Raw genomic sequence first — 57671 nt, 5'->3', positions numbered from 1 at the left:
CGGCGACGTTGCCCAGTGCATCCAGAGAAAGCACGTTGTCAAAGCCTTTGGCGCGGGCCTCCATCAGCATGCGGGCGTTATTGGGGTAGAGGCAGCCCGCTTTGGCGTTCACAATTGCGCTGTCCAGCGTGGGGCGTCGGAAGCGCGTGGTTGTCAATCTGGACGTGGCCTGCGCGGGTGCCATGGGAACCTGCTCCAGCGACACAGCAAATCCTGTTTCGCCCTCTTTCGCCAATACCCCCATATGACCGCCTTCCAGCGCCCAATACATGGGCCGGATATAGACGGCAGCGTCTTTCGCAAACAGCGCCAACCCTTCTTTGACAATCTCAATCAGCTGTTCGGTGGTCACGGTCGGCGTGATCATCAGCGCCTCGGCCGAGCGGTTGGTACGCGCACAATGAGCTTCCAGATCCGGGTGGACACCTTCGAAGAATCGCGCGCCGTCAAACACGTTCGTGCCCAGCCACGATCCATGGTCAGCGGCTTTCATCACGGCCAGATCTTCATTGTGCCATGTTCCGTTGAAATAGGTGTGGATGTTGGTGCCGATTGCCATGGTGTTCTCCTGAAATTCTCGCGAAGGCTATCAGCGAATTCAGATCGTTCCAAGAGCAACAAAAGCGAAAACGCTCTGACAGTTCGGGGGTCACCGTCAGAGCGTTATGTGCGTGCGATGGGATAGACGGGCACGCGCTGTGCCTTTGATTTTACCGGGCGGGCATCCGGAAAATCAGAATCAGGCACGGGTTTAATCTGCGGCCTAGACGCAAAGTTTTTGTGACAGGCTCAGCGAATGCCGATTTCTGCCAGTGCCGAGGCCAGTTCGGCGGGCAGGGTGTCTTTGTCAGATGTGCCATCCGATTTCAGATCACGCGGAGCGTCTTCTGCAGATAGATAACGCCAGCCCTGAAACGCACGACGCGGTTGGTTTTCGGTAAGGACGACCTGGTGGTCCAGAACCAACGCGCAGCGGCGAATGCCATCTTGCCCGATGACTTCTTCCAATCGCAAAATGCGCTGACGGGCAAGGATCAGCCCTTTGAACACCCAATAGAGAGAGCCTCCGGCAATGAGTTCCGCCTCGCGCTTGGGCCACATGCGGGTTATGTGACGTGGATGGGGTAATCCGGTCTGTCCCATGCGCATATTCTGCCACGCGGTCAGATCTTCGACCTTCTCGGCGCCGACGCATAATTTTACCAGATTTACGTGCTTTCCCATCTTCCCCATCTACATGTTGTGTTCTAGAACTCTAATCCTACGCGCCCTGTTTGGGATTCGCAATCGATGCAAGTGCCGGTTGCAACGTTCGGAAATGGTGGCGCGACCATTGACCAAAATGGGCCGCTCGCGTATTGTCGAAAGCCCTCCAAGCCGAACAGGAACCAATTGCATGAGCCGCTTTGCTGCCCCCATCGCCGAACAGATCTGGGATATGAAATATCGCTTGAAACAGGCCGATGGGACGCCTCAGGATCAGACGGTTGAAGACACGTGGCGGCGGATCGCGCGTGCTTTGTCTGCGTCCGAGACTTCGCAGGAAGAGCGATTTTATGACGCGCTGGAGGATTTCAAGTATCTGCCCGCAGGCCGCATTACCGCAGGTGCCGGCACGGGCCGCGCCGTGACCCTGTTCAACTGCTTTGTCATGGGCACGATCCCCGATAGCATGGCCGGTATTTTCGACATGTTGAAAGAGGCCGCGCTGACCATGCAGCAGGGCGGTGGTATCGGCTATGACTTCTCGACCATTCGCCCGCGTGGAGCGGACGTGATGGGTGTGGCTGCAGATGCGTCCGGCCCGCTGTCCTTCATGGATGTGTGGGACGCAATGTGCCGCACGATCATGTCGGCAGGCTCGCGCCGTGGGGCGATGATGGCCACCATGCGCTGCGACCACCCGGACATTCAAGATTTCATCACCGCCAAGTCGGACGCAGCCCGTCTGCGCATGTTCAACATGTCGGTTCTGGTTACCGATGATTTCATGGAGGCCGTGAAGTCGGATGGCAGCTGGGATCTGAAGTTCAACGGCACGATCTATCACACGGTTGAAGCCCGTGATCTTTGGAACAAGATCATGAAGGCCACATATGATTATGCCGAGCCGGGCGTGATCTTCATCGACCGCATCAACCAGATGAACAATCTGAACTATTGCGAGACGATCGCCGCCACCAACCCCTGTGGCGAACAGCCCCTGCCGCCCTATGGCGCGTGTCTGTTGGGGTCGATCAACCTTGCGAAGATGGTCAAGGATCCGTTTGAGGCCACTGCTGAACTGGACGGCGAAGCGCTGTCCGAGCTGGTCGCCACTGCCGTACGCATGATGGACAACGTGGTGGACGAAAGCCGTTTCCCGCTGGAAGCCCAAGCGCAAGAAGCACAAGCCAAGCGTCGGATCGGCCTTGGTGTGACCGGTCTGGCGGATGCACTTCTGATGCTGGGTCTGCGCTATGGCTCGGACGAGGCTGCGGCCCAGACCGAAGCGTGGATGAAACAAATTGCGCGTGCCTCCTATCTGGCGTCGGTCGAGCTGGCCAAAGAAAAAGGCCCGTTCCCGCTGTTTGATGCCGACAAATATCTGGCGTCTGGTTCGCTGCAGGCGATGGATGACGACGTGCGTGACGCGATCCGCGAGCACGGCATCCGCAACGCGCTGCTGACCTCGATCGCGCCGACGGGTACGATCAGCCTTTATGCGGGCAACGTATCGTCGGGCATCGAACCGGTCTTCGCCTATGCCTATACCCGTAAAGTGCTGCAACCCGATGGCACCCGCACCGAAGAAGAGGTCGTGGACTACGCCGTGCAGCTGTGGCGCGACAAGTTTGGCGATAAAGAGCTGCCCGACTATTTCGTCAACGCCCAGACGCTGGCACCGATGGATCACGTGAAGATGCAGGCAGCGGCGCAGAAATGGATCGACAGCTCGATTTCCAAGACCATCAACTGCCCGGAAGACATCAGCTTTGATGACTTCAAAGACGTCTATATGGAAGCGTGGGAAACCGGCTGTAAGGGCTGCACGACCTATCGCCCGAACGACGTCACCGGATCGGTTCTGTCGGTGTCCGAAGAAAGCGACAAGGCACCCGAGGCCGATAGCGGCGCAGATGTCGTCTACATCTCGGAACCGCTGGATCGCCCGCAGTCGTTGGAAGGGCATACCTATAAGGTGAAATGGCCCGATAGCGAGCACGCGATCTATATCACCGTGAATGACCTGATCATCAACGGCCACCGCCGCCCGTTCGAGGTGTTCATCAACTCGAAGAACATGGAACACTTTGCGTGGACGGTTGCACTGACCCGCATGATCTCGGCCGTGTTCCGTCGCGGCGGTGACGTGAGCTTTGTTGTGGAAGAGCTGAAAGCCGTGTTCGACCCGCGTGGTGGGGCTTGGATGGACGGGAAATACATCCCCTCGATCCTTGCGGCCATCGGGTCGGTGATCGAGCGTCACATGGTCGCCACCGGTTTCCTGGAAGGAGAAGGCATGGGGCTGAAGTCGGACCCACAGGCACAGGTTGTAAACCTTGGTGAACCGCCGCGTGGCAAAGCCTGCCCAAGCTGTGGCCAGTTTGACATGCGCATGATCGAAGGCTGCATGACTTGCGGGTCCTGCGGTCATTCCAAATGCGGCTGAGAACGGATAGCCGTTTCGCAGTGATGTTGTGAAAGCCAGAAACAGTCTGCAATTTGACCGGCTCAAGTTGCAATTCTGACCAATAAGAGTTTGCCATCGCTCCTTCTGGGGCGGTGGCGTATTTTTTGGGATGTTTGTTCGAGCCGGATAAAGCCTTTAACCATGATGTCCGCCCTGACTGCAGAATGTAGCGACCGGCCCCAATCAGCTTATCTAAGTCGTTGTGCTGTTGCGTCAGCACGGACTTTGTACCGCAATCGGTCTTCGAATATCCTTAGCGGGGGCGGATTTCTGACTTGTTGGCGTCGAATCTCTTCAGTTGAACATCAAAGGCCGTGAAAACAGACTGATCCACGGAATTTAAGAAGGTTTCGATTGCTTTTTGACGCGGAATAGTGGTGAATCGTGGACAAGGTCGGTGAATTTTCACCTTTGGGGCCGGTTCTAAATTTTACGTTTTGTCTTCCACAGTTGTTGATGGATATTATGAGAGTTCATTAACGCCTAGGTTTAATCGGTGATGAAGAGCAGTTTTATTCTATGATCCAATCCGCGCCGACGTTCATCCATATCGGGATACACAAAACCGGCTCGTCGACATTGCAGCACAAATTTCGCACGCATACGTCGATTTATTACGTCGAGCGTGCTGACGTTCGGGATGCGTTCATCGGGCATTCGCTGGATTTTGATGATAACCCTTTTCAGGCTGAATCCGAGCGCGCTATGGATCAATCCAAGGCACTGGTCATGTCTCATGAGCGGCTATCAGGCTATCCCGCGTCGGGTGGGTTTGACCGTGAACTGATCGCGGGCCGTTTGGCCAAAGCCTTTCCGGATGCCAAGATCCTGATCATCTTTCGTGAACAGTCTCGCTGGATAAAAAGCTTCTACCAGCAATATGTGGCGGACGGCGGCAGCCTGAAGCTGCGCGAATTTCTGACCAATCCTCTGCCCCAGATTTACAAACTGCCTGCGTTCGAGCTGGACTATCTGAACTATCACCAGCTTGTAACGCTCTACCAAGGTCATTTTGGGTCAGAGAATGTTCTGGCACTTCCGTTCGAGCTGATGGCGCAGGACTTCGATGCGTTTTCTACACGTTTGAACAAGTTTTTTGGCTTCGATCTTGAGCTTGTGAACGAGTTGACGAACCAGTCACGCCCGCTGATGCCCTTGTTGCTTATGCGCGTTGTGAACGGCACGATTGGAAATACACAGCTCTCACCCGGAGGGTTTGTCCCTCTGGGCTATCTAAAGCTGGCCACGAAGTTTTTGGGCGCATTGCCCGGTGCGCGATGTTTTGACGAGCGTATCTCGGCCCGGTTTGAGCGTCAGATCAAGGAAAAGATTGAAGGCCATTACGACGAAAGCAACAAAGAATTGGAAACCATGATCGGCATGGATTTGAAGACCTACGGGTATAATTGCTGACACCCACACCCGTCCCAAGCCATTCTTTTTTCTGTGTTTGTTGTGCTAATTATTGTACCGTTTTCATATCAGTTTTTGCTGATTTCTAGATGCTGTAACATGTTGGGTTAAGGAGTTTGCCATGGGGCAGTCGGCGCTTTCTATTCTTATCTGCTCTGCTGGACGCCGTGTTGGCTTGGTCGAGGCATTTTACGCCGCCGCAGATCGATTGGCGCTGGATCTGACCATTCTGGCTTGTGACGTGGATCCGGAACACAGTGCAGCTTGTGCGATTGCGGATCACGCCTTTGAAGTGCCGCGCGGTGATGATCCTGCCTATGTCGATGCGATCAAAGATATCGTGCGGAAATTCAATGTGGCGTTGGTGGTACCCACAATTGACACTGAACTTCTGCAGCTGGCGCAATCGTTGAATGCGTTCAAGGAACTTGGCGCTCGGGTTCATATTTCGGAACTTTCAGTGATCGAGGTCGCGCGGGATAAAGCGCTGACATCAACCGTCTTTGCGAAGGCAGGTGTTCCCGTGCCGCAGACGATGAATGAAGCGCAGTTTAGGGCGGACCCTTCGGCGCTGACATGGCCTGTTTTTGCAAAACCCAGCGGCGGCAGTGCCAGCCGTGGATTGGCGGTTTATCAGAACATTGACGATGTGCCCGACCGATTTGATGAGCCGATGATCTTTCAAGACACGCTGGAAGGGCCTGAATACACGATCAATATGTTCGTGGATCAGTCCGGCACCCTGAAATGTGTGGTGCCGCATATCAGGCTAAGCATACGTGCAGGAGAGGTTGAAAAGGGCCGCACTGAACGACGTGAAGACCTGAAAGAAATTGCGCAGGGAATTGCCAAGGCGCTCCCGGGATTGCGCGGAGTGGCCTGTTTTCAGATCATTGATGACCCAAGGTTTGGCCCCCGTGTGATTGAGATCAACGCGCGCTTTGGCGGCGGCTATCCCCTTGCAGATCATGCAGGGGCGACGTTTGCACAATGGTTGTTAGAGGAGGTTTGCGGGCTTCCACCCACAGCGAATGACGACTGGCGGGATGGTGTCCTGATGCTTCGCTATGACCGCGCCGTGTATCAGGGATAACCGCGCGTGTTGGTATTTGATCTGGATGATACTCTGTATCTTGAACGGGACTTTGCGTTCAGCGGATATGTCAGCGTGGGCGATTGGGTACAGGAACAATACGGGCTGACGGGGTTTGAGCCGCAGTGTCGCAAACTATTTGAAGACGGCGAACGGCGTCAAGTTTTCAACCGTGCCAGCGAGGCCATCGGGCTTGAGCCTAGTCAAGATCTCATCCTTCGCTTGGTCGATGTCTACCGCAATCACCCTCCGAGCATTCACCTCTGCGATGACGTCCAACGATTTTTTGCGCAAAGGGTTGGGCCGTTTGGGTTGATCACCGATGGACCAGAGCAGATGCAGCGCAACAAGATCTCTGCATTGGGGCTTGAGGCCTATCTGGCGCATATCTGCCCGACGGGGGCGTGGCCTACGGGATACGGAAAACCTCATCCACGGTCTTATGAAATGATGGAAGACGCCGCCGCATCAGGCCAGATGATGGTCTATGTTGCGGACAATCCGGCAAAGGATTTCGTAACGCCAAAAGCACGAGGGTGGAGGACGGTTCAGATCAACCGTCCGGGGCGGGTGCATGCACCTGAAGCCCCAGACGATTTGCATATGGCCGATTGCGTGATCAATAGCTTTGACGATTTGGACGATGTGCTCGCGGGTTAACCCCGTTTGGCGGCTCGCGCGATAACTCGATCCCAGTCCTGCAAAATCCGCTGGGGCGCCAACCGATCGCGATTGATTGCAGCTTGTCCGGCCATGTGCGTGCGCAGCGCGCTGTCCTGCATCAACCCGACGACGGCGCTTGCCAAAGCGGGCACATCATCAACGGGTACCAGCAGACCGTTCTCACCGACCTCGATCATCTCGCGCGGACCGAAATCGCAATCGGTGGATACGACCGGCAGGCCCGAGACCGTGGCCTCGGCCAGCACATTGGGGAAGCCTTCGAACCGGGATGGCATGATCAGAAGATCGGCCTGTGACAGCCACGCACCGGGCGTGGGACTGGCGCCGGGCAGGGCGACATGGTTTTCAAGTTTCAGTTCGGCGCGCAGGGCCTCTAGCGATTTGCGCTCTGGACCTTCGCCATGAATGGTCAGCGTGACGTCAGGCAGGACGGCCGTGATTTTCCCCATTGCGCGGAGCAAAACATCAAAGCCCTTTTGTGGATCAAGCCGACCAACGGCAACCAGACGATTGCCGTCAGGATCTGGCTGCGCTGGGTGATCTGGATTGGGCGCGCAGGGGTTGGGAATGACCTTGGCTGCTACCTGCACCGCGCTTGGCAAATCTGCCCGTGCGCGGTCGGTCTGCATGACGGCGCAGGCCGCACGTCGAACCAACAGGTTCTGCGCGTGCCGCCAGATTGGATGCGCGTTTTGGGCGCGTGGATTGTTACGTTCCGAGATCACGACGGGCACGCCGGTTCCGATTGCCGCTGCAAGTGTCAGCACGTTGATCTTGGTCAGGAAGGACAGGACCACATCCGGTTGCGTGGCACGGATGGTGCGCCGGATCATTTGGCAGCGGGCAAGTGGATTGCTTCCCTTGGCGCCATCGGGAAGCAAAATCCGCACGTTTTCAGGATAGGGGAAATAGGATCCGTCATCAGGCATGTCGAAGCCCATGACCGTTACCTCATCCCCCATCTGCGCGCGGTGAGAGGCGATCATGGCGACAACCTTTTCTGCTCCGCCCACTCCGAAACCGCCTTGGATCAAAAGTACCTTCATGGTTCAGACCTCGGCCGCGCTGTCGATTACGCGGTCCCAGTCGCCGAGAACCCGCGCGGGATCAAGGTAGTCTCTGTTCAAATTCGCAGCCTTTGCCATGCCTTTGCGCAGCTCTGCATCTTCGATCAGTCGGTGCAAATTTTCGGTCAGTTTCTCAACGTTTCCGGTCTGCACCAGCAAGCCGTTCACCTCGTGCTGGATCATTTCGCGTGGGCCAAAATCACAATCGAACGAGACGATTGGAACGCCTGACAAGGTGGCTTCGGCCACGACGTTGCAAAACCCTTCATATCGCGAGGTGACAACAACAATGTCGCCTTCTCCAAGCCATGCGCCATGTCGTTGCGTTGTGCCGGGCATCGAGACGACGTCCTCGAGCTTCAATTCAGAGCGTAGGTGTTCCAAAGAGGAGCGTTCCGGGCCGTCTCCATAGATGGTCAGATTGATGTCAGGATGTGCTTCACGCAATTTGGCCAGACACTGCAAAAGCATGTCGAACCCCTTTTGCCAATCCAAGCGCCCGACGGCCACAAGATCGGTGGCGCGATCGTCTGTCTGAATGCGCGTGCCAGTCATTGGAGTACACGGGTTGGGGATTACCTGGGTGCGCTGGTGCAACTTGCTGGGAAGCTGATCGCGACCACGCTCGGTCAACGTGACGATGGCGTTTGCGCGCGGCCCCAGAAGCATTGCGGCTTTTTTCCAGACCGGGTGATTGTTCTGTACGTTTGGATTGTTGCGCTCGGAAATTACAATCGGCACACGACGCCCCATACCCGCGACAAGGGTCAGGACGTTTATCTTGGTCAGAAAGGACACGATCACATCGGGCTTGCGCTTGCGGATCAACCTGCGCACGTGGCGCAACCTGCGCAGTTGGCTGACCGGTGCGCTCATATCAACATCGGGTTCTAATACCGTCAGAGTGATATCCGGAGCGTAGTTGTAATAAGTGCCGTCTTTGGGCGCGCGCATGGCTGCGACTTCAACCTCATCGCCTTGGGCGACCCGGTGATTGGCGATCATCGCGACAATCTTCTCGGCCCCACCGGTCCCGAAGCCACCCTGAATGAAAAGTATGCGCAAAAACCTATCCCACGATCTTGTTGATTAGGGTTTCCGTATCGGGTTCTGCAGAGGTGCCAGTGCTAGCAAGTGCCCGACCAGCCGTCTTATTCCCTTCGCGTGGCGTGTTAAGTTCTGCTTCGATCAATGGCCGATGCAGATCTTTGGACTGCATGAAAATCCGCCCGATGTATTCGCCAAGTATGCCAAGGAACATGGCGTTCAACGTCATGGACAGCAACAGAAGCACGGTGGTGGTTGCGAAACCGGCGGGCCAGTCTTGCCCGAACACCAGCTTTGCGACGATGTAGAACATCATCAACAGAAACGTTCCCAGCCCGACGATCAGGCTGATATATGAGGCCAACCTGAGCGGTAGAAGCGAATGGTTGATCATTCCGTCAATGGCCAGTGACAGCATGGCACGGAAGGGGAATTTCGACTCGCCCTCAAGCCGGGCCTGCCGGTCATATTCAAAGCCGATCTGGCTGAACCCCATGCCGCTGATCAATCCGCGCACGTAAGGCGAGCGGTCATCGACGCGTCTCAATTCGTCCAGAATACGCCGGTCGGTCAGGCGAAATTCGCCCGCATTCCGGGGCAGATCATCATCGCTGATCTTGTCAATCAGCATGTAGTAGAAACGGCGCGCGAAGGCGGTGAGGCGTCCGTCCGGCAGGCTGCGGCGCACGCCATAAACCACCTGATTGCCCTGTTTCCACAGGTCCAGCATTTTCGGGATCAGCTCGGGTGGGTCTTGCAGGTCGCAATCCAGTTGAATGGAACACGCCCCGCGCGCGGCCCGATAGGCGGTCAGCACGGACGCCTGATAGCCCACGTTTTTCGAGAAACGGATGACCCGCACGTTTGGATCGTTTTGTGCGATTTCAGACAAGATCAGAAAAGTATCATCGTCCGAGTGATTGTCCGTGAAAATGATCTCGGGCTCGTAGTCGTCCAGCTCTGAAAACACTGTAAGTACGCGGTCATAGGCACGGCGGACGTTCGCCTCTTCATTCAGGGCCGGGATGAGGATCGAAACAAGGGTTGTCATGCTGATCTCCTGTTCGTGGGGTGAGAAACGCCTTGTCTTGCGGTGTCAACCAACATGGCTATTCCGTCTTCCAAACCGATTTCGGGTGACCAACCCAGCAAAGCCCGTTGAGAGGTCGGATCAATCCTAAGCTCAACATGGTCGTCATCCCGTTGATCTTTGAAGTGTGAAAGCTCGACTGACGCCCCCATCGCGTTGACAACGGCGAGGGTCACCTCGCGCATTGTGGGGGCGTTCCCGGTCCCGATGTTTACAACATCAGGTGCCGTGTCCGACATCTCGGCCATGCGTAAAATGGCCGAGACCACATCGCTGACATGAATAAGATCCCGTCGATCCTTGGGGCGCGAAATGGTGATGGGGTCACCAGCCAAACAAGCTTGGATTAGCGACGGCAAAAGAAAGTCCGGGGATTGCGCGGGGCCATACGTCAACGCCAGCCGCGCGGTTGAGACCGGGAACGGGATGCGGCTTCGCACGCCGCTTAGAAACTGGGTTCCGGCCAGCATGGACAAGCCATAGGCGTTATTGGGGCGTTCCTTGTCACTTTCGCGATACGGGGAAACGATCGGGCCGTATTCGGCAATGGTCCCAGCACGAACAAATGCTTTTGGCGAGGTCGTCGCGCGCGCGCAGGCGGACAGAAGTGCCACAAGTGGTGTCAGGTTTTCGTCCAGACCAAGTTGCAGATCCGACAGATCTTTCTTGGCCGTGAAGCGGGTTCTGGCCCCAAGGTGAAAGACGATCTCTGGCCGGGTCTGGGCCAAACAGGCGTCCAACCTGTCCTGATCGGTAAGCGGCACGCGCTGAATATCGAGTTGCGCGGCGATGTCAGACACCCGATCCAGTTTCGAGTTCGGGCGCACAAGCAGCGTAACCTCATCTCCACGCACAAGACATTTGCGTGCCAGATGTGAGCCAATAAAGCCCGTGCCGCCTGTGATCAGAACTCGCGCCATCCTGTCACCTATGGCACAAGGCGCGGCATCGGCAGGGGCACGATGAACTTTCCGCCACTTGCTTCGAAGTCAGACATTTGTTCGCGGATTTCATCAAAGAAATTCCAAGCCAAAACCAGCAGGTAATCAGGTTTGCGTTCGGCGACCGCGTCTGGTGACAAAATCGGCAGACGGGTGCCAGGGGTGTAGAGACCCTGTTTCAGCGGGTTCTTGTCGACCACGAAATCGAGTGTTTCCGCGCCGATGCCAAAATAGTTCAACAGAGTGTTGCCCTTGGCGGGTGCACCATAGGCGGCGACAGTTTTGCCCTCGGCCTTGATGTCGGCCAACATGACCTTCAATTGGCGCCCCAGCTCGTCCACCCGTTCCGCAAAAGCTTCATAGGTCGAACGTTCCGTCAGCCCAGCGGCGCGTTCTTCTTCCAGCATTTCCCCAACAATCGGTGTGGGGGCTTGTCCAAGACTTGCGCGCTTCATGAAGACCCGCATCGATCCCCCATGGACGGGAAGCTTGGTGACATCCACCACATCCATGCCGCGCGATTGGCCAAGCCGGACAATCGACAAAAGGCTCAGTTCGGACATGTGCTCGTGATAGACATTGTCGAATTGGTTGGTCTCGACGATCTTTTTGCCCCAAGGCACCTCGATCACGAAGACACCGTCATCGTCCAACAGAACCCGAACGGCATCCATGAACCCGTGCAGATCATCGATGTGATTGAAGGTGTTTGTGGTGGTGATGACTTTTGCAGGCCCCTTGTCTTTCAACACTTCGCCGGCGGTTTCGGGGTTGAAATACGCGGTCAGCACATCAACGCCTCGCTCTTTCGCAAGCGGGGCCAGGTTGGCGGCGGGGTCAATGCCCAGAACGGTCGCGCCAGCCTTCACGGCATGCCCCAGCATCAGGCCATCGTTGCAGCCCACGTCGACAATCAACCCGCCATCTGCATATTCACCGGCTACTGACGCAAGCCCCGCGAAGTGCTCGTGCATGGTGGCCGCCCCCGAGGGGACATACAGATAGTCCTCGAAAAACGCATCCGGCACCTGATCTGCAACCTGAATAAGCCCGCAATCCAAACAGGCTTGGGTGTTCAGTTCAAATGCCGGTTGGCGTTGTTCCGGATCAGCCGTCTTGGCGAACATATTTGCCGGTGGATGCGCGCCCATTGGCAGGAACAGAAACAGGTTTTTGGACCCGCAGGTACGGCACTGAGTCAGGGTCGAGGCGGGTTTGGATTGCATATTCATGAAAGCGTTCCCTTTTGGATAATTTTTGGCTGATTGGCCCAACTCTTGGCCAGTTTTTGAGGGTATTTTTCAAACAAGATGAAAGAAATATGGGCGGCTGCAATGGACAGAATGAAGGTGACGACGCCGAACAAGAACACGCTGGCCCACGCATTGTCCGAGAACAGACCCAGCTTCTGAAATACGATCCGTGTGGGCATGTAGATATAAGGGTGCACCAGATACAGGCTGTAGCTGATCGTGCCCAGATACTGCGCCCACCGGGCTGACAGAAGCCGTGCCGTGATGCTGTCTTTTTCGACAGCAAAAAGGAAGTACAGGAAAGTCAGCCCCATGCAGATCAGGGTGATCGGTTGGCCGAGCTCTCCCGCGCGGAAATCGAAATGGACGCGAGACGAGGCATAGGCCAGCGACAACGCCGCCGCGATCTCGAGCATCGGGCGGGCAGGGAGCTTTTTAACGAACCGTCGGCCATGCAGGATGAAGACAAGAATACCTGCAACGAAATAGATGGACTTTGGGAACAGAACCAGAAATGCGATCGAGGCCAGCGCCATGATCATCTGAAGCCCGCGCAGTTTTTGGGTGATCGCAAACGCGCCCAGCCCTGCAAGGCAATAGAACATCATCTCATAGGTCAGGCTCCAAGCATTTGGGGTCAGTTGTTCGGTGCCCGCCAAAAGGTTGGTGAAGGTAAGTGCGTACAGGATCGTAGGCAGATTGTTCAGACCCGGTTGCAGGTTCGTGATTGCATTGCCCACAATGAATATCAGCGAGAAGACCAGAAACAGCGGATAGATCCGCAGCATCCGGCGCCACGCGAAGTCACGCGGTTCATAACGGAAGGCGCTGGGCAGGATGACGAAACCTGAGATTGCAAAGAACAGATAGACAAAGAAGGTGCCGAAGTTCCAAAGCGGCTCGGACACGGCCAAATACGCAGCGTTGTCGAAATAGACATGTTCGGCTGTGCCGCCAACAATGTGGGCAAACAGCACCATCGCTGCTGCCACGCCCCGCAGCCCATGAATGCCGGTATTCTGGCCGCCTTCATAAGGCAGCCAGCTCGGCAATTGGTGAGGGGCGCGGCGTTTGGTCATTGCGCGGCGACACCCTGTTGCAGGCGGGCGAAATCAGTAAAGATCTCATGCATGTAGTCCATATGCGCCTGTGTCAGACCGTGATGCACAGCCAAAAGAACTCCGCCTTTCATCACCTCATCTGACACCGGATATCCCGCCGGGTCGGTCTTGCGGGTGACGTTTTGCATGGCGGGCTGACGCAGGATGTTGCCGGTAAAGACCGGGCGCGTCTGGATGTCGGCCTTTTCCAGATGAATTTGCATGTCGCGCCGTGTGAAGGGGGCGCTTTCGCGCAGGGTCACAGGGAAGGACAGCCAGCCCGTGCGGCTGTTTGGCAGTTGATTGGGCAGAATGAACCAGTCCTCATAGGCTTTGAAGAAGGCCATATGTGCATCGAAGTTCTTTTCACGCTCGCGGATGTTGTGATCCAGCTTGTCCAACTGAACCAAACCGAAGGCCGCGCTGATCTCTGACGGCTCCAGATTATATCCCAGATCTTCGAACAGGAACTTGGCATCATAGTCGATCCCGTCCACCTGAACGTTAAACCGGTTCTCGATGGTTTCGCTTTCGACAAACAGCGACGAGCTGCGCCCCCATGAGCGCAGAAGCAGTGCCCTGCGGCCCAGTTCCTCGTCATTCACGCACAGCATGCCGCCATTGCCCGCACCGTTGATCACATGCGAGCCATAGAAGCTGGTGGTCGAGACATCCGAATACTTGCCGGTGCTGTCTGATCCAATCGTCGCGCCCAGCGTGTCGGCGCTGTCTTCGATGACCTTCAGCCCGTGTGCGTCGGCGATTTCGCGAATGCGTACCCAGTCGGGCAGGTTGCCGATCAGGGATGGGATCATAACGGCCGAGGTGTTCGGCGTGATCATCCGCTCGATCGCATCCACATCGATGTTGTAGGTCCCGGGGGCGACATCCACAAAGGCAGGCACCAGCCCCTGACGTACCAAGGGGGCAACCGTTGTCGCGAAGGTCAGGGCAGGGGTGATAACCTCGCTGCCCTTGGGCAGGTCCAGAATTTCGACCGCCAGATAGTTTGCAGACGACCCCGAGTTCACCATGATCCCGTGGGATTTGGCAAAAAGCGCGGCCACGCGCTCTTGCATTTTTCGTACGCGCGGACCCATCTGGGTCGAAGTCTTCAGAACCTCGACAACAGCGTCAATCTCTTCCTGACCATGGACGGTCTGACCGTAGTTCACTCGCATAATAATCTCCTTTCCCGGTGCTATTGCGCGGCAACCGGTGCATTATTGTGGTTTCTCTTGTCCATCAGGTCGCCGTAATGGGCGATTTGGGACAAGGTAAAATCTTTCATGTTTTCAACGGCTAGATGGGCGCGATACCAATCTACCGTCATCAGGACGGCCCGTGCTAGATCTAGCTGCGGACGCCATCCAAGACGGGTCTGTGCTTTGGTGCTGTCCAACCGAAGAATGCCGGCCTCGTGCAGATTTACCGCCGGGTTGCCAAATTCGAACTGCGGACCGCCTGGTCCCCAGCTGTGCTGCATCAACCCAGCAAGCGTTCGTACATCCACCGTATCCGAGACATCCGGACCAAAGTTCCAGCCTTCGGAATAGGGGGCGCCATCGGTCAGAAGCTTTGCTGCAAGCGCCAGATAGCCCGAGAGTGGTTCCAGAACATGCTGCCACGGGCGGATGCTGTGAGGGTTGCGGATCTGAACGGGATCCCCCGCCGCCACCGCACGCACGATGTCTGGGATCAAGCGATCCTCGCCCCAATCCCCGCCGCCAAACACATTGCCTGCGCGCACTGTCGCCAGTTGCGGTCCGTTTTCCGCGTGGAAGAACGAGCGGCGATAGGATTGCGCGATCAGCTCGGTTGCGCCTTTCGAGGCGCTATAGGGATCCGAGCCGCCCATCGGGTCGTTTTCGCGATACCCCCAGCCCCATTCGTTATTTTCATAACACTTGTCGCTGGTCACAACGACCACGGCTTTCAGTGACGGCATGTTGCGCGCCAGATCCAACACATGCGCCGTACCGGATACATTGGTTGCGATGGTCGCAGCAGGTTCGGCGTAGGACCGGCGCACAAAGGGCTGCGCCGCCATGTGGATCACAAGATCAGCGTCGATATCGCCTGCGCAAGACAGCAAGGCCTCGCGGTCACGAATGTCGATCAACCGACTGTCCATGTCACCGGTCAGCTTGGTCGCATCGCACAGGTTTGGACCCGGTTCGGGGGCAAGGGCGATACCTGACACGCGCGCGCCAAGCTGCATCAGCCAATGACTGATCCAGCCGCCCTTGAACCCGGTATGGCCAGTGACAAGAACGTGGCGACCTTTGAACGCGCCGCCGAAATCAGAAGGAACAGCGCCGGACATCACGAGCCTCAAATCGCAAGGGCTGTGATGTCAGACGAAAGCTCTTCATTAAACCGCATCCAAGGTGGTGTTTCCTCTTCGCACAGGTTGTTCAACGTATCGCGGTCGCGAATTGTGTCCATTGGATGCCAGAACCCGTCATGCTTATAGGCCATCAGTTCGCAATCCTGCGCCATTTGGGTCAGAGGCGACTGTTCCAATGGCTCCATGTCATCGACGAAATAGTCCATGACCTCGGGTTCGAAGACGAAATAGCCACCATTGATCCAGGTGTTGCGACGGCGCACCTTTTCGGTAAAGGCTTCCACCCGGTCGCCCGCCAGTTCGATGTTACCGAACCGTGCAGGAGGTTGTACGGCGGTGACGGTGGCCAGCTTGCCATGGGATTTATGGAAATCGATCAGCGCATTGATGTCGATGTTCCCCAGCCCATCAGAGTAGGTGACCATGAAGGGGCCGGGTTTCAGCCACTCTTTCAAGCGACGAATGCGGCCGCTGGTCATGGTCTTTGGGCCGGTGTCAACAACGGACACGTTCCACCCACCGGGTGATGCCGGGGTCAGGTCCATCTTGCCGCTGTCAACGGCGACCGTGATGTTGTTGGCAATCAGGTGGTAGTTGGCAAAATACTGCTTCAGGCACAGGGACTTATATCCCGATGCGACAATGAAGTCGTTGTGCCCGAAATGGCTATAGATATCCATGACGCGGGTGATGATCGGACGGCCACCTACCTCGACCATGGGTTTTGGGACGGTGACGGTTTCCTCCGCCAGACGCGAGCCAAGACCGCCGGCTAGCAAAATTGTCTGCATTGTTCGTTCCCCCCTTTTAAAGCTGTTTGAACGAGTGTGAATTGCGCCCCAATCAGTGCCACCCTAGGGACGCGGTTCAGAAAAAATATGTGTTGAAAGTGTTGCAGGATGGGGATCATTCAGAAATCTCCCCGGGTTGAAGAAAAACACGGCCCTCGCCATATCGATTGTTCAGCCCGTTGACTGAAACTTCGCGATAACCGTGCACTATTGCATAGTCCAAAAGTGGTTTTTCCAGTTTGGGCTCATATCCCAGCAGCAAGGCGGCGGGCGGTTCCGTGTCAAATACGGACGTGATCTGCTCTGGTCCGGCCATCACATAGTGCTGGGCCAGTTCAGGCTCGGTATGAGGGGCGATCCGATAGGCGAACTGCCCGGTGGCCAGCTCTGGATAGACATCAAGCCCTGCCTCAAGCGGATAGATCGGCAGGAAAGTCGCCACTTTGCCATTCACGATGCCATGTTCTGTCATCGTCGCCGCAAGGGCATTGCCGCCCGCGTTCATACGCTGCGGCGTCGAGGCACCGACCCCAAGTGTGGTGCGTAGCTCTGGGGTAAGCCAAGGCAGGGCGGTCAGCACGCATAGCAGCGACGCAGCCGCAAGAACCGGTCGTGTATAGTCATGCTTGGACCACGGCACGCGGGCAAACATCAACGCGGCCAGAATGGGCAACACCACAAGCGGTGCAATATAGTATTGCGAGAAGCCGGGCGTGGGCAGGAAACTCATCATCGCGGTGGTCAGAAGGGTCCCAAGGACGACCAGAACAGGACCGAACGCGGACTGCTCGGTGTCGTCGAAGCTTGTGGACTCGGTGACGGCCATCCAGCCAAAGCAAAGGACGACGAAGCCGACGATCAGGGGGACGCCATTTAGCCAGGTCCCGTAGGCGAGTTGCGCTTTCGCGCCCAGCCCCAAGGCCAGACCCGGCTCGGTCAAGCGGTTGACCTCCCAGTAAGCGACATGAGGTCCCGAGTGGAACTTCACAATGTGGGCCAAGAACAGCTGAGGATCTGACAACAGCAGGATGAAAAGGGGCAGTGCTCCGACCAATCCACCCAGAAGGATCGGCAGAGCCACACGGCGTACGCGAACCGCAAAAGGAAGCGCTGCGGGCAAGAGGAAGGCCGCAATTGCAACGGGTGGAATGAAAGCGATCGCGCTGACCTTCATACCGGCCGCAAGGGACAGGCATACCCCCGAGGCGAACAGACGCGACACTCTGAGACGCTGTTCCTTCAACTCAATCAGGAAGAACCCAAGGCCGGCAAGGGCAAAGGGCAGTTGCAACAGGTTGTTGGATGCCGCCATGCCAGGTTCGTTCATCAAGGGATGGCAGGTCAGGATCGCTACGGCTGAAAACAAGGATAGGCGTACAGAGTTCGACAGGCGCAACGTTAGCCAGCTGGTTACCCCAACCAGCAAAAGCCACGCGGCGAAAATTCCCATTCTGGCTGAGAATAGCAGCCCTCCGGCTCCGAAAATCAGATCGAAGCCCCTGAAGTACCACGCTGAATAAGGGACATGGTTGTAAAAGACGTCTTGGTAGAGCGACAGTTCCCCTAACAGTCGGGCCGGGGGGACGAACATCATCTCGTCGCGGCGCAAACCGTATCCCATCAGGCGGCCATAGACTGCGGCCAGCAGCACGGCGAAACCGATCACCACAGCAATCTGCGCCATGCGACGCGCAATAGGGTCATCCACCGTCTTTTGTGTGGTTGATGCCGTTGAGCCAGATTTGAACAGTTCGGTTACACTCATGCTACGCCCTTTCCGTTATCCGATCCGCCCTGAAGGGCGGCCGAGACAAGCTTGAACGACAACAGCACGGTGGGGACCAGCGCGATGGCCTGTGCCAGATAGGCCCCGGCACCCAATCCCATCAGCAGCTTTAACAGGACCGCATTAAACAGATAAACGGCCACATAAGCTGCCACGTAGTAAGGGAAGCGACTGTAGCCGCGTGTTCCGAACACAAACCGGCCATGGGTCATGTGATTGAACACCACGCCGATGGCGAATTGCAAAGCCAGCGCAATCTGCGGATGCGCCCCTGCGAATACGAATGCCGCGTAGATGGAATATCCAAATGCCGTATTGACCACCCCGGCCAACAGGAACCGCACGAAGCGGTTGTCGGGCTGCGAGGCTTTGCCCGAAGGAGGTGTAGCGACCGCCCGGGTCATGACGCCAACTCTGCATAGTCGAGACCCTTGGGAAGTCTCGCATCACGGTCAAGAGGCTCAACTCCCATGTGTTGCATCAAAATGGAGTTCACAAGATGCACATCATAAGAGCGGCACGCATGTTCGCGTGCGGCGTTGCCCATGGCGGTCGCTAGGGTGGGATCGTCGATGAAACGTTTCATCGTCTGCGCAAGGGCGCTCGCGTCCCCTTGAGGAAAGACCAGACCAGACACACCGTCTTGGGTGGCTTCGCCACAACCGGGGGCGTCTGTGGTGATCACAGCGCGTCCACTGGACATGGCCTCAAGGATCGACCGCGGAACGCCCTCACGCAGCTCGGTCGGCAAGACAAACACGCTGCACTTGGCCAGATACGGACGTACGTCACGTGTCTCGCCCAACCAATTGACCAGCCCGCGTTCTTGCCAATCGGCAAAAAGGTCGGGGTCAATGGCGTCAGGGTTGCTGTCTGCCGGTCCCAATATGTCGATGTCACATTCATGCCCTTGGGCACGAAGAATTTCAGCGGCTTTGCCAAGGGTCAAAAGCCCTTTGCTGCGCAATAGCCGCCCGATGAATAGGAATTTCACGCGCCCTTCGGGGACGGGTGTCTCTGTATAGCGCCGCGTATCCACGCCGGATCCGGGCACGTCATGCAGTGGCACGCGGTCTGGGATCAGATGAAAGCGGCGGATGTCGCGCCGGTCGGCCGAATTGTAGCAAAACGCCCCGTGAATGCGGCGCAGCGCCAACCGATGCAACAAGATTGACAGGTCGCGTACGCGTTTACGCCGTCCAGTCGGGTTCTCTTCCATGAAGCTATAGCCAAGCCCTGTGAACAGCGCATAGCGATGCGGAACACCTGCAATCTGTGCGGCAAGGCTGCCGTAAATATTGGGTTTCATGGTGTAGGAAATGACAAGCTCGGGCTTTTCTTTCCGAAAGAACCGCACCAGCGCCCAAAGCGTTCCTAGATCGTGCAGCGGATTGGTTCCAGTGCGATCCATGGGAATGGGGCAGGGGCGCACGCCATTATCGCGCAGCGTCGCGGCGGTTTCGTCGTCGATGTCTGCCGCAGCCGCCAGCACTTCATAGCCGTTCGAGGACAGCCTGCGGATCAGATCGAGGCGAAAATTCACCAAAGACCATCCAAGACTTCCCAGAACCACGGCCTTCTTCGGCACGTCATTCGTGGTCGGCATTTGCATTTGAGATGCGCCCGACATCTTGATCACTCACCAGCCCACAGGCGAGGCTTTGATGCATCCCCGATTTCGGCAAAGCGCTTCGGACCAGCAACAGGTGCAGGATAGGAGGGGCGGTGGCCGTTGAGGCAATGCACATTCTCGCGCGGGGTATCATCCGCATGTTCGCCGTATCCCGGAACGAGGTCGATCAACTGACGACGTACAGCTGCTTCATCTCCGGCGCGTGCGGCTGTTTCAAGCGCGACGATTGCGGATCTGAGATGCGCCATCGGAATTCCATCCGGCAGGGCGCTTTCGACGGATTCAATGCCACTGTCGCGACGTTCTTCCGCTTTATCGAACAGCTCTTCAAACAGCTTTTCGCCCGGGCGGATCCCGACAAAGTCGATCTCGATATCCCGATAAGGTTCAAGCCCAGCCATGCGGATCATGCGTTCCGCCAGATCAACGATCTTGACGGGCTCACCCATGTCCAGAACAAAGATTTCGCCAAGACCTGAGTTGCGGGCCAAACCCTTCGCAGCAGCCACTACGGTCAGCTGTACGGCTTCGCGGATGGTCATGAAGAAACGCTCCATCCGACGATCGGTCACCGTCAGGGGACCACCTTCGGTGATTTGCTTCTGGAACAACGGGATCAACGACCCTGATGACCCCAGCACATTGCCGAAGCGGACCGAGAAGAAGCGCGTCTGGGCCGCCGACTTCTGGCTTTGCTTTTGATAGGTGATACGGTCCTGTGCCTGAGCATAGAACTCAGCCACACGTTTGGTTGCGCCCATGACGTTTGTTGTATTGACCGCCTTGTCAGTCGAGATCTGAACCATCGCAATGGCCCCGACATCGCGTGCAGCGTCTGCCACGTTGCGAGTGCCAACGACATTGGTCAGCACGCCTTCGCAGGGATTCAGCTCGACCATGGGAACATGTTTCAAAGCAGCGGCGTTGAAGACCAGTTCGGGCTTATAGCGCTGGAACACCGATTGAATGCGCTGGGCATCCCGGATGCAGCCCACATGAACCTGACGGTTCACATCGGGATAATTCTTCGAAAGATCCATATCGATCGAGTAGGCGTTGAACTCGCAATTATCCAAAAGCACCAGAAGAGACGGGTTGAAGGAGGCAATCTGGCGCGACAGCTCGCTGCCGATCGATCCACCAGCCCCGGTAATCAAAACACGATGCCCTTCAATCATCTGCCGCAGAAGCGACCGTTCCACGGCCTTCTGTGGGCGGTTCAAAATGTCTTCAGGTTCGATGGCGCACAGCTTGATCTCGTTGTCACCGGCCTGGTCCAGTGCGGGATCAGCAAGGCCCGGCAGACGCGAGATTTTGATCCCGTTAGATGTCGCCCAGGACAGAAGCTCGAAGATGCCCTTGTTGTCGAAATGAGACACGTCTTCCGTCAGCAACAGCTGGTGAGCTTTCAGGTCACATTCTTCAAGCGCCTTGATGGCTCGCTTGGGCTCGCGGATCGAACCAAGAATGCGCGCGCTGTGGAAATGCAGCCCAGTCGAGCCGGTCGCATCGTCAATGATCCCAACCGGAACATAGGTCGAGCTGGTCCGGTCCAGTGAACGCAGGAACAGGTCGCAATTCGTCCCTGTTCCAACCAACACCACAGGAATTTGTTTTTCGGCGATGCGATCAGCATGTTTAGTGCGGCGCACCAGTTCGCGGTGACGCGCAATAATGCGTAGCGCGCCAGTAAACGGAATTGTCGCCAGAAACTGAATGATAAAGATCGAGAAAGTAATCGGTGCCAAAGCCGTGATTTGCGCTGCGATCAGGATCTGAACGCAGATCGCCACGATGGCTCCGCGCGAGATCACCATGACATCGTTCAAAGAGGTCGACCGCGAATGGCGTGTGTAAAAGCCCAATACGGTGAAAACCACAAAATTTATGGTGCTCACCAAAAGCATCATTGGTGCCATAACCGCAAACAGTTCCGAGCTGACCGACCCGCCCTGCGACAGGCTGATGGCGGCAAACACGGCCGCCGCCGAGGCGAACATGTCCCCGACAACCAGTTTGTGGTTTGCACAAAGCTCAATCTTTTTCTGAACAAGCCAGTGCTTTAGTGTTTCATGTACTCCGGTGCGAGCAGACGCATTACCTTCTCTAGAAGGCCCGAGCCCCATTCCATCAAGCATTTTTAGAACCTTCCCCGGCTCTGAGATAAAATCATTGTTCAAATTTCGTGACGCTCCAGGGGCGCACGACAGAAATCACACATTTCGAGATGCTGAACCGGCTGACACGTCCCAACGCGGTTGGCTGGAAAATGTCAGCCTTTGAGTTTAACAAACAAATTGTTCAACATCTTTCGATACTCGTTACTAACGCGCTCTCACCAATTACCATTTACTGCGCCAAAATCTGGCAAACACAAATTCGCGCTTAAAATCACGCGCGAAAAAAAACAACTGGGGCGGAGAGCACAGGCACAAAATTCTTTTGCTATTTAGAAACAGACCCACCCCTGGAAGCTTCGATCAAGATCAAAACGTAACCTGTTTCCCTATCCTTTAGCCTATCGCAAAAGTTGCCTCATTTCTAACAAATTGTAGACACGTACTGTTTCTTTTTTTGAAACTGTTATTAAAAACAATAACTTGAAGGCTGCACCGAGAGATTCCCAGAAGTGGTCTGTAGTGATTTGAGCAGAGTGATGATTGCTGGCGCTGCAGAAAAAAGCCTAAAAATGAAGTGATGAGGAAGCGAATTCCACCATAAATGGTACAAAAGAGAATCGGTTAACTTGTGTTGCCCCCGGATATCCGAGCGCCTTCCGGCCGATTCCAATCGGGCAGAAAATCGGGCGCCAGAATGGAGAGTTCACATTTGTCGTCCTGATAGAACGTCTCGATTTCTTGCTTCAGGTCGTCAGGAAGAGCTGGATAGGTGAAGGGTTTCGCAACAAGGTTCCGCAAAGTGCTGATCGGCGGCCTGTTGCGGATCGGATCAAGGAGTGGGCGAAGAGGCGTCAGAATGCGCCGAAGAGGTGCCGGAACTGCATTGGCATGTTTGTCTTTTACCTTCTCGCGCATCGGTGGCGTCAGCTGGCCAGTATAGCCGACATGATCCGCGACCCATTGCAATTGTCGGTCCGGATGCGTGGCCACATCTTCAAATGCCAACAGCAGGATTTGCTCCTTCGGAAATAGCGCGAAGAAGCGTTTCAGGTGATGTCCATACCGCCCGTCATTCAAAAATCGCTCGGTCGCTGCTTTTTGCGGATCTAGGTGGCGGCGGATGTCTTCATCAACCTCGCCCCGGCGAAGCAGCATACAATAGTCCGAGTACGCACGATGAACAGGATCGCGCATCTGCACGATCATCTTGATGTCCGGATAGGCGGCATGAATGCGCGCAGCAGCTTCGGGCTGGGTCAGGTACGAGTTCGATTTCTCGCCAAGAATGTCACCCGGCTGAGAGCTGTCAAACTGCGCGTTGAACCAGTCGAAGCCCTTGTCATACACGCGAGAGAAAAAGTGAAGCTCGGGCGCTGGCATGAAGATGCCAGGCGAGGCTGACAGGGACTGTTGCTCCCAAGTGGTGGCGCATTTGGCCGCGCCGATGATCAGGAAGTCGATGGGACGGGGGGACGTATGTGTCATGAGATCAATCCAATTACCCTGCAAGCAGGTCGTAAACAGCGGTGGTTTTCGCAACGTGGACATCAAGCCCGTATTGCCCCCGTACATCCTGCTGTGCTGCTTCAGATATGCGTGCGCGTAGGCCGGGATCCTCGAACAGGGCGCGTATCGGAGCGGCAAAGGCCTGCGCGTCCCAAGGGTCGACAAGAAATCCGGTTTCTCCATCCGTGATCGCTTCGGGGTTGCCGCCGTGGTGTGTGGCAATGACCGGTGTGCCAAGATGCATTGCTTCGATCAGAGTTCGTCCAAAGGGTTCGTCCAGCGCCGTGATCAGCAGCGCATCCACCCCAGCCATGGCGGGTGCCGGGGGATCGCGAAATCCCATCATGTGCAGGTTTGATGACAGTCCAAGATGTGCTGCGCGATCAATGCAAGCTTGATCAAGTCCAGAGCCCTCTGCTTCGACGCGGCCAAATATCAACCCGTGCACCGGTCGGTTGGGCATCGCATCGCGCACGGCCTTCACGGCATCCACGAAATGCACCGGGCGCTTTCGATCATTCAACACGCCGAAATAGGCCAGAAGGACACTGTCTTCTGGTACGCCCAGTTCTGTACAGAGTGCTCTGTGGCAGGGGGCTCGGTCTGGAATATCCGGATCCAGATCAAACGGGCTTCTCACCACTTGAAACCGGTCCTCGATTGATCGGACAGGACGCTCGGGGCGCGAGAACTCGGACACGGATAGGATACGATCTGCCAGCAGTGGGGCGATGAAGTTCGCGCCCTTGGCATCCGGACCTTGCCGGTGATGCCAGATGAATTTGCAGCCGGCTAATTTGGCTGGCAGGCTCCAAGATCCATGCATCCGACCATCATTCGTATGCACGATGTCGATCCGGTTTTTCTTCAGATATCGCACCATCTGAGGGACCGATCGCAGAAGAAACCCAAGGCGTGACGCGTCATCTGGGCTACGGCTGTGTTTGGGGGCGATGATACGAGGTGTTTCCAACACCTCGTATGGCAACCCCATGTCCGAAATATATGCGCCCAATGCACCTGCCTCGCGGTGCAGGGCAATGACGGGTTCGTAGCGGGCCGGGTCCAAATTGCGGATCAAGCCCAGTGCCGAGACATGGCTGCCTCCAATCGTGGCCCCCCCAACAAAGGGATAAAAAATACGGATCTTTTTCATAAATAGCCTAGTGAAATTACTGAGAATTGGTGGGCATTGCCGTGGACCGTGACACTTCAATTGTGTCGCCTGGCTTCAAGGGGTCTGTGGGGGCGATAATCAAGGATACCGGAGCGCCGTCGATCATCCGCGTGACGCGATACCCGGTCTGCATCTCGGCCAAGGGGTCGGGTACGGCCAGACCGCTTGCCACCGCTTGGGCGCGCAAGGCTTCGGACGTCGCAAGGCGGATATCCAAGCGGGCAAGATCGCGGTCAACGCGGTTAAGCTGTTCCAATGTTCGGGCGCGGGCATCATCTGTCAGGGCCAGCGTGTCACGTTCAGCGCGGTTCAACTGCTGTCGCGCTGTCAGGCGTGCGATCTCAAGCTGAAGCCGTTTGCTTTCCAGATCGTTCAACGCTGTTGTCAGCGCATTGACGCGTGTGTTGACCGTCAATCCACGTTCTTTCAGCGATGTAACATCGGCCAGTTCTGCTGTCGTGCGTTCGATTTGCTCTGACCGGAGGGTAATCTGATCCGTCATCCGGTCGATCTGTTCGAGCAGTACCGCCTGCAAGTCACGCAACCGTTCGCCCTGAGCCGCGCGCGCTTTTTGTGTGGCGTCCAGAATGTCCCCCTCGATCCCTCGCGGGCGTGGTCGGATTGACGTGACCGCCTGATCTGCGGAGCGATCCAGATCTTCCAGATCCACGACCAGTCGGGCGCGTTCGGCCTGAAGCGCGTCAATCTCGGCCGCAAGATTGCGCACTTCGCCCCCCAATCGCATTGTGTCCTGTGCGAAAGCGCCAGCGTTGCCGGGGTGTATGCGGATCAAGCCGCTGGCCAGTGCCAACGCCTGCTGAGCCGTCAATCCGGGACGATAAGCGTAAGAGCCGGGCGATGTGACCTCGCCCAATACAAAGATCGGTTGGTGGTCGGTGACTTCGATGCCGACGCGCGGGGCAGGGGAAATGCCTAACTTCCGCTCGATCTCGAACTCAATTTGTCGCGCCAGTGAGCGGGGGGTTTCGCCAACCGCGTTGATGGTGCCGATCAATGGCATGGACAGCACACCTTCGGTCGAGATGCGATAATCACCCGAGACACCGTCTAGCACGGTAAATGCGTTTCGATCCCCGTCCCATCGCAATACACGCAGGCGCAGCTCGTCCTGAGCATGCAGTTGATATTCGGCTGCCCGGGCATAATCCGAGAGCGAAATTGTGGTCAACATCAGGGTCAGAACGAACGAAACTATGCGGATCATGGGCGTACTCTTTTATTACGAAGGACCGAGATTTGAGGTTTGGGCGGGTGTGGGTGCGATGCTGGTTGCCGCAACGTGGCAGCGGTCAGTGAAAACAACAGGATCCACGGGACGTTCCAAAAACGTGCAAAGAAAGTGGGGAACATGTTGAAGGCCGCAGCATAAATCAGCAGAACCACCAAGGTGATCGCCCAGACCAACCGGTTTGCGCGTTCGACAATGGCAGCCCAAATCAGGATGATCCCCGACAGGAAGAACCCGATCAGACCCAGCATGGAAATCAGCCCACCTTCGACGAAGGCTGCCAGATAGGTGTTGTGCACTGCCGCGTTGTGCACGCTGATCTCGCGGAACTGTTCGACGCCAAGACCCACAAAGATGGTGTCTTTCATGACGGTAAACGCCTCTTGCATAAGCAGGGCACGGTCCGAAAAGGTCCCGGCTTCGGACAGGTTGCGATCCATAAGCGGGTTCAGCACGCGCTCTTGGAACACGGCGGGCATGAAGCTGTCACCAAGCAAGATCATCACCCCTGCAATGGCGATGAAAGCGGCGGCCGAAATCGGCAGGTACTTGAATGGGCCGACGATGGTGATCAGAAGCGTGACGCCAAGGATTGTCGCGAACAAGCCCGAGACCGATCCCGTCAGCATGATCCCATAGATCAGGGGGGGCAGGCTTAGAAGAACGGTGCGCAACCGAAACTCGCCCATTTTGTAGAGACCTAACACCAGTACGATCGCAATGGCCCCATGCACGGCGCATTCGTTCTCGCGTTGAAACAGGGACCGCATCCGGCCCGAACCGGACACCAACATATGATTTGGGTTGTCCACGAAATGGACAACATAGGCGCCAAAGACCATGACAAAGACGTAAGACGCCACCAGAAGCTTCACCAGCGCAATGGTTTGGGCATAGGGCCGTCCCCCAAGGATCATGGGAAGCACTAGAAGGGAATAGCCGTACTGCGCAAATGTATTGGGCAAAGCCAGCGGGTTGCCATTGATGACCGAGCTGACGGTAAGGCCACCCATGAAGGCAAAAAAGGACATGAACCAGAGAGCGGTGGCGGGGCCGAAGAACTTAACGCTGAGCGTGCGATTGGCCAGCATCAGAATGAAGGCCATCAGGGCCACGATGTCAGATGCTGTGACATAGACAGAACTGAGCTTCACGTGGTTCATCGGGGCCAATATGACCGCTGCAGCGACCAGAAATCCTGTTGGTGTAGCAAGACCCGAACTGACGAGTCCGAAGGGATCCATGCCCGAACGGCGTCGGCGTTGGCCCGTTGGCCGCGATGGTGCAGGCATGGCCAGCTCTCGGCGTGCAATCATGACGCCACCTCGGATTCGACCGGCGCCGGGCGGTGCATTTTCGTATCCAGCGTTTTGATCACCAGCCAGCTGCAAGCCGCAAGCCAAAGGATGTTGCTGATAAGATGGCTTAGCGCTGCGCCACTTACGCCAAAGGTGATGACGAACGGATAAATCAGCGCGAAGAACAGCGCTGCCGTTGCCGCGCCAATCAGCATCAGCTCGCGGTCGCACCCAAGGCTAAGCAGGACCGGGCCAAGTATGACACCTGCCAAGAACAGGGCCACGGCCACGGCCTGAATGGATACGACGGGAGCTGCGGCAACAAAGGCCTCGCCAAAGGCAGCGTCCAGTATGGGGACAATATAGATCAGTGTTGGGATCACACCTGCCACAAGGACTACGCAAAAACTGACACTAACCCAAAGCGCGGTTTTGCGGATGCGAACAAAATCACCGCTGGCGGCAAGGCGGCTGAACTCGGGGAAGATGGCTTGCTTGATCGGGCGGCCCAGACGGATGGCCGCGTCCCCGCATTTGCGTGCGATATGATAGTGGCCGACAAAGACAGGCGCGACGAGCGCCCCAAGGATCACGACGTCCAGCCTTTGCGTGGTTTGACGGAGGATCACAGCGAGGTTCGAGTTCCACATGAAGCGCAGAAAACCCCGGTTCTGACGCAGGGTGGTAATCAGGTTGCCGAACTTCGGCTCTTGCCCGCGCCGTTGCATCTCGCGGCGCCCGTACAGGAATGCAAGCAGCCCTTCAGCGGCGCTGAACAGCACGAATATGACGACGAAATGTACCAGACTACCACCAATCAACCACGCACCTACCGACAGTACCAATCGGAGAAGAGCCGTGGCGGTGTCGATCTTGGCCAGTTGATCAAATCGATCATAAAGCCGAAGGAGCGCAACGCCGGTGGCCCGAAGCGACAGAACAACCGCAAGCGCGCCCAAGGACAAAAGCTGCGCGGCACTGCCGTCGAGACCGATAGACCCCGCGACAAGAGGGGCCAGGAAAAAGATCAGAGCTGCGGCTGCAAGTCCCCCGATCACGTCAAGCACGATGGACAGGCCAACAAGCTTTTCAAAACGCGTGGTGTCCTGCTCTTCCAGTGCAAGGCTTCCATATTGGATCACCGCCTGCCATGGCTCGAAATGCACCAGTCGGGCATTAATCCGTGCAAAAGCCTCGATCAGGGCAAGCGCCCCCAGACCCGCGGCACCAAGCGCACGCGCCGACACTGCAAGCGAGATCATTCCCAATATCGCCATCGCAACCTGAGAGGAGAAAATCCATTTCAGATTGCGCAAAAGGCGTTGGGCGATCTGATCGCGTAGCAGAATCTGACGCAAGCGTTGGATCATTTAAGATCTCCGGCAAGCTTGGCCATCCAAGTTTCCACATGGCTGAGCGAACTGCCAGATGGGCGTGACCACGGGTTGTTCGGTTGCGTGGGGGACAGGCCGGGCGTTGTCGCTTCATAACTGTCGGGAAGCCCATCGCGGTCGCTGTCAATCACGATTGACACATTCGGAAGCTGTGGCCATCCGCCGACTTCCTCGGGGCTATTGATCACACGCCCGAAGCATTTCAGTGTGTCATTGATGACCCGTTTGTCCAGCCAGTCCAGATGCGTTTCACCCGGCAACCGGTCGCCTGCTTGGGTCAAGACATTGAGCAGCGTATCCTTGCTATCATAGAGCGGGGCCGAAAACGGGCCAGATGTCGTCGGGATGCGCCGCGCTTTGGCGGTCGAATTCAAGACGGCGAAGGTGCGTTGGTTACAGCCAGCCGCTGCGCCGGTTTTGTTGTCAAAAGACATGATCGATACGCGGCGTTTACGCTTCCATTCAAAAACCTGAACGGCCTCGGGTGTTTTCCCTGAGGTGCTTTGACCGCTCAAAGCGACATTGCCACCATAGATGATTTTCACGTCACCCAGCAGGTCATAGAATTCGCCAAACTGGCTGATCGGATTGTAGAACACGTTGTTCAACACTTCGATCGGTCCCACATCAGTACCCTTGATGTCTGGCATCCTGTCGCGGTGGTGGGCAAACAGATTGCGCGCGATTGTGATCCGACCACAGATGTTGGCTTTCTGCTCGTGCGAACAGATCAGTGCGCCCTTGGAATGCTTGCCTTTCGGGTGCGTGCTGCGGTCAAGGCTGAGTGCAAGAATGCTGTCGGCCAAAGTGATGTTGGCGACCTTCCCGCCCGAGACATGGATGTTGAACGTCTCGTCCGTCGCGAATTGCATGGACAGGTTGCCAAGATACACCTTTTTGGCGTCCTCAAGCGTGACCGCATCCACATTTGCCGACGGGGTGAGGCTGGGGCCGGGGCGAATTTTGAGGAAACGGATCACCACCTCGCGCGAGTTTTTCACAATCAGAGGCGTCAGGATTGAGGTGCGGTTGCGCAGCTGAATGCCTTTACCGGGCGCGGTTTGGCCTGCGATGTAAATGTTCGAACCGACGAAGATCGGACTGTCCAACATGATCGTCCCAGAGACCCGAAAAACACAGACGCGCGGCTGGTTGCCGTTCTTGGCGCAGGCGCGCAGGCTGCCCGCACCGCTGTCCGACAACGTGGTCACTTCTACGATGTCGCCGCCTTTCCAGGCCAGTGCCTTGGCTCCATAGCCAATTGCACCGGGGAAAGCGATATTCTCGGCCTGCGCTGGAAGCGCAGCTGCAGCAATTCCAAAATTGGCAGCAAAAAGGGCGGCGATTGTTCTAAGTTTCAATCGACGTCTCCTAGGGTGATTATGAATAATATCCCTCACCATAATTATAGTATTGAGCATACCCACCATATCCCAATCTTTGATGTCTACGCGTATCAACGTCGTTAATCAGGGTCGCTGTGATTGGCAGACCATCACGTTTCAAACGTTCAACTGTATCCACAAGGACGTTTTCTGACGTGCGACCCCAACGAACCACTTGCCAGATTTCATCCGCCAGCACGCCGATGCGGACAGTATCGTCCACGACCAGCACAGGCGGCGTGTCAACAATTACTAAATCATATGTATCACGTAATTCAGTTCTCAGCTCCGACAATTGCTGGCGCTGCTCTTTCAGGTTGGATCCGCTTCGTGCGTCCAAGGACAGGAAATCCAACCCCTCGACCGTCCGGCCGTCCAATATGACCGGGCTGGGGGCGACTTTACCCTCAAGCACATCAGCTAGTTTTGCGGGCTTTGTTGTTGCCTCAAGCAGACGCGCTGCAGCCTCGCGGTGACTGTCCATGTCGATGACCAACGTGCGCAGGCCATCCAACGCAGACGAAACACCAAGCGCAACGGTTACGGTGGACTTGCCTTCATGCGGCAGGCCCGAGGTGATCATCACCACCCATCCTTCGTTGCTGTCGTCAAACCACAGTCCAGTGGCACTGCGCACCGCCTGAGCAAACATAGTGTGTGGCTTCGCCATCAGGTAACGCACCACCCCTTGGCGGCGCATGGCCCCGGCATCGCGCCCGATCCGTGGCAGGAAACCTGCATTTGGCAGACCTGAAACCCGCATGGTTTGGGTCTCGTTCCAAAGCCGCCGGTTCATCAGGTCTAGAATAAGCGCGACGACAAAGGCCAGAACCAGCCCGCCAACAGCCGCAATGACAAGCGAAGACTTCTTGTTTGGCCACGAGGCCGCAACAGGGGGGCGTGCGACTGAAACTTGCCGCGCGCCCTGCGAGACCAGATTGATCTGCGTTTCAAGTTCATTCAGTTTTTCGATGGCGGTTTGATAGCGCAGGCGCTGCACTTCCAGCAGGCGCTCTTGGCGCATCTGAGTAAGCTCGGCGCGGGTCCGCTCTTGCAGTTCGGTTTCAACCCTGTCCAGTTCGCCTTGAAGGCGCTCGGTGTCTTGGTCCGCGTCCGCAGTTTTAAGGAATGTCGTCAGATACTGAACTTGCGAGCGAAGCCGGTCGGGAAGTTGCTCGTCATCCAACTTGTTTTCGCGAATAAAGTTGGCCAGTTCGATTTCGGCCAGCGTCAGTTCTTCCGCCAATGTTTCGACACGCTCGCGCAGGAATACGATCGAATTCGAGACATTGTCCCGCTGTTCGGACAGGCTGTTTTCAATGTAGACGGTGGGGATGGCATTGGCGATATCCGCGGCGAGAGCCGGAGCATTGGTCGTGGCGATGATATCGATGGCCAAGCTTTCCCCAGAGCGGAACACCACGTAAGACCCTTGTATCTTGTCGAGCACCTGTTCCTGATGTAACGCCGGATCAATCGGTTGATCACCCGAGGTCGGAGACACGAAAGTCGGGTCATCGTATAGGCCCAGATGCATCGCCAACTGATCAGCAAAAGCGCGCGACTTCAGTACATCCATTTCGGTTTCGATGACTGCGCGGGACAGCTCAAAGCTTTCCAGCTGGGTGTCAGTCTGACGCACACGCGTATCAAGACCCGTCAAAACCAGTGTGGCCCGCGCGGTAAAACGCTCTTCCAGTCGCTCGACGACAACGTAGGTTGCTGCAACCACCGCGAACACGATCAGAGCCATCAGGCGCAAATGCCGACGCAGGATCAACCAGAAGCCATCCAGCCCGATACGATCAAAATCGTTCGAGCCACCGTCGTCACTTCCGATTTGTGCGTCGATCTTCATGCATCAATCTCCATTCGGGTCACGATCTGTTTCCGAATGGCGAAAACACGATGACGACGTTCACCAAGAACTCGCCACATAACCCCTATCAACTTCTTTTACCGCCCAGAGACGGGCCACCCAAAGTAGTCCACTTCTCAAATTCCCCCGAGAAGGGACGCCGTTTAAAAATCTGATCCCTGCGTCTAAATCTTCACAGAGAGTGCGCGGTCATAAGCCGCATAATGACGATCGACATAAATTCCTGTCGAAAAATTCTTTGTCACGCGTTCACGTGCCAGTTTTCCCAAGGTTGCCCTAGCGACGGGGCCTTCGTCAATGAGTTCTGCAACTGCAAGTGCTTGTTTTTCGGGCTGAGCTGGCGGAACGACGCGCCCAGTGTCCCCGACAAGCGCGGCGCAATCACCCACATCCGTGACCACACAGGGCACCTCGGCGGCCATGGCTTCGGACACCGCTAGGGGAAAGGCTTCCCCCCACGCAGAGGACAAAAGGAAAATGTCAAAGCCCGGTACGATGCGATGAATATCAGGACGTGTGTCGATGATACTGACCCGGTCCTGGATGTTCAGATCTTGCGCGGTTTGTTCGGCCAGACTGCCGCGGTGACCTTCGCCCACCAGAACCGCGTGAACGTCGTGACCTGCCTCGGCCAGCTGTGCCGTGGCTTTCACCATCGCGACGTGATCCTTCATCGGATGGCTGCGCGCCACGTTGCCGATGATCAGACGACCCTCGGGAATACTCGCGATTTCGGAGAGGCGGGCACGGGCGTTTGGATCCGGTTTGAACACCTCGGTATCGACGGCATTTGCAATCAGTTCGACCCGGTCGGGACAGAACCCAATGGCCTCGTGTTGTTGTTGCGATACCATCGAGCAATAGGTGATGAGTTCAACCTTGCGCGACAAAGTGGCCATCATCCGGACAACCATTTGGGTCGACCGTTTTTCATTGTTGATGTCCTGAAGCGAGTGATGCACTGCCCAAACCTGCGCGGCGCGTTGGCGTTTGGGCAGCAGTTTCAATCCGGCCCACGCCGCAAGACATCCATGATACATCCAGCCGTGCACCACATCCGGGCGGGCATCACGCAACATGCGACGCAGCCGCCACAGCGCACCCAAGGTGATCCGGCCTGGACGCAGCCCAAGATCAACGACTTCGACCCCCAGCGCTTCGATTTGCGAGGCGACAGAACCAGGAGGAACCAGCGATATCACGGAATGCGACTGCGCATCATCTTTCAGGGCAGACAAATATCTTAGCAACATAATTTGAGCGCCGCCGACATCCGTGGTTGTCACGACATGAATAACTTTCATGGGGCAAGCTTGCATGGAATCTGAATGTCTGGCAAGCTTGTTTCATTACGTATGTGCATGTTGGGGCGGGATTTTCTGGGGCAAAGCTATTTTTGAGTCGCGTGGGGTGTTTTGCTCCGGCTTTGATGCGACCGAGGTGCTTCGAGGTGCTCCGACATTTTCTTTCTGCCTGCTTCAGGCCCTTGATTGCTGGACTCTTATGAACCGATTGCTCGAGATTCTGATCTGTCTTTCTATGCTTGTGATTGCAGTGCCTTTGTGTGCGGTCACTTATCTGATCGTGATCGCGACATTGGGGCGTCCGGTGATGTTTCGCCAGACCCGAGATGGGAAAGGCGGTGTGCCCTTCAATGTGGTCAAGTTTCGAACCTTGACCGATGATCGCGATGAGCACGGTATTTGGTTGCCGGACGAAGATCGCCTGACACCAGCCACCAAGTTTCTGCGCCGCACCAGGTTTGACGAGTTGCCGCAGCTGTTTATCATCCTTGCCGGACAGATGGCCTTGGTTGGCCCGCGCCCTTTGATGGCGGAAACCATCAAGGGGTTTGGTGCGGAAGGGGTCAAGCGCGGCTCGGTTCGGCCGGGCCTGACTGGGTGGTCACAAGTCAGTGGAAACACCGCACTGAATGACAATGAAAAGCTGAAGTTGGACCTTTGGTATGTGGCCCATCGCTCGACCGCGCTGGACTTTCGTATTCTGATCGAGACCATCGGCGTTGCCCTGTTTGGTGAACACCGGCGCGAGGATCGGATTATTGCGGCAGAACATTGGGGGAAACCCCCTACGAACACGCAGGCTCGCGCATGAAGATCGTGTTGGTTGGCGCCGTAGAAAGCACTGAGATTGCGCTGAATGCGCTTTGCAAATCGGGCTTCGTCCCCGAAATGGTCGTGACTTTGCCGCCCGAACTTGCCCACCGTCATTCGGATTTCGTGGATGTCGGGCCGTTGGCGCAGGAACATGGTTGCGCGCTGCATCTGACCCGGAAAAGCGATAGCGACGAAACCATCGCCGCCATTCGCGCAATCGACCCAGATCTTGTGCTGGTGATCGGGTGGTCACAGCTGTGCGGGCCCACCTTCCGGGCCGTACCAAAACTGGGTTGTATCGGGTTTCACCCCTCGGATTTGCCGAAACTACGGGGCAGGGCGGTTCTGCCGTGGACGATTCTGTTGCAGGAAAAAGTGGTCGGAGCGTCGCTGTTCTGGTTGGCCGAAGGGGCAGATACCGGGGAAATCGCCGCAAAAGCGCGGTTCGAAGTTGATACCGAAACGATCACTGCGCGTGGGCTTTATGATCGGCATATGGAGGCTTTGGCCGACATGTTGCCGCCCTTGATGGATCGTATTGCAGCTGGCGATGTGCCCCGTGTGCCTCAGATCGAAGAGGGGGCCAGTACCTGCGCGCTGCGCCGCCCGGAAGACGGGCTGATCGACTGGACTGCCTCGGCCGCTGATATTCACCGTCTGATCCGCGCGGCAGGGCCGCCCTATCCCGGTGCGTTCACGCATGCAGTGGATGGCACCAAACTGGTGCTGACCAATGTGCGGCACACGCCGCGCAAGGACTATTACATCGGTATCCCCGGACAGGTGCAGGACATCGACGGGAAGGTCTTCACGGTCTACTGCGGGGACGGAAATTGCATTGATATTCTGGATTGGTACGGGGCCGATGCGCCCCCTAAACTGCATACTAAACTTGGAAAGAGTACGACATGAGCACGCATGTTTCTTCGGCCTTTGGTGGCGATCCAAAGGCTCCGGTTCTGGTGGTTGCCCCGCATCCCGATGACGAGGTCTTGGGGGTAGGCGGCACCATCGCGCGTCTTGCGGACGAAGGGCGCGAGGTTCATGTGGCTGTCGTGACGAAAGGCAGCGCACCGCTTTACACAGACGAGATGATTACAGGCGTCCGTGCCGAGGCCCGCGCCGCGCATGACCATCTAGGCGTCACCAAGACGCATTGGCTGGATTTTCCCGCTGCCGAACTGGCCGAACATCCGCATGGCGGGCTGAACGCAGGACTTGGCAAGCTGGTGCGCGATCTGGCGCCGGGGCTGATTTTTGTCACCCATCCCGGCGACATTCATATGGATCACCAGCTGTCCTTCCTGTCGACGCTGGTTGCAAGCCGCCCGCATCAGCAGGACTATCCCACCACGATCATGGCGTATGAGACCTTGTCGGAAACCAACTGGAATGCCCCTTACCTGACGCCCGCTTTCGTACCAAATGTGTTTATCGACGTGACAGATACGCTCGACCGCAAGCTCGAGGCGTTCCAGATGTTCGCAAGCCAGGTGAAAGAGCCGCCGCACGAACGCTCGGTCAACGCTTTGCACGCCTTGGCAACCCTGCGCGGAGCCACGGTGCATCGCTTTGCTGCCGAGGGCTTTGTCCTTGTGCGCAGCGTGATCTGAGGGGAACATCCGATGTCCAGTTGGCCCGTATTCGACGAAGAACAGATCGCCGCAGTGACCGAAGTCCTGCGGTCCGGCAAAGTCAATGCTTGGACCGGTCCCGACGTGCGCGCGTTCGAAGCCGAGTTTGCTGACTGGTTCGGTGTGCCCCATGCGATTGCGATGGCAAACGGGACGGTCACGCTGGACGCGGCGCTGCATGTGCTGGGCTTGTCCGAGGGTGACGAGGTCATCGTCACGCCCCGCAGCTTCATCGCCTCGGCCAGTTCGGTGTCTCTGAAGGGCGGCGTGCCGGTCTTCGCGGATGTCGACCCGGTTAGCCAAAACATCACTGCGGATACCATCGCGCCTTTGATCACGCCCCGCACAAAAGGGATCATCCCCGTGCATCTGGGCGGCTGGCCTTGCGACATGACCGCCATCATGGATCTGGCTCGAGCGCATGATCTGTGGGTGATCGAGGATTGCGCCCAAGCCCATGGCGCGATGATCGCGGATCAGCATGTGGGCAGCTTTGGCACCTTCGGCTCGTTCTCGTTCTGTCAGGACAAGATCATGTCCACGGGCGGCGAGGGCGGCATGCTGACCACCAATGATCGCGACCTCTGGTCCAAAGCGTGGAGCTTCAAGGATCACGGCAAGGACTATGACGTGGTGTTCAACACCGAGCACCCTCCGGGGTTCCGTTGGCTGCATGGGGCCGGACCGGGCACCAATCTGCGTATGACAGGCCCGTCTGCGGCCATCGGGCGGGTGCAGTTGAAACGTCTGGCGGACTGGCGCGCGCATCGCACAGCGAACGCGGAAATCCTGGCGCAAGCTCTGTCAGGATTAGAAGCGATCCGCGTGCCGAAAGTGCCGGATGGCATGACCCATGCCTATTATCGTTTCTACGCGTTCGTGCGCCCCGAGGCGTTGAAAAACGACTGGAGCCGGGATCGCATCATCGCCGAAGTGTCAGGCGCGGGCTTCCCGATCTTTTCAGGCAGCTGCAGCGAGATCTATCGCGAAGGCACGTTCACGCGCTATGGTCTGGGACCAGACGCGCCGCTTCCGGTGGCGCGGGAATTGGGCGACACCAGCCTGTGTTTCCTTGTGGATCCGACGTGGACAACGGAACGCACGCAGAATTTGGGTGACTGTTTGCAGACGGTGATCGGCAGCGCGACGCGGTGACGATTGCCTAAGGAAAGGGTGGAATGGGGAAGTTTCTGAACAGCCTGTTTCGGACGTTTGGGGGCGGCGCCACGTTTGACGCGCCGTTGGCCCCTGATCAGCCCTTTCTGGTCATTGGCGATATACACGGGCAGCTTGACGCGCTTGAGACCATATTGGGTCAGATCGCGGATGACCCCGACCACGCCGATCTGCCCCTCGTCTTTGTCGGAGACTATATGGATCGCGGCCCGCATAGCGCGGGTGTTCTGCGTCGTTTGATGGCGCTGCAAGCATCGGACCCACGCGACATCACCTGTCTTCGGGGGAATCACGAGCAGCTTTTGCTGAACTTTCTGGACAACCCGCCGCTAAACGCTCCCGTCTGGTTTGCGAATGGTGGAATCGCGACACTGAATAGCTTTGGGATCAGAGCGTCGAAGTTGGACATGCGCGGAGAGCGTGTTTTGATGGTGCGCGAGAGGCTGAAGTCAGAACTTGGTGCAGAGGCATTGGACTTTCTGCAATCGCTGCCCAACATTTGGCAAACCGGGAATGTAGCGGTTGTACATGCCGGTGCCGATCCGGAAAGGCCCATTTCCGATCAGGATGAGGATGTTTTGACATGGGGCCACGCGGATTTCAGATCCAGACCCCGACAGGATGGTGTCTGGGTGGTGCATGGTCACACGATCGTTCCCGAAGTGATGGTTCGTCAGGGACGGATTTCGGTGGACACCGGGGCATTTCAAACCGGCGCGCTGCCTGCTGTGTCGGTATCCTCAGGCGGTGTTCGCGTGGTGGGGCAAAAGGAAACTCGGCTGATCTGGCCTGATGTCGATGGCTCAGACGAAGCAGGTTGACAGAACTGTCGTTGTTGGCCAAAGATCCCACATCCGCAGCGATGGCGTCGCTGCCCAGTGTGCCCAAATGCACACCGGTCCGGAGATCAACTGCCCTGGACGCCGGGGGGTTTGGTTGGCCGGGCATATCCCTACATATCCTGGCCTCGGAAGATGGAGAGATGTGATATGTCACGCCCTCAATATTTTGTATGTGAAAACGGTGAAAAAGCCCCGCTGCCCTTCTCGGACGCGGAATATGAACGTCGTCTGGCCGATCTGCGCAAGATCATGGCCGCACGCGGTGCGGAAGCGGTTGTGTTCTCTTCGATGCACAACATCGCCTATTACTCGGGCTTTCTGTACTGCGCCTTCGGTCGCCCTTATGCGCTGGTCGTAACGGCGGATCGGTCGACCACGGTGTCGGCGAATATCGACGCAGGCCAGCCTTGGCGGCGCTGCTATGGTGACAACGTCATCTACACCGATTGGGAGCGCAACAACTATTGGCGCGCCGTGAAAAACCTTGTCGGCAACGCCAAGTCCATCGGGATCGAAGGCGATCACATGACCTTGGCGCAGCGCGGTCTGGCGGAAGAGTTCCTGTCCGACAGCAGCTTCTTCGACATCGCCCCTGACACGATGCAGGCGCGCATGATTAAATCAGCTGAGGAAATCGCGCTGATCCGTGAAGGGGCGCGTATCGCTGATGTGGGCGGTGCCGCCATCCACGATGCGATCCGTGTCGGTGCCCGCGAAATTGACATCGCAATGGCCGGTCGCGACGCGATGGAGCTTGAGATATCGCGCGCGCATCCAGACAGCGAAATCCGCGATTCATGGGTCTGGTTCCAGTCTGGGATCAACACTGATGGTGCCCACAACCCGGTGACCACACGCAAGCTGGAAAGCAGCGATATCCTGTCGCTGAACACCTTCCCGATGATTTCGGGCTACTACACTGCCCTGGAACGCACGCTGTTTGCGGGCGAGCCCGATGCGGAAAGCCTGCGGATCTGGAAGGCCAATGTCGCAGCACATGAACTGGGGATCAGCCTGATCAAGCCGGGCGCGACGTGTTCCGGCATCACCGCCGAGATCAACAAGTTCTTCGAAAGCGAAGGGCTGCTTCAGTATCGGTCGTTTGGCTATGGCCACTCGTTCGGCGTCCTGTCGCACTACTATGGCCGTGAAGCCGGGCTGGAACTGCGAGAGGACATTGATACCGTGCTGGAACCCGGCATGGTTGTGTCCATGGAGCCGATGCTCTTCCTGCCTGAAGGCACAGCAGGTGCTGGCGGCTATCGTGAACATGATATTCTGGTGGTTGGAGAAGACGGCGCCGAGAACATCACAGGCTTCCCCTATGGCCCCGGTCACAACATTATTTCGCGATAGGTGATGATTCTGGCGTAAAATTGCCCTGAAAGGTCGCGAGAGTGTCGTCCCGACGGCGTGATATACCCAGACTGAATGAACAAACCCGGGCGGCAGGACTATTGCTTGCGCAATTTACCACCCGCCGCCCGGTCACCGATCAACTGCTTTACCCCGGGTCAGAAAACGGCAGGGCAAAGCGTTTATAAAAAGAGGTTTGGCGAATTTTAATGGATCAGCTTTGGGGCGTAGTCCACGCTAACAAAAAGCACATTTGTTCGTCGAGCGGCATGAAATCGGTCGAAATGACTGCCGAAACCGCTCATTTCACTGTTGAATTCGCTCATCTCTTCGTGTTGGCTGGTGCGAGATAAAAAAACATAGACCAGGGGGGTCACTTGGCTGAAGCTGTAACCGACGACGGATTTGTCGTTTTCGATCGTGTCCAGAAAAGCTACGACGGGGAAACACTGGTTGTAAAAGACCTGAACCTGTCGATCGCGAAGGGCGAGTTTCTTACCATGCTCGGGCCGTCTGGATCCGGGAAAACCACCTGCTTGATGATGCTTGCCGGTTTCGAGACCGCAACCCACGGCGATATTCGTCTGGGTGGTCAACCGATCAACAACATCCCGCCACACAAACGTGGCATTGGCATGGTGTTCCAAAACTATGCGCTGTTCCCGCACATGACGATTGCCGAAAACTTGGCCTTCCCACTGGAAGTGCGCAAGATGGGCAAATCCGAGCGTGAAGCGAAGATCAAACGTGCGCTGGACATGGTGGAAATGGGCTCGTTCGGCGGGCGCCGTCCGTCGCAATTGTCCGGTGGTCAGCAGCAGCGTGTTGCACTGGCCCGCGCGCTGGTGTTTGAACCTGAACTGGTTTTGATGGATGAGCCGCTGGGCGCGCTGGACAAGCAACTGCGTGAAAAAATGCAGTTCGAGATCACCGATCTGGCACATAATCTGGGCATTACCACGGTCTACGTGACACACGACCAGACTGAAGCTCTGACGATGTCTGACAACGTTGCCGTCTTTGACGATGGCCGCATTCAGCAGCTGGCCCCGCCAGACCTGCTTTATGAAAAGCCGGAAAACAGCTTCGTTGCGCAGTTCATCGGTGAAAACAACACCTTGGAAGGCGTTGTGACCGAGATCTCTGGCGATACCTGTTTGGTTCGCCTGGATGACGGGGAAGAGCTGGACGCCACCCCGATCAACGTCTCGAAAGTGGGCGAGCGCACCAAGGTGTCGATCCGCCCCGAGCGCGTCGAGTACAATAAAGAACGCCTGCAGGAAGGTGCCCACACGCTTAAAGCCGAAGTGCTTGAGTTCATCTATATGGGCGACATCTTCCGCACCCGTCTGCGCGTCGCTGGCAATGATGAGTTCATCATCAAAACCCGTAACGCACCGGATGTGGAACGCCTGAAACCGGGCCAGCAGATTGAAATCGGTTGGTTGCCGCAGGATTGCCGCGCGCTGGACGCGTAAACAGAATTGCTACGGGGGCGTGGAGACACGGCCCCGGGCATCTAGCCAGAGAATTGCCATGCAGCCCGTCAGGCAATTCCGATCAATCAAACGGGATAACTAGGGAGAACTACAGTATGAAACTAGCAAAGATGTTTATGGCCACCTCGGCCCTGACGCTTGCCGGTAATGTGGCAACCGCCGAGGATATGGCCAACGAACTGACGCTGGTGTCCTGGGGTGGTGCCTATCAGGCCAGCCAGGTGAAGGCCTATGTCGAACCGTATCTGGAAATGCACCCCGAAGTGAAAGTCACTTGGGACGAAAGCTCGGGCGAAGCCGTTGCGAAACTGCGTGCCATGAACGAAACCGGCAACGTCACTTGGGACCTTGTTGACGCCGTTGCTTCGGATTCGATGCGCCTGTGCGACGAAGGTCTGGCTGAAGAAATCAACCATGACGAAGATCTGGCAGCTGCCCCCGATGGCACCTCGGCTTCGGACGATTTCGGCGACCTGCTGGTATCGGACTGCTTTGTACCGCAGATCGTTTACTCGACCACCTTCGGCTATCGTAAAGATCTGGTTGGCGAGACCAAGCCTGACAGCGTTTGCGCGATCTTCGATCTGGACACCTGGCCGGGCAAGCGCTCGCTGCAGAAACGTCCGATCGACAACATGGAATGGGCTCTGTACTGCGATGGCGTTGCGAAAGACGCGATCTATGACACGCTGGGCACTGACGAAGGTGTGAACCAGGCGCTGGCCAAACTTGACACCATCAAAGATCAGGTTGTCTGGTGGACTGCTGGTGCAGAAACCCCGCAGCTGCTGGCTGACGGCGAAGTTGTCTTCGGTTCGACCTTCAACGGTCGTCTGTTCTCGGCCATTGCCGAACAGAACCAGCCGATCGAGATGCTGTGGGACATGCAGTCGTTTGACCTTGACGGTTGGGTTGTTCCTGCTGGTCTGCCCGCAGACCGCAAAGCTCGCGTAATGGACTTCCTGAAGTTCGCTACCGACACTCAGCGTCTGGCTGATCAGGCTGCCTACATCTCGTACGGTCCGGCCCGTGCATCGTCGGCCCCGCTGGTTGGCAAGCACGCCGAACTGGGCATCGACATGGCTCCGCACATGCCGACCGACCCGGCCAACTCGGGCAACGTACACGTGTATGACTACGAATGGTGGGCAGACAACCGTGACGATCTGAACGCAAAGTTCGAAGCTTGGCTGGCCAAGTAATCTGACGTCGAAGGGGGCCTTCGGGCCTCCTTCACCCCTTTTTTTAAATATCTGATTTGTTTGTCAATTTACCTGACTGAAACCAAGAAACGGCAACAGCCGACAGGGAAGATATGAGCGATATGACCGACACCGGCGGCCCGGTACTGGCCGCAGATGGAACACCGCTGAAGCGTAGTCTTGCGCGGGCGCTGCGACGGCAGAAGATGCGGGCCTTGATGCTGATTGCACCACTTTTGCTGTTCATTTTGATCAGCTTCATTCTGCCCGTTGCAGATATGCTCTATCGGTCGGTTCAAAACGGGATCGTTACTGAAACGCTGCCGCGTTCCGTTGTGGCCTTGGCGGACTGGGATGCCAATAGTGGCGACCTTCCATCCGAGGCAGTCTTCGCAGCTATGGCTGCCGACCTGAAGGAAGCTTCGGCCGCCAAGACCCACACGAAGGTTGGCACGCGTCTGAACTATGAAAATCCAGGTATCTCATCGTTGTTCCGAAAAACGGGGCGCAAGGCCAAGAAATTTGACATTGAGAACGGTGGCCCTTGGAAAGAAGCCCTGATTGAAATCAATAAAGGGTGGGGCGAGCCGGACAACTGGCGCACTATTCAAACGTACTCCCCGCCGGTTACTGCAGGTTACTTTCTGAACGCTGTCGATATGCGTGTTGGACCGGATGGCGCAGAAGCCCGTCCTGAAAGTGAGCAGATTTACATGAATCTGCTGAAACGGACGCTGTGGATGTCTTTGACCATTACGGTGTGCTGCATTCTGCTGGCCTATCCTGTTGCGTGGATTTTGGCCAACCTGCCGATGCGCCAGGCAAACATGCTTATGATCTTGGTATTGCTTCCCTTCTGGACGTCTCTTCTGGTGCGAACGTCTGCTTGGAAGATCCTTCTGCAACAGCAGGGTGTGATCAACGATATTCTGGTTTGGATTGGATTGGTCGATGACAGCGCAAGGCTTGTCATCATCAACAACCAGTTCGGCACGATCGTGGCGATGACCCACATTCTGCTGCCGTTCATGATCCTGCCGATGTATTCCGTGATGCAGACCATTCCGCCCACCTATCTGCGCGCAGCTAAAAGCCTTGGCGCAACCGACTGGACTGCGTTCTGGCGGGTCTATTTCCCGCAGACAGTGCCGGGCATCGGTGCGGGTTCGATCCTCGTCTTCATTCTGGCGATTGGGTACTACATTACGCCGGCCTTGGTCGGTGGTACGAAAGGCACGTTCATCTCGAACCAGATTGCCTTCCACATCTCAAGTTCTCTGAACTGGGGCTTGGCCTCGGCGCTGGGTGCTATTCTTCTGGCGGTCGTTTTGGTCCTGTACTGGGCCTATGACAAGATCGTCGGCATTGACAACGTGAAGCTGGGGTAACGGACATGGCTCTTCCATCATATGCAAGCACCGGCCAGCGCATCTGGTATTACACATTCCGTGTTATCTGTGGGTTGATCTTTTTCTTCCTGATTGCGCCGATCGCTGTCGTTATCCCTCTGAGCTTTAACTCGCAGGATTTCTTCACCTTCACGAAAGAAATGCTGAGCTTCGATCCGGCAGGGTATTCGCTGAAGCACTATCGTGACTTCTTCTCGAACCCCGACTGGCAGGATGCCTTGTGGAACTCGGTCAAGATTGCGCCTACCGCGACGCTGCTGTCCGTATCGCTGGGCACCTTGGCCGCCATCGGTCTGAGCCAGCCGCACGTGCCCGCACGTCGCGCCATCATGGCCACGCTGATCTCGCCGATGATCGTGCCGCTGATTATTTCGGCTGCTGGGATGTACTTCTTCTATTCCCGCATCGGTCTGGCTGGCACGTACTGGGGCGTTGTTCTGGCGCACGCCGCGCTGGGTATTCCCTTCGTGATCATCACTGTTACCGCAACGCTGGTGGGCTTTGACCGCTCGCTGACACGCGCGGCGGCGAATATGGGTGCAGATCCAGTTACGACCTTCTTCCGCGTGCAGATGCCACTGATCCTGCCGGGCGTGATCTCGGGTGCGTTGTTCGCCTTCATCACCTCGTTTGACGAAGTTGTGGTGGTGATCTTTGTTGGCTCGGCCAAGCAACAGACGCTTCCGTGGCAGATGTTTATTGGCCTGCGCGAGCAGATCAGCCCGACCATTCTGGCAGTTGCGACCATCCTTGTGGTGATCTCGATCGCGCTTCTGACAACGGTCGAGCTTCTGCGTCGCCGCTCCGAGCGTCTGCGTGGGATGTCCCCGGGCTGATAGCTTCGAAGACTCTGGAAAAAGATCAGGCGCCTCTTGGGCGCCTTTTCTTTTGCGTTTTGTTGTCATGACGGCGCAAAGAAAAGGAAATTGTTAACCGTTTTCCGGCATCTCTGTTTGAAATGTGTGCTGGTGTTTGCAGCGGGGGCGTTTCGGCCCCTTGCAGCCCCCTTAGCACAAGACTAGGTTGGCATCAGGTGCCCAGAACGGGCTTTGGCGCGAAGAGAAAGCAGGCGACATGCACGATCCGATTGATACCTATATGAACACCCTTGTCCCGATGGTGGTCGAGCAGACCTCGCGCGGGGAGCGGGCCTATGACATTTTCTCGCGCCTGTTGAAGGAACGGATCATTTTCCTGTCCGGCCCTGTGCATGACGGCATGTCCAGCCTGATCGTTGCGCAGCTTCTGCACCTCGAGGCTGAGAACCCGAACAAAGAGATCTCGATGTACATCAACTCGCCCGGTGGCGTGGTGACCTCGGGCCTGTCGATCTATGACACGATGCAGTACATCAAGCCGAAGGTTTCGACCCTGGTGATTGGTCAGGCGGCATCGATGGGATCGCTTCTGCTGGCAGCTGGCGAAAGCGGCATGCGCTTCTCGCTTCCGAACTCGCGCATCATGGTGCACCAACCTTCGGGCGGCTATCAGGGGCAGGCGACGGACATCATGATCCACGCGCAGGAAACCCAGAAGCTGAAGGATCGCCTGAACGGGATCTATGTGCGGCACACCGGCCAGAAGATGGAAGCCGTGGTCGAGGCGCTGGAGCGTGACAACTTCATGGATCCGCAGGAAGCCAAAGACTGGGGCCTGATTGACGAGATCGTCGAGAACCGCGCCAAGGGTGACGACGCCGAGGCCTGATCTGATTCTGAAAGACCCGCAGAAGGGTCTTTCAAAAAGCTGATTGTACCTGTTCCATCCCTGGCCTAAGCTGGGGACAGGGGCAAAAGACCGCCCGGAAGGGCTTAACGGGGTCGGTATCCGGCCTAATAGGACTGGACTATGGCGAATAATTCCTCTGGTGACAGCAAGAACACGCTCTACTGCTCGTTCTGCGGCAAAAGCCAGCACGAGGTGCGCAAGCTAATTGCGGGCCCGACAGTGTTCATCTGTGACGAATGCGTCGAGCTGTGCATGGATATCATCCGTGAAGAAACCAAGTCGTCGGGGCTGAAGTCCTCGGACGGGGTGCCGACACCTTTGGAAATCTGTCAGGTTCTGGACGATTACGTCATCGGGCAGGGGCACGCCAAACGCGTGCTGTCCGTAGCGGTTCACAACCACTATAAGCGCCTGAACCATGCTGCCGCCAATGGCGACGAGATTGAGCTGGCAAAATCCAACATCATGCTGATCGGCCCGACGGGCTGCGGTAAAACGCTGCTGGCCCAGACGCTGGCGCGTATTCTGGACGTTCCCTTTACGATGGCAGACGCGACCACATTGACCGAAGCGGGTTATGTGGGCGAGGACGTGGAGAACATCATTCTGAAGCTGCTTCAAGCGTCGGAATACAATGTTGAACGTGCGCAGCGCGGCATCGTCTATATCGATGAAGTCGACAAGATCACCCGCAAGTCGGACAACCCCTCGATTACCCGCGACGTGTCGGGCGAGGGCGTTCAGCAAGCGCTTCTGAAGATCATGGAAGGCACCGTGGCATCTGTTCCGCCGCAGGGCGGTCGCAAGCACCCGCAGCAGGAATTCTTGCAGGTGGACACCACGAACATTCTATTCATCTGTGGTGGTGCGTTTGCGGGCCTGGACAAGATCATTGCACAACGCGGCAAGGGCTCGGCTATGGGCTTTGGTGCTGACGTGCGTGAAAACGATGACCGCGGCGTGGGCGAGCTGTTCAAAGAGCTTGAGCCGGAAGATCTTCTGAAATTCGGCCTGATCCCGGAATTCGTTGGTCGTCTGCCGGTGATCGCAACGTTGGAAGATCTGGACGCGGAAGCTCTGGTCACCATTCTGACCGCGCCGAAGAACGCACTGGTTAAACAGTACCAGCGCCTGTTCGAACTGGAAGAGGCTCAGCTGACCTTCACCGAGGATGCGTTGAAGGCCATCGCGAAGCGTGCCATCCAACGCAAGACCGGTGCGCGCGGCCTGCGCTCGATCATGGAAGACATCCTGCTGGACACGATGTTCGACCTGCCGGGCCTTGAGAACGTGGACGAGGTTGTCGTGAATGACGAAGCCGTTAACTCGGATGCGAAACCGCTGATCATCTATGCGGACTCCGCAAAGGAAGAAGTGACGGCCAGCTAACCGCGGCGCAAACTGATTCCCAAAGCATCAAGAAGCCATCGCTTGCGCGGTGGCTTTTCTCATTTTGGCCGAGCAACGCTCAAATCTGGCTTCAAATCGCGCAATGGTCGTGGATTGGAGGGCAAAGCTCTGGACCTTCGGCCTGCCATGGGCCATATCAAGGATAAGAAATTTCGGAGATCGACATGCGGCTTCTTTCGCTTCTGACATGGTATCACAGTGAGACTATCGGAACCTGGCTGTTCACTCGTCGTAAAGGCGTGAAGGTGGGGGAAGATGATCAAGGCAATGTCTTTTACCGCAACCAGGACGACAGCCGCCGCTGGGTAATCTATAACGGCGAGCCCGAAGCAAGCCGCGTCAGCCCCGAGTGGCATGGTTGGTTGCATCACACATTCGACAACTGCCCCGAAGACAAGCCGCTGGCCCACAAAGACTGGGAAAAACCGCATCAGGACAACCTGACCGGCACAGCGATGGCATATGCCCCGGTGGGTTCCCTGCGTCAGGCAGCCCCAGCCGAGCGTAGCGACTATGAAGCTTGGCAGCCCGAGTAATACGCACAATCTGTCGATCAGCCCCCGGAACGAGGGAATTTTCGCATGAGCAATAGCCACACAACCGAAGTCGTCACCGGCAGCATCGTGCTGGCGGTTGCCGTTGGTTTCTTGTTTTACGCAGGCCAGATTGTTGGCCTGTCTGGAACAGGGGCGACGGACACCTACACTGCCTCGTTCCGCACGGCGGACGGCATTTCGATTGGAACTGATGTGCGTCTGGGGGGTGTCAAGGTCGGTACTGTGACCGACATTACGCTGAACCCCGACTCCTTCCGTGCCGATACGGATTTCACAGTGCAGTCTAACGTGGCCTTGCCTGAAGACACCGCCATCCTCATCTCGTCCGAGGGTCTTTTGGGCGGCAATTATGTCGAGCTTCTGCCCGGCGGATCGCCTTTCAATCTGGAGCCAGGGGCCGAGATTGAAGACACCCAAGGATCGGTAAGCCTTGTGCAACTGCTTCTGAAATACGTCGCCGGTGGCGAGGATAGCGCCGAGTGATCCGTGCTGCTTTGATCCTGTCTGCTGCTCTGTTCGCGGCCAGCACGGCCTGGGCTGAAACCGCCAAGGCGTCGGGCGCGTTCCTGCGCGGATTGGACAAGGTGTCTGGCACCCCCGTTGATTTCAAGATGGATGTGGGCGACACGGTCGAGCTGGGCCGCCTGCGCGTCACATTGGGCGAATGCCGCTATCCGACGGACAATCCGTCTGGCGACGCGTTTGCTTGGCTGGTCGTACGTGACGGGAATTCCGAAGAAACCACGTTCGAGGGCTGGATGATCGCCTCTTCGCCCGCGCTGAACGCCTTGGATCACCCGCGTTATGACGTCTGGGTGTTGCGCTGCGCCACTGAATAGGCGTCCGGCAAGGGACGGCTCATTACATCTGCTTTTACCACCAACGCATCTTCCAAACGCGTGTGATATTCTGTGCGTGGGATCTCAATCGCGCCTAGGCTGGCCAAGTGAGGGGTCAGGAATTGCGTGTCGAACAGTGTGAAGCCACAGTCGTGCAGGTGGGCCACAAGATAGGCCAGAGCGATCTTTGATGCGTCCCGGCGGCGCGAAAACATGCTTTCGCCGAAGAACGCTCCGCCCACTGTGACGCCATAAACCCCACCGACAAGGTCTTCGCCATCCCACAGCTCGAGCGAATGAGCGCACCCCATCTCGTGAAGCTGTTGATAAAGCGCGAAAATGGTGTCGTTGATCCATGTTTCGTCTCGGTCGGCGCAGCACGCGACAGTCCCCGCGAAGTCATGGTTCAGTGTGACCTGAAATGGCGTGCGGCGGATTGTACGGGCAAGGCTGCGCGAGATATGAAATCCGTCCAGCGGAATGATCCCGCGATGCTTTGGGTCGACCCAAAAAACCTCGGGGTCGTCGCGCCCTTCGGCCATGGGAAAGACCCCCATGGCATAGGCTTTCAAAAGCAGCTCGGCAGTTAAAGGAGGAGGAGTGGGGTGGGCCAATGGCCCTTACCCCATGTTTTCATCCAGCCAGCGTTCGAGCCAGTGGATGTTGTAGTCACCCGAATGGATGTCGGCCTCGGCCAGCAGCTTGTCAAACAGCGGAACCGTGGTTTCGATGCCGTCGATGATCAGCTCACCCAAGGCGCGGCTGAGACGTGCCAGTGCTTCTGGACGGTCGCGGCCATGCACGATCAACTTACCGATCAGGCTGTCATAGTAAGGCGGGATCGAATAGCCGTCATAGAGCGCACTATCCATTCGCACACCCAAGCCGCCCGGGGCGTGATACTGGGTGATTTTGCCAGGGCAGGGGATGAAGTTTGGCAGACGCTCGGCGTTCAGACGCACTTCGATTGCGTGGCCGTTCACTTCCAGATCCGATTGCGCGAAGGACAGCGTGTTGCCCTCGGCCACAAGGATCTGTTCGCGCACAAGGTCAACACCGAAAATTGCTTCCGTGACCGGGTGTTCCACCTGCAGACGGGTGTTCATTTCGATGAAATAGAATTCGCCATCTTCGTACAGGAACTCGATTGTGCCCGCGCCGGAATAGCCCATTTCGGCCACAGCATTGGCGCAGATCGAGCCGATCTTCTCGCGGTTTTCAGGGGTGATCGAGGGGCCGGGAGCTTCCTCGAACACCTTCTGGTGACGGCGCTGAAGCGAGCAGTCCCGCTCGGCCAGATGAACGCCGCCGCCTTGCCCATCACCAAAGACCTGCACTTCGATGTGACGCGGTTTCTGGAGGTATTTCTCCATATACACTTCGTCATTGCCAAAGGCGGCTTTCGCTTCCGAACGGGCGGTGGAAAAGGCGGTGTCGATATCGGCTTCGGTCTCGGCGACCTTCATGCCGCGTCCGCCGCCACCGGCAGTCGCTTTGATGATGACCGGGTACCCCATCTCGGCTGCGGTTTTGCGCGCGCTTTCGATGTCGGGAACACCACCTTCGGAACCCGGAACAACCGGAATGCCCAGCTTGATCGCGGTGTCCTTCGCGGTGATCTTGTCGCCCATCATGCGGATGTGCGCGGCCGAGGGGCCGATGAAAGTGATCTCGTGATCTTCCAGCGCCTGCACGAAGGTCGCGTTTTCCGACAGGAAGCCATACCCGGGGTGCACGGCCTGCGCTCCGGTGATTTCACACGCGGCGATGATCGCGGGGATCGACAGATAGCTGTCAGTGCCGGCGTTAGGGCCGATACAAACGCTTTCATCTGCCATGCGCACATGCATTGCGTCCACGTCAGCGGTCGAATGCACGGCTACGGTTTTGATGCCCATCTCGCGGGCGGCACGGATCACGCGCAGCGCAATCTCGCCCCGGTTGGCAATCAGGATTTTATCGAACTGGGCCATGATCCGCCCCTTATTCGATGATCATCAGGGGCGCGCCAAATTCGACCGGCGAGCCATCTTCGACCAGAATGCGTGTGACCTTACCTGCACGTGGTGCTGGGATTTGGTTCATGGTCTTCATGGCCTCCAAGATCAGAAGGGTTTGGCCCTCCGACACGGTGTCGCCCACGTTGACGAAAGCCGGAGTGCCAGGCTCGGCCTGCAAATAGGCGGTGCCGACCATAGGCGAAGGCACGGCGCCGGGATGGCTTGCTGGATCGTCCGAGGCTGCTGCCGGGGCTTCTGCAGCGGGTGCGGCTGCCGGAGCAGCAGCGGCTGCGGGGGCAGGGGCTGCAACAGCGGGGGCGGCAATCTGCTGAACAGCTTCCTTGGCGCGGCTGACCCGTACGTTCAGGCTGTCGTTTTCGCCATAGTCGCGCATCACTTCCAGCTCGGTCAGGTCGTTTTCCTGAAGCAGTTTCGCCAGCGCTTCGATGAATGCCACATCGGTATCATGATTTTTTTTGGCCATGGGTCCTCGCCCTAGATTGTCTGCCTGTCTATCTATGCAGGCTTTGTGTCTTTGCAACGCTTATAGGACGCCACGTAAGGGGAGAAAAGCAAGAAGGATCGCGAAAACTGAAAATCGCATGAATTCGGTCAGGAATTTGGGCGCAGGGCCGGGATTTCCGACGCTAAATCGACTCTCGTCTCAATCTGTCGTGTCAGAGGTCGGTTCGACGGGATTTTCGGGATCGGCATCGGTCACCTGAAGGGTGTTCTGATCCTCTAACGACCGCGAAAACTCGATCTGCGCCAGCCGCTGTTGCAGCTCGCGTTCCATCTCAAGGACATTCAGCTGAAAAGAAGGCGGCGGCCCGACCGGTTGGTTCGGGTCTGGTGGAGGCTTGGCCGCGTTTCGTTTTGCGCCGTGTCTTTGGGTCTGGGTGTTGCCGTGGTCCGTTGCGTTATGCGTGTCCGCGCGCGTCTTCCCGGCTTTCGAGGCCTTCTCTACCCGCGTCGGATCAGGCGCTGGACGCGCCGGCTGTTGTGCCGCAATTGTGGCTTGTGCCCCCAATGGGGACGGTATCGTGAATTCCATTGTATGCTCCGTCATTTGCGGAGCCCCCACCAACGATCAGTCTAGTCAGCTCGGAATTAACCGAAGATTAAGAGGCGTAAGAGAATCTATACGAAGGTTAACAGTGCCTTAAATCGGCATGCCGGAAAACTTCGCCACAAGCTCGGGTAATTTGCGGGCGCCAAACTTCTGAAGCAAACGTGCCCGATGTGCTTCGACCGTGCGATAGCTCAATCCCAACGTCAGGCCGATTTCTTTCGACGTTTTGCCCTGACAGGTTAGGATCGCCACATCGCGTTCCCGTGGTGTCAGCTCGACGACGGGGCGTTCGGCAGACAGGTCGGCAAAGCTCCAAACCCCTTGTCTGAAAGGGTCATCGGGCGTCAGGCTGGTGCCGCGTACACGACACCAGAACATATCACCGTCCAAGCGCCGCATAATGCGTTCGTCTTCATAACGTCCTGTCTCGCGCAGGATGTCACCACCGACATGCGCCACTTTTTCATAGTCTTTCAGGGACGGGTACAGTCGCTCTAACGGCATGTCGCGGAAGCTGTCGACTTCGGCTCCGAACATCTCGGCAAAGCGCAAATTGCACTGACGCACGATCCTGTTTTCGGTCAGCGCAAGCCCCGTGGGCGCGTACATGAAGGCAAGATCCATTTGCGTCATGGCCCCATCCTGCCAAAGCTTTGGCGATAATTCAAACAGTTGCGTAGTTTTACGGGGCTTGCGTGGATACAAATAGTCGTCCGATAGTCTTTTGGTCGGTACTGATGAAAGGGAGGTCTCATGAATCTGGCTCATTGGCTGGAACGCACGGCGCAGATCAACGGCGATCGGCCAGCGGTGTTTCGTGGACCTGATCAGGTCTTTACCTATGCCGCTTTTTTCCGGGCGGCGCAGGGACTTGCAGCAGGGTTGGCGGCGCGGGGTGTCGGGCCGGGCGACCGTGTTGCCTTGTTCATGAAGAACTGCCCACAATACCTGCTTGGGTTCTATGGCGTTTGGGGGCTTGGCGCGGCGGTAGTACCCATCAATGCCAAGCTGCACCCGAAGGAAGCGGCCTATATCATCGAAAACTCAGGCGCCAAGTTGGTCATGGTCACGGATGATCTGGCAGACGACCTTGCTGAGGTCAGCGATGTGCCTCTTGTTCACGTCGAGCGGCCCGATTTCGTAGATCTTTTTACCCACGAACCGCTGCCCGTGGCGGCGCGCGCGGGGTCAGATTTGGCTTGGCTGTTCTATACATCGGGTACAACCGGGCAGCCCAAAGGTGTCTATATCAGTCATGAGATGATCCGATCGACATCTCTGTCCTATCTGTTGGACTGTGACGAGGTGTCCCCTGATGACGGTGTTTTCTATATGGCTCCGATGAGTCACGGGGCCGGAATCTATTCTCCGATCCATGTGGCACGTGGCGCGCGGCACATCACGCCTGCGTCGGGCGGGTTTGACGAGATCGAGCTTTTGGACGCGGCCGAACACCAAGGACCGCTTCAGATGTTCATGGCCCCTACAATGGTGCGGCGGTTCACCGATATAGCCAAGGCCGCGGGGCGGCGCGGCGAAGGGATCAAGACCATCGTCTATGGCGGCGGTCCGATGTATCTGGCGGACATAGAAGACGCCGTCGATTGGTTCGGCCCGCGCTTTATTCAGATCTATGGTCAGGGCGAGTGTCCAATGGCGATCTCTGCCTTGTCGCGCGACGATGTGGCGGACCGCACACATCCGCGTTGGCGCGAGCGTCTGGCTTCGGTCGGACGAGCGCAAAGTGTGGTCGAGCTACGGATCGGGGACGAAACCGGCCAGCCTGTGCCGCCCGGCGAGGTGGGCGAGATCATGGTGCGCGGCACGCCTGTCATGCCCGGCTATTGGAACAATCCCGAAGCCACTGCGAAAACGCTGGTGGATGGCTGGCTGTTGACCGGAGACATGGGGTTTCTGGACGAGGATGGCTATCTGACCATGCGGGACCGGTCGAAGGATGTGATTATCTCGGGTGGGACAAACATTTACCCGCGCGAGGTGGAAGAAGCACTTTTAGCCCATCAGGATGTGCATGAGGTCAGCGTGGTTGGCCGTCCTAGCGGGGAATGGGGCGAAGACGTGGTCGCGTTTGTCGTGTTGGCGGAAGGCGCCAACTTGGACGAGGCGGCGTTAGATGCGCATTGTCTGGCCAACATCGCACGCTTCAAGCGACCCAAGGCCTATTACACACTGCCTGAACTGCCAAAGAACAATTATGGTAAAGTGCTGAAAACCGAGTTGCGGAAACTGTGTGAATGAAAAAAGGCGCGCTGTCTCCAGCGCGCCTTGTTACATTTTGCTGTGCCTGTATCAGACCGGGCAGGGGGCCTCGCGATAGGTCCCGTCGCCATTTGAATAGGCGCACATGTTGGTGTGATAGTTGCGGGCAACCATGATCCCGGCAGCAGCGCCGGCCAGCGTGGTCAGAACCGTCCAGTTCTTGTTGGCACCAATGGCGTTGGCGGTGATCAGGCCTGCGCCGATACCAGCGACACCGCCGATGATGGTTCTTTCTTGATCGGTCAGCGGGCGGCTCATGCAGGCGGTCAGCGCCAGCGATGCCACACACGCGAGGGTCAATACGGATTTCTTCATGTTATCCTCCAGGATGAAAGGCTGTTTTCATACTCCTTCTAGGGGATTGGAAGGTCAAGGGAACTTGCTAGCGCATTCCGGCCAGAACCCGGCGGGATTTTGCCAATTTGTCAAAGTGACGCGGTAGCGGCACTACTGAACAGCTTGTTAATGTGTCCCTGAAAGTATGATCGCCTTTGAAAAAAGCTTGTTAAGGCGTTACAAAGGCCTGATCTTTTTGTAAACAGGATTGGCCTTGCGCGGTGTGATCTGAAAACACCGGTGAGATCCCGCCAACGCAAAGAAAGTTGACTGCTGCATGCCGCATTCCAGACTGACGGGAAGCCGAATTCGCGAGCGCCGGCTTGTGCAGGGCTTGAAACAATCTGCGCTGGCTAGAGATGTGGGGATTTCGGCGGCCTATCTGAACCTGATCGAGCATAACCGCCGTCGGGTTGGGGACAGCTTGCTGGATGCGATCGCGAAGGCGCTGAAGATCGACCCCGCAGTGCTGGCCGAGGGGGCCGAAGCGGCGCTTCTTGGCGCTCTGAGCGAGGCGGACAAACGACTGCCACAAGCGCAGGCTGAACTGGACCGGTCAGAAGATTTTGCGGGCCGGTTCCCCGGCTGGGCGTCTTTGGTCATGGCGCAGAACCAACGTATCCAAGAGCTTGAACAGATGGTGGAGGCTTTGTCTGACCGCCTGACCCACGACCCAGAGCTGGCGGCGTCTTTGCACGAAGTGATCTCGGCGGTGACGGCAATCCGGTCGACGGCCGCCATCCTGTCAGGTGGGGGCGAGGTTGATCAAGAGTGGCAGGACAGGTTTCTGCGGAACATGCGTGATGAGGGGATGCGTTTGTCCACTGCAGCGCAAGGGTTGGTCGAGTTCTTGGACGCAGGCAGCAGCGAAGAGGTTGTGCCAATCGGACCAGCAGAAGAGCTGGCCACTTTTCTAGACGTTCACGACCATTTCTTTCCGGACCTCGAAAACCCGGCAATCTGGAAGGGAAGCTCTCGCGATCAGGCCATTGCGACGGTGATTGCTCAAAGTGCGGCCCTGACCTCGCGCGAGGCGCAGGACATGGCGCGACAATTCCTGTCGCAATATGTTGAGGATGCGGAAGCCATGCCCATGCAAGAATTTCAGGCCGCGCGCGAGGCGCTTGGCTGGGATCCAGCGGCTTTGGCGCGTAAATTTCGGCAGTCTTTGCCTCCTGTCATGCGTCGCATCGCCTTTTTGCCACCGACATCAGGCGGAACGGTGGCGGGCTTGATCAGCTGCGACGGTGCAGGCGCATTGGTGTTGCGCAAGGCCGTGCAGGGCTTCGCACTGCCGCGGTTTGGCGCGGCCTGTCCTTACTGGCCTTTGTTTCAAGCGCTTGCTCAGCCAGAAAAGCCGATGCGCGCTGTGGTCCGTCAACCCGGTGGCGCACGTCGCCGCCACGTTTGTCAGGCAGTATGCGTACAGCGTGATGCGTTGTCCTTTGATCATCCCCCCGCGCATGAAGCATATATGCTGATCCGCGAACTCGATGACACGCTGGATGGTGAAGCTTTGTCCCATGCGACCCCGATCGAGGTCGGATCCACATGTCGAGTGTGCCCGCGGACTGATTGTGCTGCGCGCCGAGAGGCGACAATCCTTTCAGCCGGTTGATCTTTTCAACCTTTTGGCAAGCAATGCTTCTTTGCCTTGGTGGCGTGTTTTACTTGATTGCAGCAATGATCTTGGCGATAGTCGCTGGACGGTGCTGAAACGCTGCATTTCGGGGGAGGGGCTTATGACAAGACAGGTGCTGGTCATCGAAGATGAACCGAATATCGCCGAGGCCATCAGCTTCATCCTAAGCCGCGATGGTTGGAGGGTTTCAACCCATGCCAGCGGGACCACTGCTGTGCAAGCCGTGCGTGACGCCAAGCCCGATGTTCTGATCCTTGATGTGATGCTGCCCGGAAAGTCGGGATATGACATCTTGCAGGATTTGCGCAGCGCCGATGACACCCGCGCGCTTCCCGTTCTGATGCTGACCGCACGTGGTCAGAAGACTGACCGCGAACTGGCCGAGCGGCTGGGTGTAAACAGGTTTATGACCAAACCCTTTTCGAATTCCGAAATGCTGACAAACTTACGCGAGTTGGTTGGGGGCTGACCGCGCATGAGGTCTCCGCGTGAACCCCTATTCCTTGCACGTCAAAGCTATCGCAGGCGCCGGATCGAGGATGCTGCGCGGCTGCTACCGTTGCTAGGCGTCGTCCTGTTCCTTCTGCCCCTGATGGTCGGAGGGGCAATCGGAAATGTGCGCCTCGCGTATGTTTTTTCCGCTTGGTTCGGTTTGATCCTGTCTGCGCTGATCCTTGCCCGCCACCTTGGGCGTGATGCGGCGCAACGGTCTGGTGGGTCACAGTCCGAGCCGACTTCATCGTCCGACGATCCCACAGGGACCCGCTGATGCTGACATTCAACACGCTTGTCGGGGTCTGCCTTCTTTATGTGATCATGCTGTTTCTTGTGGCGTTTGTTGCCGACAAGCGCGCACGACGCAGCAAGGTACGGTTCCTATCGTCTCCAATGATCTACACGCTATCCCTGTCGGTCTATTGTACAGCGTGGACATTCTATGGCGCTGTAGGAAACGCCGCCCGGTCGGGGTTGGAATATGTCACCATCTATCTCGGGCCGACCTTGGTGATGATCGGCTGGTGGTGGTTTCTGCGCAAGCTTGTTCGGGTGGGGCGTAGCCAACGCGTCACCTCGATCGCCGACCTTGTATCGTCTCGCTATGGCAAGTCGAACCTGCTGGGGGTGCTTGTTACCTTGATCGCCGTGATCGGCACCACGCCCTATATCGCGCTGCAGCTTCAATCCGTAACCTTGTCTTTCGCGGTCTTTGCCCGCGACAGATCCGCAGGCTGGGTCATTCCGGATCTTGAGCAGACGGCCATTTGGGTGGCCGGGGGGCTGGCCCTGTTTACGATCCTCTTCGGGACACGAAACCTTGATGTAAACGAACGCCATCACGGCGTTGTCACCGCGATCGCGGTCGAGGCTGTCGTGAAGCTGGTGGCGCTTCTGGCGGTGGGGATCTTTGTGGTCTGGGGTATTGGTGGTGGGCCGCAAGGCATTGCCGCTGCGATGGATCAAGCCATTCAGGCTGCCCCTGAAGGCGCTTGGACCTTGCAAGGTGGGCGCTGGGTTGGTCTGACCTTCCTGTCTGCAGCGGCGTTCCTGACCCTTCCGCGTATGTTTCAGGTGTTGGTGGTCGAGAATGTCGACGAACGCCAACTGGCCACGGCATCGTGGGCGTTTCCGCTTTACCTGTTCCTGATGAGCCTTTTCGTCATCCCCATCGCGGTCGTGGGGCTGTCGATTTTGCCGAAGGGGGAAAACCCGGACCTGTTCGTTTTGACTCTGCCGCTTTATTTTGAACAGGATGGGCTGGCGATGCTGTCCTTCCTCGGAGGATTCAGCTCGGCGACGTCTATGGTGATTGTTGCATCGATTGCTCTGTCAACGATGGTGTCAAACCACATCATCATGCCCATCTGGCTATCGACACGGCTTGGGGCCGGCGCATCTGAATATGGCGACGTTCGCCGGATACTGCTCACCGCACGCCGGTTGTCCATCGTGGGCATCCTTGCGCTGGGCTACTTCTATTATCGTATTTCGGGCGGCGGATCGGCGCTGGCTGCAATCGGACTGATCTCATTTGCAGGGGTCGCGCAGGTGCTACCTGCGATGGCGGGCGGATTGTTCTGGCGCGGCGCTTCGCGAAGTGGTGCTGTTGCCGGATTGATTACAGGCTTTGCGATCTGGGCCTATACACTCTTCCTGCCCAGCTTCGGAGAAGCAGGCGTGATGAGCGCTTCTATGCTTGCCCATGGCCCATGGGGGATCGAAGCGTTGCGCCCACAAGCCCTGTTTGGCGTGGATGGTTTGGACCCAGTTGTACATGCGTTGTTTTGGTCAATAATCCTGAACTGCGCAGTATTCGTCCTGATCTCGCTCCTATCCTTTCCCAGCCCGTTGGAGCGATTGCAAGCTGCCCAGTTTGTAAATGTGCTGGACAACTCTGGCCCCACTCGGGGACACAGTTTCAACGCGGCGACATCGGAAGATCTTCTGGTTATGGCGCAACAGATCATGGGATCGGACCAGGCGCAGGCGTGGTTCCAAGCGCAAGCCGAACAACAGGGCAAGCAGGGCTATCTGCCTGATACGACACCGGATTTCATCGGGCGATTGGAGCGGGAGTTGTCCGGGCTTGTCGGAACCGCAACCGCGCACGCCATGATCGCGCAGATTTTGGGTGGAGCGACCGTC

General features: G+C 57.0%; 52 protein-coding genes and 1 pseudogene (2 of these 53 running past the window's edge). 24 read left to right on the top strand and 29 right to left on the bottom strand.

Annotated elements, in window-relative coordinates; translation table 11 throughout:
• Positions 1-559, bottom strand: partial view of a branched-chain amino acid aminotransferase gene (locus ALP8811_RS09650; RefSeq protein WP_108856900.1) — the 5' portion only. The gene continues 308 nt to the left of window position 1, outside the view; 559 of the gene's 867 nt are visible here — the first part of the coding sequence; it begins with the start codon at positions 557-559; the stop codon falls past the left edge of the window.
• 230 nt (positions 560-789) lie between these two features.
• Positions 790-1224, bottom strand: coding sequence for a DUF1489 family protein (locus ALP8811_RS09645; RefSeq protein ID WP_108857499.1), 435 nt, complete (start codon positions 1222-1224; stop codon positions 790-792).
• Positions 1225-1396: 172 nt separating this feature from the next.
• Here ALP8811_RS09645 and ALP8811_RS09640 point away from each other — a divergent pair, with 172 nt between their 5' ends.
• From ALP8811_RS09640 to ALP8811_RS09625, 4 genes are all read left to right on the top strand, one after another.
• Positions 1397-3652, top strand: a complete 2256-nt coding sequence (locus ALP8811_RS09640; RefSeq protein WP_108856899.1) for an adenosylcobalamin-dependent ribonucleoside-diphosphate reductase — start codon at positions 1397-1399, stop codon at positions 3650-3652.
• 540 nt (positions 3653-4192) lie between these two features.
• Positions 4193-5086, top strand: coding sequence for a sulfotransferase (locus tag ALP8811_RS09635; RefSeq protein WP_108856898.1), 894 nt, complete (start codon positions 4193-4195; stop codon positions 5084-5086).
• A gap of 121 nt (positions 5087-5207) precedes the next feature.
• On the top strand, positions 5208-6179 hold the full coding sequence (locus ALP8811_RS09630; protein WP_219928722.1) for an ATP-grasp domain-containing protein: 972 nt from the start codon (positions 5208-5210) through the stop codon (positions 6177-6179).
• A 6-nt stretch (positions 6180-6185) separates the two neighbouring features.
• Positions 6186-6839 (top strand): HAD family hydrolase, encoded by a 654-nt coding sequence (locus ALP8811_RS09625; RefSeq protein WP_108856897.1) that lies wholly within the window; start codon positions 6186-6188, stop codon positions 6837-6839.
• Here ALP8811_RS09625 and ALP8811_RS09620 read toward each other — a convergent pair.
• The 21 genes from ALP8811_RS09620 to ALP8811_RS09520 form a co-directional block, all read right to left on the bottom strand.
• On the bottom strand, positions 6836-7909 hold the full coding sequence (locus ALP8811_RS09620; RefSeq protein WP_108856896.1) for a glycosyltransferase family 4 protein: 1074 nt from the start codon (positions 7907-7909) through the stop codon (positions 6836-6838). The two genes, ALP8811_RS09625 and ALP8811_RS09620, sit on opposite strands and share 4 nt — an antisense overlap.
• A gap of 3 nt (positions 7910-7912) precedes the next feature.
• Positions 7913-8995 carry a glycosyltransferase family 4 protein gene (locus ALP8811_RS09615; protein ID WP_108856895.1) on the bottom strand — a complete coding sequence of 361 codons (1083 nt, stop codon included), beginning with the start codon at positions 8993-8995 and terminating at the stop codon, positions 7913-7915.
• Between the two features lie 4 nt (positions 8996-8999).
• Positions 9000-10028, bottom strand: a complete 1029-nt coding sequence (locus tag ALP8811_RS09610) for a glycosyltransferase family 2 protein (protein ID WP_108856894.1) — start codon at positions 10026-10028, stop codon at positions 9000-9002.
• Positions 10025-10987 carry an NAD-dependent epimerase/dehydratase family protein gene (locus ALP8811_RS09605; protein ID WP_108856893.1) on the bottom strand — a complete coding sequence of 321 codons (963 nt, stop codon included), beginning with the start codon at positions 10985-10987 and terminating at the stop codon, positions 10025-10027. The genes ALP8811_RS09610 and ALP8811_RS09605 overlap by 4 nt, the downstream gene beginning before the upstream one ends.
• An 8-nt stretch (positions 10988-10995) precedes the next feature.
• Positions 10996-12240, bottom strand: coding sequence for a class I SAM-dependent methyltransferase (locus ALP8811_RS09600; RefSeq protein ID WP_108856892.1), 1245 nt, complete (start codon positions 12238-12240; stop codon positions 10996-10998).
• Positions 12237-13340 (bottom strand): acyltransferase family protein, encoded by a 1104-nt coding sequence (locus ALP8811_RS09595; RefSeq protein ID WP_108856891.1) that lies wholly within the window; start codon positions 13338-13340, stop codon positions 12237-12239. Before ALP8811_RS09595 ends, ALP8811_RS09600 begins: the two co-directional genes overlap by 4 nt.
• Positions 13337-14542: a DegT/DnrJ/EryC1/StrS family aminotransferase gene (locus ALP8811_RS09590; RefSeq protein WP_108856890.1), complete on the bottom strand. Its 1206-nt coding sequence runs from the start codon at positions 14540-14542 to the stop codon at positions 13337-13339. Before ALP8811_RS09590 ends, ALP8811_RS09595 begins: the two co-directional genes overlap by 4 nt.
• Before the next feature lie 20 nt (positions 14543-14562).
• Positions 14563-15687, bottom strand: coding sequence for a CDP-glucose 4,6-dehydratase (gene rfbG / locus ALP8811_RS09585; RefSeq protein ID WP_108856889.1), 1125 nt, complete (start codon positions 15685-15687; stop codon positions 14563-14565).
• Positions 15688-15695: 8 nt separating this feature from the next.
• Positions 15696-16502, bottom strand: coding sequence for a glucose-1-phosphate cytidylyltransferase (gene rfbF / locus ALP8811_RS09580; RefSeq protein WP_108856888.1), 807 nt, complete (start codon positions 16500-16502; stop codon positions 15696-15698).
• A 115-nt stretch (positions 16503-16617) separates the two neighbouring features.
• Complete coding sequence (locus ALP8811_RS09575) at positions 16618-18267, bottom strand: ArnT family glycosyltransferase (protein WP_108856887.1); 1650 nt, start codon at positions 18265-18267, stop codon at positions 16618-16620.
• Positions 18264-18692 carry a GtrA family protein gene (locus tag ALP8811_RS09570; protein ID WP_108856886.1) on the bottom strand — a complete coding sequence of 143 codons (429 nt, stop codon included), beginning with the start codon at positions 18690-18692 and terminating at the stop codon, positions 18264-18266. Before ALP8811_RS09570 ends, ALP8811_RS09575 begins: the two co-directional genes overlap by 4 nt.
• Entirely contained in the window at positions 18689-19918 is a 1230-nt protein-coding gene (locus tag ALP8811_RS09565; RefSeq protein ID WP_146184006.1) for a glycosyltransferase family 4 protein, read from the bottom strand. Before ALP8811_RS09565 ends, ALP8811_RS09570 begins: the two co-directional genes overlap by 4 nt.
• A gap of 5 nt (positions 19919-19923) precedes the next feature.
• Positions 19924-21921: a polysaccharide biosynthesis protein gene (locus ALP8811_RS09560; RefSeq protein ID WP_181363732.1), complete on the bottom strand. Its 1998-nt coding sequence runs from the start codon at positions 21919-21921 to the stop codon at positions 19924-19926.
• A 741-nt stretch (positions 21922-22662) separates the two neighbouring features.
• Entirely contained in the window at positions 22663-23526 is an 864-nt protein-coding gene (locus ALP8811_RS09555) for a sulfotransferase family protein (RefSeq protein ID WP_181363731.1), read from the bottom strand.
• A 13-nt stretch (positions 23527-23539) separates the two neighbouring features.
• Complete coding sequence (locus tag ALP8811_RS09550; RefSeq protein WP_108856882.1) at positions 23540-24703, bottom strand: glycosyltransferase family 4 protein; 1164 nt, start codon at positions 24701-24703, stop codon at positions 23540-23542.
• A 16-nt stretch (positions 24704-24719) separates the two neighbouring features.
• Entirely contained in the window at positions 24720-25949 is a 1230-nt protein-coding gene (locus ALP8811_RS09545) for a polysaccharide biosynthesis/export family protein (protein WP_108856881.1), read from the bottom strand.
• Positions 25946-27289: an O-antigen ligase family protein gene (locus ALP8811_RS09540; protein WP_108856880.1), complete on the bottom strand. Its 1344-nt coding sequence runs from the start codon at positions 27287-27289 to the stop codon at positions 25946-25948. Before ALP8811_RS09540 ends, ALP8811_RS09545 begins: the two co-directional genes overlap by 4 nt.
• Positions 27286-28641, bottom strand: coding sequence for a lipopolysaccharide biosynthesis protein (locus tag ALP8811_RS09535; RefSeq protein ID WP_108856879.1), 1356 nt, complete (start codon positions 28639-28641; stop codon positions 27286-27288). Before ALP8811_RS09535 ends, ALP8811_RS09540 begins: the two co-directional genes overlap by 4 nt.
• A complete protein-coding gene (locus tag ALP8811_RS09530; RefSeq protein WP_181363730.1) occupies positions 28638-30026 on the bottom strand; it encodes a hypothetical protein in 1389 nt (462 codons plus the stop codon). The genes ALP8811_RS09535 and ALP8811_RS09530 overlap by 4 nt, the downstream gene beginning before the upstream one ends.
• 19 nt (positions 30027-30045) lie before the next feature.
• Positions 30046-31908, bottom strand: a complete 1863-nt coding sequence (locus ALP8811_RS09525) for a GumC family protein (RefSeq protein WP_108856877.1) — start codon at positions 31906-31908, stop codon at positions 30046-30048.
• A gap of 185 nt (positions 31909-32093) precedes the next feature.
• The gene (locus tag ALP8811_RS09520; RefSeq protein WP_181363729.1) at positions 32094-33233 is read right to left on the bottom strand and encodes a glycosyltransferase; all 1140 of its coding nucleotides are present in this window, start codon (positions 33231-33233) and stop codon (positions 32094-32096) included.
• Between ALP8811_RS09520 and ALP8811_RS09515 the strand changes: the two genes are divergently transcribed.
• The 15 genes and pseudogenes from ALP8811_RS09515 to ALP8811_RS09445 all read left to right on the top strand — a co-directional run bounded on the left by ALP8811_RS09515 (position 33232) and on the right by ALP8811_RS09445 (position 47698).
• Positions 33232-34044, top strand: coding sequence for a sugar transferase (locus tag ALP8811_RS09515; protein WP_306418712.1), 813 nt, complete (start codon positions 33232-33234; stop codon positions 34042-34044). The two genes, ALP8811_RS09520 and ALP8811_RS09515, sit on opposite strands and share 2 nt — an antisense overlap.
• Entirely contained in the window at positions 34041-34958 is a 918-nt protein-coding gene (locus ALP8811_RS09510; protein ID WP_108856875.1) for a methionyl-tRNA formyltransferase, read from the top strand. Before ALP8811_RS09515 ends, ALP8811_RS09510 begins: the two co-directional genes overlap by 4 nt.
• Positions 34955-35659 (top strand): PIG-L deacetylase family protein, encoded by a 705-nt coding sequence (locus ALP8811_RS09505; RefSeq protein ID WP_108856874.1) that lies wholly within the window; start codon positions 34955-34957, stop codon positions 35657-35659. Before ALP8811_RS09510 ends, ALP8811_RS09505 begins: the two co-directional genes overlap by 4 nt.
• 12 nt (positions 35660-35671) lie before the next feature.
• Positions 35672-36835, top strand: a complete 1164-nt coding sequence (locus ALP8811_RS09500; protein ID WP_108856873.1) for a DegT/DnrJ/EryC1/StrS aminotransferase family protein — start codon at positions 35672-35674, stop codon at positions 36833-36835.
• 23 nt (positions 36836-36858) lie between these two features.
• Positions 36859-37677: a metallophosphoesterase family protein gene (locus ALP8811_RS09495; RefSeq protein ID WP_108856872.1), complete on the top strand. Its 819-nt coding sequence runs from the start codon at positions 36859-36861 to the stop codon at positions 37675-37677.
• 168 nt (positions 37678-37845) lie between these two features.
• Positions 37846-39054, top strand: a complete 1209-nt coding sequence (locus ALP8811_RS09490; protein WP_108856871.1) for an aminopeptidase P family protein — start codon at positions 37846-37848, stop codon at positions 39052-39054.
• 377 nt (positions 39055-39431) lie between these two features.
• Positions 39432-40532, top strand: coding sequence for an ABC transporter ATP-binding protein (locus tag ALP8811_RS09485; protein ID WP_108856870.1), 1101 nt, complete (start codon positions 39432-39434; stop codon positions 40530-40532).
• Positions 40533-40648: 116 nt separating this feature from the next.
• The gene (locus ALP8811_RS09480) at positions 40649-41755 is read left to right on the top strand and encodes an extracellular solute-binding protein (RefSeq protein WP_108856869.1); all 1107 of its coding nucleotides are present in this window, start codon (positions 40649-40651) and stop codon (positions 41753-41755) included.
• Between the two features lie 113 nt (positions 41756-41868).
• Entirely contained in the window at positions 41869-43143 is a 1275-nt protein-coding gene (locus tag ALP8811_RS09475; RefSeq protein WP_108856868.1) for an ABC transporter permease, read from the top strand.
• Between the two features lie 32 nt (positions 43144-43175).
• Positions 43176-44000: pseudogene (locus tag ALP8811_RS09470) on the top strand (ABC transporter permease); the annotation flags it as partial.
• Between the two features lie 238 nt (positions 44001-44238).
• On the top strand, positions 44239-44871 hold the full coding sequence (locus tag ALP8811_RS09465; RefSeq protein ID WP_108857496.1) for an ATP-dependent Clp protease proteolytic subunit: 633 nt from the start codon (positions 44239-44241) through the stop codon (positions 44869-44871).
• 141 nt (positions 44872-45012) lie between these two features.
• Positions 45013-46281, top strand: a complete 1269-nt coding sequence (gene clpX / locus ALP8811_RS09460) for an ATP-dependent Clp protease ATP-binding subunit ClpX (RefSeq protein WP_108856866.1) — start codon at positions 45013-45015, stop codon at positions 46279-46281.
• Between the two features lie 185 nt (positions 46282-46466).
• Positions 46467-46838, top strand: a complete 372-nt coding sequence (locus ALP8811_RS09455; protein ID WP_108856865.1) for an NADH:ubiquinone oxidoreductase subunit NDUFA12 — start codon at positions 46467-46469, stop codon at positions 46836-46838.
• A gap of 45 nt (positions 46839-46883) precedes the next feature.
• The gene (mlaD, locus tag ALP8811_RS09450) at positions 46884-47342 is read left to right on the top strand and encodes an outer membrane lipid asymmetry maintenance protein MlaD (RefSeq protein WP_108856864.1); all 459 of its coding nucleotides are present in this window, start codon (positions 46884-46886) and stop codon (positions 47340-47342) included.
• Positions 47339-47698, top strand: coding sequence for a DUF2155 domain-containing protein (locus tag ALP8811_RS09445; protein WP_108856863.1), 360 nt, complete (start codon positions 47339-47341; stop codon positions 47696-47698). Before mlaD ends, ALP8811_RS09445 begins: the two co-directional genes overlap by 4 nt.
• On the opposite strand, the gene aat is transcribed toward ALP8811_RS09445, so the two are convergent.
• The 5 genes from aat to ALP8811_RS09420 form a co-directional block, all read right to left on the bottom strand.
• Positions 47662-48312 carry a leucyl/phenylalanyl-tRNA--protein transferase gene (gene aat / locus ALP8811_RS09440; protein ID WP_281260704.1) on the bottom strand — a complete coding sequence of 217 codons (651 nt, stop codon included), beginning with the start codon at positions 48310-48312 and terminating at the stop codon, positions 47662-47664. The genes ALP8811_RS09445 and aat overlap by 37 nt on opposite strands.
• A gap of 6 nt (positions 48313-48318) precedes the next feature.
• Positions 48319-49671, bottom strand: coding sequence for an acetyl-CoA carboxylase biotin carboxylase subunit (accC, locus tag ALP8811_RS09435; RefSeq protein WP_108856861.1), 1353 nt, complete (start codon positions 49669-49671; stop codon positions 48319-48321).
• A gap of 10 nt (positions 49672-49681) precedes the next feature.
• Complete coding sequence (accB, locus tag ALP8811_RS09430) at positions 49682-50182, bottom strand: acetyl-CoA carboxylase biotin carboxyl carrier protein (RefSeq protein ID WP_108856860.1); 501 nt, start codon at positions 50180-50182, stop codon at positions 49682-49684.
• 180 nt (positions 50183-50362) lie between these two features.
• A complete protein-coding gene (locus tag ALP8811_RS09425) occupies positions 50363-50752 on the bottom strand; it encodes a hypothetical protein (protein WP_108856859.1) in 390 nt (129 codons plus the stop codon).
• Positions 50753-50860: 108 nt separating this feature from the next.
• Positions 50861-51403, bottom strand: a complete 543-nt coding sequence (locus ALP8811_RS09420; RefSeq protein WP_108856858.1) for a LuxR C-terminal-related transcriptional regulator — start codon at positions 51401-51403, stop codon at positions 50861-50863.
• A 120-nt stretch (positions 51404-51523) separates the two neighbouring features.
• Here ALP8811_RS09420 and ALP8811_RS09415 point away from each other — a divergent pair, with 120 nt between their 5' ends.
• The gene (locus tag ALP8811_RS09415) at positions 51524-53029 is read left to right on the top strand and encodes a class I adenylate-forming enzyme family protein (protein ID WP_108856857.1); all 1506 of its coding nucleotides are present in this window, start codon (positions 51524-51526) and stop codon (positions 53027-53029) included.
• Between the two features lie 51 nt (positions 53030-53080).
• Here ALP8811_RS09415 and ALP8811_RS09410 read toward each other — a convergent pair whose 3' ends face one another.
• Positions 53081-53365 carry a glucose-6-phosphate isomerase gene (locus tag ALP8811_RS09410; protein WP_108856856.1) on the bottom strand — a complete coding sequence of 95 codons (285 nt, stop codon included), beginning with the start codon at positions 53363-53365 and terminating at the stop codon, positions 53081-53083.
• Between the two features lie 298 nt (positions 53366-53663).
• On the opposite strand from ALP8811_RS09410, the gene ALP8811_RS09405 reads away from it, so the two are divergent.
• From ALP8811_RS09405 to ALP8811_RS09390, 4 genes are all read left to right on the top strand, one after another.
• Positions 53664-55004, top strand: coding sequence for a helix-turn-helix transcriptional regulator (locus ALP8811_RS09405; RefSeq protein WP_108856855.1), 1341 nt, complete (start codon positions 53664-53666; stop codon positions 55002-55004).
• A gap of 124 nt (positions 55005-55128) precedes the next feature.
• Complete coding sequence (locus ALP8811_RS09400) at positions 55129-55497, top strand: response regulator transcription factor (RefSeq protein WP_108856854.1); 369 nt, start codon at positions 55129-55131, stop codon at positions 55495-55497.
• A gap of 6 nt (positions 55498-55503) precedes the next feature.
• Positions 55504-55797, top strand: a complete 294-nt coding sequence (locus ALP8811_RS09395; RefSeq protein WP_108856853.1) for a hypothetical protein — start codon at positions 55504-55506, stop codon at positions 55795-55797.
• Positions 55797-57671 carry the 5' portion of an ATP-binding protein gene (locus ALP8811_RS09390; protein WP_108856852.1) on the top strand. It continues 864 nt past the right edge of the window, so the window shows 1875 of its 2739 coding nt (coding positions 1-1875); its start codon is at positions 55797-55799; the stop codon falls past the right edge of the window. Before ALP8811_RS09395 ends, ALP8811_RS09390 begins: the two co-directional genes overlap by 1 nt.

Source organism: Aliiroseovarius pelagivivens (assembly GCF_900302485.1).
Taxonomy (GTDB): domain Bacteria; phylum Pseudomonadota; class Alphaproteobacteria; order Rhodobacterales; family Rhodobacteraceae; genus Aliiroseovarius; species Aliiroseovarius pelagivivens.
This window is presented reverse-complemented; position numbering and strand designations above follow the sequence as displayed.

What these genes read in the sequence shown, in the direction of transcription:
- ALP8811_RS09645 (WP_108857499.1), bottom strand. Translation starts at nt 1,224, where the DNA reads ATGGGAAAGCACGTAAATCTGGTAAAATTATGCGTCGGCGCCGAGAAG.
- ALP8811_RS09640 (WP_108856899.1), top strand. Translation starts at nt 1,397, where the DNA reads ATGAGCCGCTTTGCTGCCCCCATCGCCGAACAGATCTGGGATATGAAA.
- ALP8811_RS09635 (WP_108856898.1), top strand. Translation starts at nt 4,193, where the DNA reads ATGATCCAATCCGCGCCGACGTTCATCCATATCGGGATACACAAAACC.
- ALP8811_RS09630 (WP_219928722.1), top strand. Translation starts at nt 5,208, where the DNA reads ATGGGGCAGTCGGCGCTTTCTATTCTTATCTGCTCTGCTGGACGCCGT.
- ALP8811_RS09620 (WP_108856896.1), bottom strand. Translation starts at nt 7,909, where the DNA reads ATGAAGGTACTTTTGATCCAAGGCGGTTTCGGAGTGGGCGGAGCAGAA.
- ALP8811_RS09610 (WP_108856894.1), bottom strand. Translation starts at nt 10,028, where the DNA reads ATGACAACCCTTGTTTCGATCCTCATCCCGGCCCTGAATGAAGAGGCG.
- ALP8811_RS09605 (WP_108856893.1), bottom strand. Translation starts at nt 10,987, where the DNA reads ATGGCGCGAGTTCTGATCACAGGCGGCACGGGCTTTATTGGCTCACAT.
- ALP8811_RS09600 (WP_108856892.1), bottom strand. Translation starts at nt 12,240, where the DNA reads ATGAATATGCAATCCAAACCCGCCTCGACCCTGACTCAGTGCCGTACC.
- ALP8811_RS09595 (WP_108856891.1), bottom strand. Translation starts at nt 13,340, where the DNA reads ATGACCAAACGCCGCGCCCCTCACCAATTGCCGAGCTGGCTGCCTTAT.
- ALP8811_RS09590 (WP_108856890.1), bottom strand. Translation starts at nt 14,542, where the DNA reads ATGCGAGTGAACTACGGTCAGACCGTCCATGGTCAGGAAGAGATTGAC.
- rfbG (WP_108856889.1), bottom strand. Translation starts at nt 15,687, where the DNA reads ATGTCCGGCGCTGTTCCTTCTGATTTCGGCGGCGCGTTCAAAGGTCGC.
- rfbF (WP_108856888.1), bottom strand. Translation starts at nt 16,502, where the DNA reads ATGCAGACAATTTTGCTAGCCGGCGGTCTTGGCTCGCGTCTGGCGGAG.
- ALP8811_RS09575 (WP_108856887.1), bottom strand. Translation starts at nt 18,267, where the DNA reads ATGAGTGTAACCGAACTGTTCAAATCTGGCTCAACGGCATCAACCACA.
- ALP8811_RS09570 (WP_108856886.1), bottom strand. Translation starts at nt 18,692, where the DNA reads ATGACCCGGGCGGTCGCTACACCTCCTTCGGGCAAAGCCTCGCAGCCC.
- ALP8811_RS09565 (WP_146184006.1), bottom strand. Translation starts at nt 19,918, where the DNA reads ATGTCGGGCGCATCTCAAATGCAAATGCCGACCACGAATGACGTGCCG.
- ALP8811_RS09560 (WP_181363732.1), bottom strand. Translation starts at nt 21,921, where the DNA reads ATGTTCGCCTCGGCGGCGGCCGTGTTTGCCGCCATCAGCCTGTCGCAG.
- ALP8811_RS09555 (WP_181363731.1), bottom strand. Translation starts at nt 23,526, where the DNA reads ATGACACATACGTCCCCCCGTCCCATCGACTTCCTGATCATCGGCGCG.
- ALP8811_RS09550 (WP_108856882.1), bottom strand. Translation starts at nt 24,703, where the DNA reads ATGAAAAAGATCCGTATTTTTTATCCCTTTGTTGGGGGGGCCACGATT.
- ALP8811_RS09545 (WP_108856881.1), bottom strand. Translation starts at nt 25,949, where the DNA reads ATGATCCGCATAGTTTCGTTCGTTCTGACCCTGATGTTGACCACAATT.
- ALP8811_RS09540 (WP_108856880.1), bottom strand. Translation starts at nt 27,289, where the DNA reads ATGATTGCACGCCGAGAGCTGGCCATGCCTGCACCATCGCGGCCAACG.
- ALP8811_RS09535 (WP_108856879.1), bottom strand. Translation starts at nt 28,641, where the DNA reads ATGATCCAACGCTTGCGTCAGATTCTGCTACGCGATCAGATCGCCCAA.
- ALP8811_RS09525 (WP_108856877.1), bottom strand. Translation starts at nt 31,908, where the DNA reads ATGAAGATCGACGCACAAATCGGAAGTGACGACGGTGGCTCGAACGAT.
- ALP8811_RS09515 (WP_306418712.1), top strand. Translation starts at nt 33,232, where the DNA reads ATGGGGCAAGCTTGCATGGAATCTGAATGTCTGGCAAGCTTGTTTCAT.
- ALP8811_RS09520 (WP_181363729.1), bottom strand. Translation starts at nt 33,233, where the DNA reads ATGAAAGTTATTCATGTCGTGACAACCACGGATGTCGGCGGCGCTCAA.
- ALP8811_RS09510 (WP_108856875.1), top strand. Translation starts at nt 34,041, where the DNA reads ATGAAGATCGTGTTGGTTGGCGCCGTAGAAAGCACTGAGATTGCGCTG.
- ALP8811_RS09505 (WP_108856874.1), top strand. Translation starts at nt 34,955, where the DNA reads ATGAGCACGCATGTTTCTTCGGCCTTTGGTGGCGATCCAAAGGCTCCG.
- ALP8811_RS09500 (WP_108856873.1), top strand. Translation starts at nt 35,672, where the DNA reads ATGTCCAGTTGGCCCGTATTCGACGAAGAACAGATCGCCGCAGTGACC.
- ALP8811_RS09495 (WP_108856872.1), top strand. Translation starts at nt 36,859, where the DNA reads ATGGGGAAGTTTCTGAACAGCCTGTTTCGGACGTTTGGGGGCGGCGCC.
- ALP8811_RS09490 (WP_108856871.1), top strand. Translation starts at nt 37,846, where the DNA reads ATGTCACGCCCTCAATATTTTGTATGTGAAAACGGTGAAAAAGCCCCG.
- ALP8811_RS09480 (WP_108856869.1), top strand. Translation starts at nt 40,649, where the DNA reads ATGAAACTAGCAAAGATGTTTATGGCCACCTCGGCCCTGACGCTTGCC.
- ALP8811_RS09475 (WP_108856868.1), top strand. Translation starts at nt 41,869, where the DNA reads ATGAGCGATATGACCGACACCGGCGGCCCGGTACTGGCCGCAGATGGA.
- ALP8811_RS09465 (WP_108857496.1), top strand. Translation starts at nt 44,239, where the DNA reads ATGCACGATCCGATTGATACCTATATGAACACCCTTGTCCCGATGGTG.
- clpX (WP_108856866.1), top strand. Translation starts at nt 45,013, where the DNA reads ATGGCGAATAATTCCTCTGGTGACAGCAAGAACACGCTCTACTGCTCG.
- ALP8811_RS09455 (WP_108856865.1), top strand. Translation starts at nt 46,467, where the DNA reads ATGCGGCTTCTTTCGCTTCTGACATGGTATCACAGTGAGACTATCGGA.
- mlaD (WP_108856864.1), top strand. Translation starts at nt 46,884, where the DNA reads ATGAGCAATAGCCACACAACCGAAGTCGTCACCGGCAGCATCGTGCTG.
- accC (WP_108856861.1), bottom strand. Translation starts at nt 49,671, where the DNA reads ATGGCCCAGTTCGATAAAATCCTGATTGCCAACCGGGGCGAGATTGCG.
- accB (WP_108856860.1), bottom strand. Translation starts at nt 50,182, where the DNA reads ATGGCCAAAAAAAATCATGATACCGATGTGGCATTCATCGAAGCGCTG.
- ALP8811_RS09425 (WP_108856859.1), bottom strand. Translation starts at nt 50,752, where the DNA reads ATGGAATTCACGATACCGTCCCCATTGGGGGCACAAGCCACAATTGCG.
- ALP8811_RS09420 (WP_108856858.1), bottom strand. Translation starts at nt 51,403, where the DNA reads ATGACGCAAATGGATCTTGCCTTCATGTACGCGCCCACGGGGCTTGCG.
- ALP8811_RS09415 (WP_108856857.1), top strand. Translation starts at nt 51,524, where the DNA reads ATGAATCTGGCTCATTGGCTGGAACGCACGGCGCAGATCAACGGCGAT.
- ALP8811_RS09410 (WP_108856856.1), bottom strand. Translation starts at nt 53,365, where the DNA reads ATGAAGAAATCCGTATTGACCCTCGCGTGTGTGGCATCGCTGGCGCTG.
- ALP8811_RS09405 (WP_108856855.1), top strand. Translation starts at nt 53,664, where the DNA reads ATGCCGCATTCCAGACTGACGGGAAGCCGAATTCGCGAGCGCCGGCTT.
- ALP8811_RS09400 (WP_108856854.1), top strand. Translation starts at nt 55,129, where the DNA reads ATGACAAGACAGGTGCTGGTCATCGAAGATGAACCGAATATCGCCGAG.
- ALP8811_RS09395 (WP_108856853.1), top strand. Translation starts at nt 55,504, where the DNA reads ATGAGGTCTCCGCGTGAACCCCTATTCCTTGCACGTCAAAGCTATCGC.